The 57,671-nt window shown below is 75.0% G+C and carries 44 protein-coding genes and 1 tRNA gene (1 of these 45 only partly in view); 14 read left to right on the top strand and 31 right to left on the bottom strand.

The features are described from left to right. From ACIQBJ_RS22605 to ACIQBJ_RS22590, 4 genes are all read right to left on the bottom strand, one after another. Window positions 1-1,006 carry the 5' portion of a tetratricopeptide repeat protein gene (locus tag ACIQBJ_RS22605; protein ID WP_400713332.1) on the bottom strand. Its footprint begins 917 nt before the window's first position, so 1,006 of the gene's 1,923 nt are visible here — the first part of the coding sequence; it begins with the start codon at window positions 1,004-1,006; its stop codon lies beyond the left edge, outside the window. Window positions 1,007-1,360: 354 nt separating this feature from the next. After that, window positions 1,361-3,370 carry a glycosyl hydrolase family 18 protein gene (locus tag ACIQBJ_RS22600; protein WP_400713329.1) on the bottom strand — a complete coding sequence of 670 codons (2,010 nt, stop codon included), beginning with the start codon at window positions 3,368-3,370 and terminating at the stop codon, window positions 1,361-1,363. 255 nt (window positions 3,371-3,625) lie between these two features. Then, a tRNA-Met gene (locus tag ACIQBJ_RS22595) sits at window positions 3,626-3,699 on the bottom strand. 56 nt (window positions 3,700-3,755) lie between these two features. After that, a complete protein-coding gene (locus tag ACIQBJ_RS22590; protein WP_400713599.1) occupies window positions 3,756-6,725 on the bottom strand; it encodes a UPF0182 family protein in 2,970 nt (989 codons plus the stop codon). Between the two features lie 161 nt (window positions 6,726-6,886). Between ACIQBJ_RS22590 and ACIQBJ_RS22585 the strand changes: the two genes are divergently transcribed. After that, a complete protein-coding gene (locus ACIQBJ_RS22585) occupies window positions 6,887-7,447 on the top strand; it encodes a PPA1309 family protein (protein ID WP_400713326.1) in 561 nt (186 codons plus the stop codon). Between the two features lie 36 nt (window positions 7,448-7,483). Here the strand turns inward: ACIQBJ_RS22585 and ACIQBJ_RS22580 are convergent, their stop codons facing one another. From ACIQBJ_RS22580 to ACIQBJ_RS22565, 4 genes are all read right to left on the bottom strand, one after another. Further along, the gene (locus ACIQBJ_RS22580) at window positions 7,484-8,563 is read right to left on the bottom strand and encodes a PDZ domain-containing protein (RefSeq protein WP_400713323.1); all 1,080 of its coding nucleotides are present in this window, start codon (window positions 8,561-8,563) and stop codon (window positions 7,484-7,486) included. 76 nt (window positions 8,564-8,639) lie between these two features. Continuing rightward, window positions 8,640-8,789 carry a hypothetical protein gene (locus ACIQBJ_RS22575; RefSeq protein ID WP_400713320.1) on the bottom strand — a complete coding sequence of 50 codons (150 nt, stop codon included), beginning with the start codon at window positions 8,787-8,789 and terminating at the stop codon, window positions 8,640-8,642. 198 nt (window positions 8,790-8,987) lie between these two features. Further along, window positions 8,988-9,428 carry a molybdenum cofactor biosynthesis protein MoaE gene (locus ACIQBJ_RS22570; protein ID WP_400713317.1) on the bottom strand — a complete coding sequence of 147 codons (441 nt, stop codon included), beginning with the start codon at window positions 9,426-9,428 and terminating at the stop codon, window positions 8,988-8,990. Window positions 9,429-9,515: 87 nt separating this feature from the next. Further along, a complete protein-coding gene (locus ACIQBJ_RS22565) occupies window positions 9,516-10,664 on the bottom strand; it encodes an NAD-dependent epimerase/dehydratase family protein (protein WP_400713315.1) in 1,149 nt (382 codons plus the stop codon). Between the two features lie 190 nt (window positions 10,665-10,854). On the opposite strand from ACIQBJ_RS22565, the gene ACIQBJ_RS22560 reads away from it, so the two are divergent. Beyond that, window positions 10,855-12,405: a zinc-dependent metalloprotease gene (locus ACIQBJ_RS22560; protein ID WP_400713596.1), complete on the top strand. Its 1,551-nt coding sequence runs from the start codon at window positions 10,855-10,857 to the stop codon at window positions 12,403-12,405. Then, window positions 12,402-12,965 (top strand): NUDIX hydrolase, encoded by a 564-nt coding sequence (locus ACIQBJ_RS22555; protein ID WP_400713313.1) that lies wholly within the window; start codon window positions 12,402-12,404, stop codon window positions 12,963-12,965. The genes ACIQBJ_RS22560 and ACIQBJ_RS22555 overlap by 4 nt, the downstream gene beginning before the upstream one ends. A gap of 59 nt (window positions 12,966-13,024) precedes the next feature. Here ACIQBJ_RS22555 and ACIQBJ_RS22550 read toward each other — a convergent pair whose 3' ends face one another. Then, the gene (locus tag ACIQBJ_RS22550; protein WP_400713310.1) at window positions 13,025-13,771 is read right to left on the bottom strand and encodes a M48 family metallopeptidase; all 747 of its coding nucleotides are present in this window, start codon (window positions 13,769-13,771) and stop codon (window positions 13,025-13,027) included. 219 nt (window positions 13,772-13,990) lie between these two features. Here ACIQBJ_RS22550 and ACIQBJ_RS22545 point away from each other — a divergent pair, with 219 nt between their 5' ends. The 3 genes from ACIQBJ_RS22545 (at window position 13,991) to ACIQBJ_RS22535 (ending at window position 17,998) form a co-directional block, all read left to right on the top strand. Further along, window positions 13,991-15,172 carry a ThiF family adenylyltransferase gene (locus ACIQBJ_RS22545; RefSeq protein WP_400713307.1) on the top strand — a complete coding sequence of 394 codons (1,182 nt, stop codon included), beginning with the start codon at window positions 13,991-13,993 and terminating at the stop codon, window positions 15,170-15,172. A gap of 273 nt (window positions 15,173-15,445) precedes the next feature. After that, window positions 15,446-16,786: an ABC1 kinase family protein gene (locus tag ACIQBJ_RS22540; protein WP_400713304.1), complete on the top strand. Its 1,341-nt coding sequence runs from the start codon at window positions 15,446-15,448 to the stop codon at window positions 16,784-16,786. A 105-nt stretch (window positions 16,787-16,891) separates the two neighbouring features. Continuing rightward, complete coding sequence (locus tag ACIQBJ_RS22535) at window positions 16,892-17,998, top strand: barstar family protein (RefSeq protein ID WP_400713301.1); 1,107 nt, start codon at window positions 16,892-16,894, stop codon at window positions 17,996-17,998. A gap of 30 nt (window positions 17,999-18,028) precedes the next feature. On the opposite strand, the gene ACIQBJ_RS22530 is transcribed toward ACIQBJ_RS22535, so the two are convergent. The 5 genes from ACIQBJ_RS22530 to ACIQBJ_RS22510 form a co-directional block, all read right to left on the bottom strand. Beyond that, window positions 18,029-19,099, bottom strand: a complete 1,071-nt coding sequence (locus ACIQBJ_RS22530; RefSeq protein ID WP_400713298.1) for a phosphotransferase family protein — start codon at window positions 19,097-19,099, stop codon at window positions 18,029-18,031. A 249-nt stretch (window positions 19,100-19,348) separates the two neighbouring features. Then, window positions 19,349-19,594, bottom strand: a complete 246-nt coding sequence (locus tag ACIQBJ_RS22525; RefSeq protein WP_400713593.1) for a hypothetical protein — start codon at window positions 19,592-19,594, stop codon at window positions 19,349-19,351. A 164-nt stretch (window positions 19,595-19,758) separates the two neighbouring features. After that, a complete protein-coding gene (locus ACIQBJ_RS22520; RefSeq protein ID WP_400713295.1) occupies window positions 19,759-20,124 on the bottom strand; it encodes a WhiB family transcriptional regulator in 366 nt (121 codons plus the stop codon). A 170-nt stretch (window positions 20,125-20,294) separates the two neighbouring features. Beyond that, window positions 20,295-20,711, bottom strand: coding sequence for a hypothetical protein (locus tag ACIQBJ_RS22515; protein ID WP_400713292.1), 417 nt, complete (start codon window positions 20,709-20,711; stop codon window positions 20,295-20,297). A gap of 159 nt (window positions 20,712-20,870) precedes the next feature. After that, entirely contained in the window at window positions 20,871-23,147 is a 2,277-nt protein-coding gene (locus tag ACIQBJ_RS22510) for an ATP-dependent DNA helicase UvrD2 (protein WP_400713289.1), read from the bottom strand. Between the two features lie 169 nt (window positions 23,148-23,316). On the opposite strand from ACIQBJ_RS22510, the gene ACIQBJ_RS22505 reads away from it, so the two are divergent. Next, window positions 23,317-23,568: a mycoredoxin gene (locus ACIQBJ_RS22505; RefSeq protein ID WP_400713286.1), complete on the top strand. Its 252-nt coding sequence runs from the start codon at window positions 23,317-23,319 to the stop codon at window positions 23,566-23,568. Between the two features lie 112 nt (window positions 23,569-23,680). Here ACIQBJ_RS22505 and ACIQBJ_RS22500 read toward each other — a convergent pair whose 3' ends face one another. From ACIQBJ_RS22500 to ACIQBJ_RS22475, 6 genes are all read right to left on the bottom strand, one after another. After that, window positions 23,681-24,463 (bottom strand): GntR family transcriptional regulator, encoded by a 783-nt coding sequence (locus tag ACIQBJ_RS22500; RefSeq protein WP_400713283.1) that lies wholly within the window; start codon window positions 24,461-24,463, stop codon window positions 23,681-23,683. Between the two features lie 187 nt (window positions 24,464-24,650). Beyond that, window positions 24,651-25,592 carry an NAD(+) diphosphatase gene (gene nudC, locus ACIQBJ_RS22495; RefSeq protein WP_400713280.1) on the bottom strand — a complete coding sequence of 314 codons (942 nt, stop codon included), beginning with the start codon at window positions 25,590-25,592 and terminating at the stop codon, window positions 24,651-24,653. A gap of 49 nt (window positions 25,593-25,641) precedes the next feature. Then, window positions 25,642-27,039 (bottom strand): dipeptidase, encoded by a 1,398-nt coding sequence (locus ACIQBJ_RS22490; protein WP_400713277.1) that lies wholly within the window; start codon window positions 27,037-27,039, stop codon window positions 25,642-25,644. Between the two features lie 75 nt (window positions 27,040-27,114). Then, on the bottom strand, window positions 27,115-29,946 hold the full coding sequence (locus ACIQBJ_RS22485) for an FtsX-like permease family protein (RefSeq protein ID WP_400713274.1): 2,832 nt from the start codon (window positions 29,944-29,946) through the stop codon (window positions 27,115-27,117). Continuing rightward, window positions 29,943-30,707 carry an ABC transporter ATP-binding protein gene (locus ACIQBJ_RS22480; RefSeq protein WP_400713270.1) on the bottom strand — a complete coding sequence of 255 codons (765 nt, stop codon included), beginning with the start codon at window positions 30,705-30,707 and terminating at the stop codon, window positions 29,943-29,945. Before ACIQBJ_RS22480 ends, ACIQBJ_RS22485 begins: the two co-directional genes overlap by 4 nt. A gap of 16 nt (window positions 30,708-30,723) precedes the next feature. Then, complete coding sequence (locus tag ACIQBJ_RS22475; protein ID WP_400713267.1) at window positions 30,724-31,353, bottom strand: PadR family transcriptional regulator; 630 nt, start codon at window positions 31,351-31,353, stop codon at window positions 30,724-30,726. A 77-nt stretch (window positions 31,354-31,430) separates the two neighbouring features. Here ACIQBJ_RS22475 and ACIQBJ_RS22470 point away from each other — a divergent pair, with 77 nt between their 5' ends. After that, window positions 31,431-32,339 (top strand): endonuclease/exonuclease/phosphatase family protein, encoded by a 909-nt coding sequence (locus ACIQBJ_RS22470; RefSeq protein WP_400713264.1) that lies wholly within the window; start codon window positions 31,431-31,433, stop codon window positions 32,337-32,339. A gap of 34 nt (window positions 32,340-32,373) precedes the next feature. Here the strand turns inward: ACIQBJ_RS22470 and ACIQBJ_RS22465 are convergent, their stop codons facing one another. The 4 genes from ACIQBJ_RS22465 to ACIQBJ_RS22450 form a co-directional block, all read right to left on the bottom strand. Continuing rightward, on the bottom strand, window positions 32,374-33,561 hold the full coding sequence (locus ACIQBJ_RS22465; protein ID WP_400713261.1) for a PP2C family protein-serine/threonine phosphatase: 1,188 nt from the start codon (window positions 33,559-33,561) through the stop codon (window positions 32,374-32,376). 196 nt (window positions 33,562-33,757) lie between these two features. Continuing rightward, entirely contained in the window at window positions 33,758-37,108 is a 3,351-nt protein-coding gene (locus ACIQBJ_RS22460) for an ATP-dependent DNA helicase (protein WP_400713258.1), read from the bottom strand. Next, the gene (locus tag ACIQBJ_RS22455; protein WP_400713255.1) at window positions 37,095-40,364 is read right to left on the bottom strand and encodes an ATP-dependent helicase; all 3,270 of its coding nucleotides are present in this window, start codon (window positions 40,362-40,364) and stop codon (window positions 37,095-37,097) included. Before ACIQBJ_RS22455 ends, ACIQBJ_RS22460 begins: the two co-directional genes overlap by 14 nt. Before the next feature lie 70 nt (window positions 40,365-40,434). Next, window positions 40,435-40,809: an MGMT family protein gene (locus ACIQBJ_RS22450; protein WP_400713252.1), complete on the bottom strand. Its 375-nt coding sequence runs from the start codon at window positions 40,807-40,809 to the stop codon at window positions 40,435-40,437. Window positions 40,810-40,951: 142 nt separating this feature from the next. On the opposite strand from ACIQBJ_RS22450, the gene ACIQBJ_RS22445 reads away from it, so the two are divergent. After that, window positions 40,952-43,687 (top strand): lysylphosphatidylglycerol synthase domain-containing protein, encoded by a 2,736-nt coding sequence (locus tag ACIQBJ_RS22445; protein ID WP_400713249.1) that lies wholly within the window; start codon window positions 40,952-40,954, stop codon window positions 43,685-43,687. Between the two features lie 219 nt (window positions 43,688-43,906). Here the strand turns inward: ACIQBJ_RS22445 and ACIQBJ_RS22440 are convergent, their stop codons facing one another. Next, the gene (locus ACIQBJ_RS22440; RefSeq protein ID WP_400713246.1) at window positions 43,907-44,830 is read right to left on the bottom strand and encodes an NAD-dependent epimerase/dehydratase family protein; all 924 of its coding nucleotides are present in this window, start codon (window positions 44,828-44,830) and stop codon (window positions 43,907-43,909) included. Between the two features lie 151 nt (window positions 44,831-44,981). Here ACIQBJ_RS22440 and ACIQBJ_RS22435 point away from each other — a divergent pair, with 151 nt between their 5' ends. Then, window positions 44,982-45,683, top strand: coding sequence for a TetR/AcrR family transcriptional regulator (locus ACIQBJ_RS22435; protein WP_400713243.1), 702 nt, complete (start codon window positions 44,982-44,984; stop codon window positions 45,681-45,683). Window positions 45,684-45,755: 72 nt separating this feature from the next. Here ACIQBJ_RS22435 and moeZ read toward each other — a convergent pair whose 3' ends face one another. The 5 genes from moeZ to ACIQBJ_RS22410 form a co-directional block, all read right to left on the bottom strand. Beyond that, a complete protein-coding gene (gene moeZ, locus ACIQBJ_RS22430; protein ID WP_400713240.1) occupies window positions 45,756-46,934 on the bottom strand; it encodes an adenylyltransferase/sulfurtransferase MoeZ in 1,179 nt (392 codons plus the stop codon). Between the two features lie 159 nt (window positions 46,935-47,093). Next, a complete protein-coding gene (locus tag ACIQBJ_RS22425; protein WP_400713237.1) occupies window positions 47,094-48,038 on the bottom strand; it encodes an NAD-dependent epimerase/dehydratase family protein in 945 nt (314 codons plus the stop codon). 97 nt (window positions 48,039-48,135) lie between these two features. Further along, complete coding sequence (locus ACIQBJ_RS22420) at window positions 48,136-49,131, bottom strand: hypothetical protein (RefSeq protein WP_400713234.1); 996 nt, start codon at window positions 49,129-49,131, stop codon at window positions 48,136-48,138. Beyond that, on the bottom strand, window positions 49,128-50,861 hold the full coding sequence (locus ACIQBJ_RS22415) for a DUF3492 domain-containing protein (protein ID WP_400713231.1): 1,734 nt from the start codon (window positions 50,859-50,861) through the stop codon (window positions 49,128-49,130). Before ACIQBJ_RS22415 ends, ACIQBJ_RS22420 begins: the two co-directional genes overlap by 4 nt. Before the next feature lie 286 nt (window positions 50,862-51,147). Next, a complete protein-coding gene (locus tag ACIQBJ_RS22410) occupies window positions 51,148-52,065 on the bottom strand; it encodes an alpha/beta fold hydrolase (protein WP_400713228.1) in 918 nt (305 codons plus the stop codon). A 233-nt stretch (window positions 52,066-52,298) separates the two neighbouring features. Between ACIQBJ_RS22410 and ACIQBJ_RS22405 the strand changes: the two genes are divergently transcribed. The 3 genes from ACIQBJ_RS22405 (at window position 52,299) to ACIQBJ_RS22395 (ending at window position 53,722) form a co-directional block, all read left to right on the top strand. Then, complete coding sequence (locus tag ACIQBJ_RS22405; protein ID WP_400713225.1) at window positions 52,299-52,955, top strand: TetR/AcrR family transcriptional regulator; 657 nt, start codon at window positions 52,299-52,301, stop codon at window positions 52,953-52,955. A gap of 141 nt (window positions 52,956-53,096) precedes the next feature. Continuing rightward, window positions 53,097-53,324, top strand: a complete 228-nt coding sequence (locus ACIQBJ_RS22400) for a DUF3107 domain-containing protein (RefSeq protein ID WP_400713222.1) — start codon at window positions 53,097-53,099, stop codon at window positions 53,322-53,324. A 122-nt stretch (window positions 53,325-53,446) separates the two neighbouring features. After that, window positions 53,447-53,722, top strand: a complete 276-nt coding sequence (locus ACIQBJ_RS22395) for a hypothetical protein (RefSeq protein WP_400713219.1) — start codon at window positions 53,447-53,449, stop codon at window positions 53,720-53,722. Between the two features lie 34 nt (window positions 53,723-53,756). Here the strand turns inward: ACIQBJ_RS22395 and ACIQBJ_RS22390 are convergent, their stop codons facing one another. Next, complete coding sequence (locus ACIQBJ_RS22390; RefSeq protein ID WP_400713216.1) at window positions 53,757-54,482, bottom strand: ferritin-like fold-containing protein; 726 nt, start codon at window positions 54,480-54,482, stop codon at window positions 53,757-53,759. A gap of 578 nt (window positions 54,483-55,060) precedes the next feature. Between ACIQBJ_RS22390 and ACIQBJ_RS22385 the strand changes: the two genes are divergently transcribed. Then, on the top strand, window positions 55,061-57,671 hold a 2,611-nt coding region (locus ACIQBJ_RS22385; protein WP_400713213.1), incomplete at its 3' end, for a DEAD/DEAH box helicase.

The following is a 57,671-nucleotide window of genomic DNA, read 5'->3' as shown; positions in this document are numbered from 1 at the left end:
TGGCGGCGGTGCCGTCGCCGGCCTCGGCGGCCTCCTGCCACCATTCGGCGGCGGCGGCGAGGTCGCCGGCGTCGCGGAGCAGGAAGCCGAGCGCGCAGGCGGCGCGGGCCTCGCCGTTCTGGGCGGACTGCCGGTACCAGCGGGCGGCCTCGTCGAGGTCGCCGCGGGCTTCGAGCAGCACGCCGAGGCGGAGCGCGGCGCGGGCGTGGCTGCGGGCGGCGGCGGTGCGGTACCAGGTCTCGGCGGTCTCCTTGTCGCCGGCGGCCTCGCGCATCCGGGCGAGCCGGTAGGCGCCCTCGCGGTGGCCGGAGTCGGCGGCGGCCTTGAACCAGCGTTCGGCGCGGACGTCGCGGCGGTGCTCCATCAGGTCGCCGAGGGCGTAGGCGCCGAGCGGGTGGCCCTGTTCGGCGGCGTAGTGCAGCCAGTACTCGGCGGCCTCCTCCTCGCCCTGGTCGCGCAGTTGCAGGCCGAGGGCGTGGGCGGCGGGCGCGGAGCCGGCCACCGCGGCCTGCCGCCACCACTGGGCGGCCTCGGTGCGCAGGCCCTGCTGGTGCAGCAGCACGCCGAGGTTGTTGGCGGCGGCGCGCAGGCCGGCGGCGGCCGCGGCGCGCAGGTACGGTTCGGCGTCGGCGAGGTCGCCGCGGCGCAGCAGCAGGGCGCCGAGCTGGCTGGCGGCGGCGGGGTCGCCGGCGTCGGCGGAGCCGCGGTGGCGGGCTTCGAGGGCGGCCTGCTCGCGGGCGGCGAGGGCGGTCTCGAAGCTGTCGTCGGCCTCGTCGTCGTCGGCGGTCTCCAGCAGGTCGCGGCCGGCCGCGGCGACCCGGTCGGCGGTGAGGTGGACGAGTGCTTCGGGGCCGTACCCGGTCACGTCGATGCCGCCGGCGGTGGCGGGCCGGGCGGCCCGGGTGCCGGTGGTGGACCGGTCGGCGGTGCGGAGCCCGGTGTCGGTGTCCGTGGTGCTGCTGGCCGCCGGTCGCTCTCCCGTTCCGTTCCTTCCGATGAGTTTCATGCCGACTCCCGCTCCCCCCGAGTGTCGCGGCATTCGCCCCGGGCCGTCGGCCCGGGGTGGTTCCCCCTGGGGGCACGCCGGATCGGACGGCCTGTCACGGGCCGTGCCGCGTCCCCCTCGTGGTCCATCGTCGCATCACCCGCATACCGCGTACACCTGCTCCGTCCGGTTTTGGCGGAGCGGGGCCGAAGCCCGGCGAGATTGCTTCAGCGCTTTGTCGATTTCCCGACACTCGGGCCCCACAAACCCCGGCCACGCATCGTACCGGAGACGATCAACTCCGCGCGCCCGCAAGGGGGAAGGCCCGAAGGGGCGTCCCCTCCGGGCCTTCCTTAAAAGGATGTTGACGCAGTCTCAGCTCAGGCTGAAGTCGTCCGCCTGGTAGGCGCCCTGCGCGTACCAACCGTGGACCCAGACCGTGACCGAGGTGACCGAGGCCCCGGTGGTGAACTTGGTGGACAGCTTCGTCCACGCGCTCCCGCCGGGGCTCCAGGTGGAGCTGTCGGCGCCGGAGCCGGTGACGCCGAGGTAGGTGTAGTTGCCCTTGACCCAGGCCGAGAGCGTGTACGTGGTGTTCGGCTTGACCGTGACGGTCTGCTGGCACTGCGCGGTGTCACCGGCCCCGACGTTGCCCTGCAGGGTGTAGGAGCCGCTGTGTCCGCCGCTCACCACCGTGCCGCCGCTGCCCGCGCAGGTCCACGGGCTGAGCGCGCCGCTCTCCAGGCCCGGGTTGGCGATCGGCCCGGCGGGGGTGGTCGGCGAGGAGGACGGGCTGCTGCTGGTGGACGGCGAGGCGCTGGTGGACGGCGAGGCGCTGGTGCTCGGCGAGGCCGAGGTGGACGGGGAGGCGCTGGTCGACGGCGAGCTGCTGGCGGTCGGCGAGGGCGACGGGGCCGGGCAGCTCGCGGCGGAGCCGTTGGTGGCCGTCATCAGCGGGTTGAGCAGGACGGCGTTCGGGTCGTCGTAGAGCGAGAAGACGAAGGAGCCGCCGAGGCCGTTGCAGTGCGCGTAGTCCATCTTCGCCTGGATCGACTTCGCGTTCTCGCCGGACCAGAAGTTGGTGCCGTCGTAGAAGTACGCCGCCTGCGCGGCCGCGTCCCAGTAGGTGTAGCTCGGGTTGTCGACGACGCCGAGCAGTTCCTTGTACATCCGCACGCCGTTGACGTTGCCGGAGTTCGGCGCGCCCTGCGCGGGCCCGCTGGCGGGCTGGAACAGCCCGTGGTTGGCGCCGGCCGCCACGCCCGTCCAGCCGCGGTAGTACAGCGGGACGCCCATGTTCAGCTTGTTCGCCGGGAACCCGCCGGGGATGCCGTACGAGGGGTCGCCGACCGTGTACGCCTTGATCGCCTCGTCGATGTTGTACTTGGCGTTGCCCGGCGGCACGTTGTTCATCGGGTCGTTCGGGTTCTGGAAGACCGGCGTCTGGTGGTTGGTCGGGCCCTGGGCCTCCCAGCCGCCGTGCATGTCGTACGTCATCGGGTCCGCGAAGGTCAGGTACTGCCCGATCTTGTCGGTCTCGACGTTCTGGATCTTGTCCTGGCCGGCCGGCAGCGCGGCGCTCAGCGCGTAGGTCTTGCCGTCCGCGGAGCCCTGGGTGTTGAGCTGGTTGCGGAACTCGGCGAGCAGCGCGGTGAAGTTCTGCTTGTCGTTCGGCGAGGAGTGGTTGCCGGTGTGGCCGCCGCCGCCCGGGTACTCCCAGTCGATGTCGAAGCCGTCGAAGATGCCCTTGCCGGTGCCCGCGCCGCCGTAGCCGCCCTGGGCGGGCAGGTTGCCCTTGATGAACATGTCGACGCAGGAGGAGACGAACTTCTTCCGGGAGGCGTCGCTGGCGGCCGCGTCGGAGAAGTACTTGGAGTACGTCCAACCGCCGATCGACAGCAGCACCTTGAGCTTCGGGTACTTGGCCTTGAGCTCCTGGAGCTGGTGGAAGTTGCCGGCCAGCGGCTGGTTCCAGGTGTCGGTGGAGTTGTCGACGCTGTTGCCGTTGGCGAAGGTCTTGGCGTAGTCGGCGTAGTAGTCGCCGGCGCCGTCGCCCGCGTTCGGGTTGTTCTCGTCCTGGGAGGCGGCCGAGTTGGCCTCGAAGCAGGTCAGGTTGGTCGGGTCGATGTTGGCGAAGTCGTACAGCAGGTAGTCGAGCTTGCCGGCCATGCCGTTGGTGTCGACGTTCTTCAGGTAGTAGGCGTTCTGGTAGATCGACCACTGGTCGAAGTACGCCACTTTCATGCCGCCGCTGGTGGCGGGCGCGCCGGTGGTGTTGCCCGGCCCGGCGGTCGCGCTGGGGGCTCCCAGCAGCGACATCGCTCCGGCGAGCAGCGTGGCGGCCGCGGCCGTGACGGCCCAGGCCCTTCGGTTGTTCCGGTGCATGCGGATGTGCCCTCCTGTCACGTGGGGATGCAGGAACGCCGTCCGACACCCGGTCGGGGAGAGCGGCAGACGGAGAAGAGAACGATCAACTCCTTTTGCTGGCATGCGAGTTGCCGCCGCACTGACGGGAGGTGGGGGCCGCCCGCCATGGGCATGACTCAGATTGGACTGGACCAGTTGGGGTGTCAATCGGGGCGAAGCCCAAGGAATGGCAAAGGCCCGGAGGCTGATGCCTCCGGGCCTTTCGCTACTGAGTAGCGGGGACAGGATTTGAACCTGCGACCTCTGGGTTATGAGCCCAGCGAGCTACCGAGCTGCTCCACCCCGCGTCGGTGAAACCACTGTAGCACGATCGCGGGGTGGACCAACAAATCGATTCCGCAGCTCAGCCGGTGGGCGCGGGCGAGGGCTGCCCGCTGGGCTGCGGGTTCGCGCCGGTCGACGGCGAGGCCGCCGGGCTCGGGGCCGCGGTCGCCCCGCCGCCCTTCGCCCCGGCCGCCACCGCGTCCGCCAGCGCCTGCCGCAGCGCCTGCTGGCTCTGGCCGTAGGCCGCCCAGTCGCCGTTCTTCAGCGCCGCCTGCCCGTCGTCGAACGCCTTCTGGGCGTCCGCCAGCGCCCGGTCCAGCGCCGGGTTGCTCCCCGGCGCGGTCGGCGTCGTGGGCGTGGTGGGCGTGGTGGGCGCGGTCGGGGTGCCCGGGTTCGGCTCGGCCGGGGTGGTGACCCCGGGCACGGCCGAGCCGAGCACCTTGGCCAGCGCCTTGTCCAGGCTGTCCTCCAGCGCCACGTTGTGGTCGCCGTACACCGCCAGCACCTTCTTCAGCACCGGCACCTTCGCGCCGCGGGCCACCAGGTACACCGGCTCCACGTTGAGGATGCCGCCGCCGACCGGCAGGGTCAGCAGGTTGCCGTAGACCACGTCGGAGTCGGTGCCGCTGCGCAGCAGCGACAGCTGGCGGGCCACCTCGGAGTCCGAGTTGAACTTCGCCTGGGTCAGCGCCGGGCCGAGCGCGCCCGAGCCGGGCGGCGTCCGCAGGATGCGCAGCTTGCCGTAGTCCGGCCCCGGGTCGGCGTTCACCGTCATGAACGCGGCCAGGTTCTTCCGCCCGGCCGGCACGAACGAGGTGGTCAGCGAGAAGCTGGCCTCCTTGGCGTCCGGCATCCGCACCGTCAGGTAGTACGGCGGCTGGACGTCGTGGGTGTTGTTGACGGTCGGGTCCTCGGGCACGTCCCAGATGTCGGTGCCGTTGAAGAACGCCGTGGCGTCGGTCATGTGGTACTGCCCGAGCAGGTCGCGCTGCACCTTGAACAGGTCCTGCGGGTAGCGCAGGTGCGGCAGCAGTGTCGCCGGGATGTCGGCCTTCGGCTTCACGGTGCCCGGGAACGCCTTCGTCCAGGTCTTCAGCACCGGGTCGGTCTCGTCCCACTGGTAGAGCGTCACCTCGCCGGTGTACGCGTCCACGGTGGCCTTCACCGAGTTGCGGATGTAGTTGACCTTGTTGACCGCCGTCAGGGTGCGGCCGCGCTGGTCGGTCAGCGAGTCCTTGGTGGCGTCGCCGAGCACCGTCTTGGAGGAGAACGGGTAGCCGTCCGAGGTGGTGTAGCCGTCCAGCACCCACACCAGGCGGCCGTTCTGCACCACCGGGTACGGGTCGGCGTCGATCGACAGCCACGGCGCGACCTTCTCCACCCGCTCCTTGGGGGTGCGGTCGTAGAGGACCTTCGCGCCGTCCTTGATCGCCCCGGAGTAGAGGATCTGCGGCTCGGCGAACTTCACCGCGTACGCGGCCCGGGTCAGCGGGTTGTCCAGCGAGACGCCGCTGCCGCCGCTGTACTGCGAGGTCTGGTCGGGCTGGCCGTCCCGGGTGTAGTCGATCTCGTCCATCCCGGGGCCGACGATCGAGTACGCCGGGGACTTCTCGCCGTAGTACACCCGCTGCTCGTAGTCGCCCAGCGTGCCCTCGGTCGGCAGCGACTGCTCGGTGTAGACCGGGTTGCCGTTGGCGTCCACCTGGTTGCCCTTGGCGGCGACCACGCCGTACCCGTGGGTGTACTTGAAGTGGTCGTTGATGAAGTTGCGCTGCTGAACGCCCGTCAGGTCCAGCTCGCGGACGCCCAGCACGGTGTCCTGCTTGCCGTAGCGGTCGACGTCCAGGGTCTTCGGGAAGGCGTAGTAGTTGCGCAGCGCCTGGTTCTGCTGGAACGTCGGCGACACCACGTTCGGGTCCAGCAGCCGGATGTCGGCGATGGTCTGCGCGTCCTGCTTCAGCTTGTCGGCGTCGGTGCTGTCGTTCGGCGTGTACGGCTGCACGTCGGCGCCGGCGATGCCGTACGCCTGCCGGGTCGCGTCGATGTTCTTCTGGATGTACGCGGTCTCCTTGGCCTGCTCGTTCGGCTTGACCTGGAACTGCTGGACGATCGCCGGGTACACGCCGCCGACCAGCACCGCGGAGAGCGCCATCAGGCCGAAGCCGATCAGCGCGGGCGCCCAGGTCCGCCGGACCGGGGTCAGGAAGAACAGCAGCGCGCAGATGACCGCCACGAAGAACAGGATCGTCTTGGCCGGCAGGAACGCGTTGGCGTCCACGTAGCGCAGGCCGGTCCAGCCGTCGACGTTCTTGAACGACTCGCTCTTGACCGCCAGCGCGTACCGGTCCAGCCAGTACGCCACCGCCTTCAGCAGCACGAACACGCCCAGCAGCACCGCCAGGTGGCCCTGCGCCCCGCCGCTGGCCCGGCGGCCGGGGCCCTGCAGCCGCAGGCCGCCGTACAGGTAGTGCACGGCGGTCGCCGCGATCAGCGAGACGATCACCGCGCTGAACGCGAAGCCCAGCAGGAACTCGTACCAGGGCAGCTCGAAGGCGTAGTAGGAGATGTCCTTGTGGAACTGACCGTCCTTCACCCCGAACGAGGTGCCGTTCACCCAGAGCATCCAGGTCCGCCACTGGGCGGCGGCCGCGGCCCCCGCCACCAGGCCGACCAGCAGGGCCGGGCCGGCCAGCAGCCACTTCCGGAACGGCGCCACGCCCGTCCGGTAGCGGTCCAGGCTCTGCTGCTCCACCGACATCGCGGCCAGCGGCGGCCGCAGCCGGTACGCCAGCCACAGGTTGAAGCCCACCACCAGCGCCATCAGCAGGCCGAACACCGCGCCGAGGCCGAGCTCCGCGCCGAGCTTCGAGGTGAACACCGAGCCGTACTTCACCGACCGGAACCACAGCCAGTCGGTCCACAGCCCGGAGAACATCACGAACAGCAGGAACAGCACGGCCAGCACGCCGACCGTCAGCAGCAGCACCCGTGCCCGACGCGACGGCGGCCCGACCCTCGCTCGGAAACCCGGACCGGACCGGTCCGGCATCTGGAACGTCAAGGCGCCACCTCAGCTGTCGTCGTTGGGGATACGGGCCCGCGCCGTGGACGGGCAGCGGTCTCCAGTGCAACTTAATCAGTCTTTACCGGAGTTCCCGGGCAATGCGTCGGAGTTGGAGAGGGCCCCCTCCCCCGTGTGAGGATGGCTCCATGTCCGACTCCCCTGACCTGACCGCCGGCGCCTCCGGCCTGCCCGCCGCCACCCCGCTCACCCGGGCCGCGCTGGAGATCGACGAGCACGCCGCGACCCTCGGCTGGGACCTGCCCGCCCGGCTGTTCGCGCTGGTCGACAACGCGCAGATGCGCAAGGCCAACCCGCGGCTCGCCTCGCAGCTCGGCCTGGACGACAACCCGACCGGGCTCACCCCGGTCGAGCAGGAGGAGATCGCCCCGGGCACCGAGCTCGACCGCTTCCTCGGCACCATCGCCTGGCCGGACGGCGTGGTGGGCTGTGCCCTCGTCGTCGAGCGGCTGATGCTCCCGCCGGGCGCGGAGTCCTCCCGGCCGAAGAACGCCTCCGAGCAGGAGATCAACGACTGGGTCGCCACCCACCCGCAGCGCCAGGAGGTCCGGATCACCGCGGCCGTGCTGCGCGGCGGCGCCCGCGAGGTCGCGCTGCGCCTGCGCGAGAAGGACGTCGCCCGCGAGGTGCTGACCGGCCCCGACCTGGTCCCCAACCTGACGGACGCGCTGCTCGCCACCTTCCAGTGACGGCTCGGGGGCCCGGCCGGGCCCCCGGACGCACCGCTACTTGCCGCAGGCCGGCAGCGCGGCCCGGTCGCCGGACCGGATCGCGTCGAGCGCCTTGACCGCGCCGGCCAGGTTGTCGACCTTGACCAGGGTCAGCCCGGACGGGGTCGCCCTGGTCGCCTCGGCACAGTTGTCGGCGGGGGTGAAGAAGTACTCGGCGCCCTTGTCCCGGGCGGCGATCAGCTTCATCTGGATGCCGCCGATCGGGCCGACCGTGCCGTCGTCGTCGATGGTGCCGGTGCCGGCCACGAACTTTCCGCCGGTGAGGTCGGTGGGGGTGAGCTTGTCGACGATGCCGAGGGCGAACATCAGGCCGGCGCTGGGGCCGCCGACGTCCTGCAGGCCGATGTCGATCTTGAACGGGTAGACGTGGTCGACGCCGGGCGTGATGCCGACGATCGCCCGGTCCTCGCCCTGCGCCTTGGCCGTGGTGATCGGCACCTGCACCTGGTCCGCCGGGTTCGGCACGGGGGCGGCCTTGGCGTGCGGGACGACGGTGAACACCGCGGTCTCGCCGGGCTTGTGCTTCATGACCTGCTCGGCGACCTGGGCCCGACCGGTGATGGCCACGCCGTCGACGGCCACGATCTGGTCGCCGGCGTGGAGCTTGCCCTCGGAGGGGCCGCCGGAGCTGACCGAGGAGACGATGATCTCGGTGCCGACCGGGATGTTCAGCTGGTTGAGGGCGGCGGTCTTCGCGCTGTCCTCGGAGGAGGCGAACTCCTCGGCGTTCTGCTGCTGGGCCTCCTGGTCGGTCTGGCCCTTGGGGTACACGTTGTCGTGCGGGACGACCAGCACGTCGTCCCGCATCCAGCCGACGATCGCCGAGACCAGGCTGGGCTGGTAGTTGGCGCCGGTCACCTGGACGGTGGTCATGTTCAGGTGACCGCTGGTCGGGTAGGTCTCGTGCCCGGTGATGGTGATCACCGGATCGCCGGTCTTGTCCTGCGTGCCGAGGGTGTTGTAGGTCGGCCCGGGGCTCATCTCGGTGAACGGCACCTCGGTCAGGACCGAGGCGCAGAGCAGACCTATCAGCAGCAGGGTGGCAGCGAGCATCGTCGCCGATCGGCGTGGCATGCCACGACAGTACGGGAAGGACCGGTCCGGGTGTGCCGCCGGTCCGCCCCCCGCACCGCCGATCGGGGGCGTGCCGTCAGCGCTCGCCGCCGGTACTGCGTTCCATCGCGGCGCGGAACCGCTCGTGCTCGGCGAGCGAGGTCGGATCGGTCATGGCCCGCCGCGGACGGGCCGCCCACCCCGCCCAGACCATGGCCAGCAGTCCGGCCACCACAGGAATGATCAACCAGGCGAGCGCAGCCATTTTCGAACTCCCCACAGGCTCGTCATGTGTATCAGCAGATTAACCGCCTGCAGGGGGAACGGCGCGACCGGCACCCTGGTTACGGGGCCGGGCCGCGGCTCACCGCCAGGAGGGACTGCCGAACGGGCAACGAGCGGGCCCCGGGCCGGACACGGGCGGCCGGGGAGGAGTCCGACCGGCTCAGCAGGAACCCGCGCCGACCCACTCCTCCTCGCCGTCGGTGAAGATCTGGTGCTTCCAGATCGGCACCTCGTGCTTGAGGTCGTCGATCAGCCGCCGGGAGGCCTCGAACGCCTCGCCGCGGTGCGGGCAGGACACCGCGACGATCACCGCGGCGTCGCCGATCTCCAGCCGGCCGGTGCGGTGCACCGCGGCCAGCGCCCGGACCGGGAAGTCCGCGCAGACCTTCTCGGCGATCCGGCGCAGCTCGCGCTCCGCCGTCGGGTGGGCGCTGTACTCCAGGGCGGCCACCGGCTTGCCGCCGTCGTGGTCGCGCACCGTGCCGACGAACAGCGTGGTGCCGCCCGCCGCGTCGTCGCCGACCGCGGCGTGCACCTCGTCCAGCGAGAGCGGGGTGTCGCGGACGGCCAGCAGCCGGATCGGGTCGTGGTTCTCGGACATGGGCACCATCATCCCGCATCCCCGCCGACCGGCAGCAAGGATTTTCGTATCACGATGCGACAATTCCGTATCACGGAATCTGCCGGGTCAGATCCGCCGGTGCTTGCGGGCCCGCCGGACCAGCGCGGCGGTGCCGATCAGGGCGACCGTGGCCCCGGCCGCGCCCAGGCTGGTGGCGGCCTCCTTGCCGCCCAGCCGGCGCCCGGCCACCGCGTGCTTGCCGGACACCTGGGAGAGCAGCTCGGCCAGCACCTCCTCGTTGGTGTGCCGGGGCCGCCAGCCCGCCTCGTGCAGCCGGCTGCCGGAGACCACCCACGGGTACATGGTGTACGCCAGGTCCCCGGCCGGGGCCGGGGTCAGGCCGAGCCGGTGCAGCCGGGCCGCGGTGCCCAGCGCCAGCGCGGCGGGCAGCTCCATCCGGCGGATGCCGGACAGCTCCTCGACGTCCTCCTGCTCCAGCCAGCCGTCGCAGCCGACCGTCACCTCGCCCTCGACCAGGCCGAGCGCCGCGTACTCCAGCGCCGAGGCCAGGTCGTCCAGGTGGCAGAACTGCCAGCACGGGCGGGAGCCCGCCACCACCAGCAGCCGGGGCGCCTCGAAGTGCCGGGTCAGCACGGTGTCGATGCCGGGGCCGACCACCACGGCCGGGCGCAGCACGGTGATCTGCAGGCCCGGGTGGGCGCGCGGGGCGCGCCGGGCCAGGCGCTCGATCTCCAGCAGGTCGCCGACCAGCGAGGCCTCCTCGGTGGCCCGCAGCTCGGAGTCCTCGGCCAGCGGGACCTCGTTGTCGGGCAGCGCGCCGTAGACCATCGCGGAGGTGCACAGCACCACCCGGTGCACCCCGGCGGCCGCGGCGGCGGTCACCACCGTCTGGGCGCCCCGCACGTTGTACGCGCTGCGGGCGCGCGGGTCGGACTCCATGCCGAGGTCCATCGCCAGGTGCACCACCACGTCCACCCCGGCCAGCCGCTCGGCCACCGCCGGGTCGCGCACGTCCAGCACCCGCCACTGCACGCCGGGGACCTCGCCGCGGCGGTCGTCCACCGCCAGCACCCGGCGCACGTGCGGGGACGCCACCAGGCGCTCGGCGACGCGCTCGCCGAGCACGCTCGCCGCGCCGGTGACGGCCACGGTCAGCGGCTTGCCGCCGTAGGCTGGGGACGGCGAACCGGCATCGGTCGGCCCGTCCTCGCCCTCGGTCAGCCCAGAGCGAACGTCCGAAGGCGGGGAACTCACCGGCCATCCTCCACGGTTAGCTTAAGTGCGGACGTACGAGTGTCACGCACTGTCCATCCTGCCCGAGGCTCGACCCGAGCGGTGCACCCGGCGCGGTCGGCCGCGAGACCATTGAAACCGTCCGGACCCCCCTGGGCGCAGACTTTCCCGCCACACCACCCGCGTGACGGCCGATCAGATCGAGGACCCCGTGAGCGACCTCCCCTTCGGATTCGGCAACCCCCCCGAGGAGCCCGAGGACGGCAAGGACAAGGGCAAGAAGGACGGGGAGCAGGGCGACGCGGCCCCGCAGCAGCCGTTCGGCTTCGGCCCCGGCAACCCGCTCGGGGCGCTGTTCGGCCTGGGTGGCCCCGGCGGGCAGGGCGGCGGTGACAACCCGTTCGCCGCGATGATGGGCGGCTTCAACCCCAACGACCTGGGCGCGGCGTTCCAGCAGCTCGGCCAGATGCTCTCCTTCGAGGGCGGCCCGGTGAACTGGGACCTGGCCAAGAACATCGCCCGGCAGACCGTGGTCGCCGAGCAGCCGGAGGGGAAGTCCAAGGACCGCTCGGTCGGCGAGGCCGAGCGCACCGCCGTGGTCGAGGCCGTCCGGCTGGCCGACCTCTGGCTGGACTCGGCGACCGAGTTCCCCTCCACCTCCTCCGCGGCGGTGGCCTGGAGCCGCGCCGAGTGGATCGAGGCCACCCTGCCGGTCTGGAAGGACCTGGTCGACCCGGTCGCCGAACGGGTCGGCAACGCGATGGGCGGCGTGCTGCCCGCCGAGATGCAGGCGATGGCCGGGCCGCTGATGGGCATGATGCGCTCGATGGGCGGCGCGATGTTCGGCACCCAGATCGGGCAGGCGCTCGGCGCGCTGGCCGCCGAGGTGCTCGGCTCCACCGACGTCGGCCTGCCGCTCGCGCCCGCCGGGAAGGCCGCGCTGCTGCCGCAGAACATCGCCGAGTTCGGCGACGGCCTGAACGTGCCGGCCGAGGAGGTCCGGCTCTACCTGGCCCTGCGCGAGGCCGCCCACCAGCGCCTGTTCGCGCACGTGCCGTGGCTGCGGGCGCACCTGTTCGGCGCCGTCGAGGCGTACGCCCGCGGCATCAAGGTCGACTCCTCGCGGATGGAGGAGCTGGTCGGCCAGCTCGACCCGGCCAACCCCGAGGCGCTGCAGGAGGCGCTGGCGGGCGGGCTGCTGCAGCCCGAGGACACTCCCGAGCAGAAGGCCGCGCTGGCCCGGCTGGAGACCGCGCTGGCCCTGGTCGAGGGCTGGGTCGACGCGGTGGTGCACGCCGCCGCCGCCCCGCACCTGCCGCACGCCGCCGCGCTCCGCGAGACGCTCCGCCGCCGCCGCGCCACCGGCGGCCCGGCCGAGCAGACCTTCGCCACCCTGGTCGGCCTGGAGCTGCGCCCGCGCCGCCTGCGGGACGCCTCCCGGCTGTGGGCCTCGCTCGCCGACGCCCGCGGCATCGAGGGCCGGGACGCGCTGTGGAACCACCCCGACATGCTGCCGACCGCCGCCGACCTGGACGACCCGGACGGCTTCGTGCACCGCGACGGCGCGGCCGGCGCGGAGGGCGGCTTCGACTTCGACGCGCTCGACAAGCTGCTCGGCGAGGCGGCGGGCGGGAAGACCGACCTGGGCAAGGGCGCGGACGACAAGGGCGGCGAGGGCGAGGCCCCGGACGGCAAGGGCGGCGAGGGTGCCGCCGGTCCGTCGGACGGGGACGCCCCGGGCGGGGAGGGCGGCGCCAAGTGACCGCGCTGCACGCCGACACCGTCCGGACGCTCACCGACTGGACGCCCGCCGGGGACGGCCAGGAGGGGCTGCGGCAGGACTACCTGACGCACCTCGCCGCCCACCCCGAGGGCGTGTGGCGGGCCTGCGTGCCCGCGCACATCACCGCCAGCGCCCTGGTGGTCGACCCGGCCGGGGAGCGGGTGCTGCTCACCCTGCACCCCAAGGTCGGGCTCTGGCTGCAGATGGGCGGCCACTGCGAGCCCGGCGACGGGACGCTGGCGGCCGCCGCGCTCCGCGAGGCGGTCGAGGAGTCCGGCGTCGCCGGGCTCGAACTGCTCGCCGTGGACGGCCGGGTGGCCCCGGTGAAGCTGGACCGGCACCAGGTCCGCTGCCTGGGCAGGGACCGGCCGGAGAACACCCACCTGGACGTCCAGTACGTCGCCGTCGCCCCGGCCGGGGCGCGCGAGCTGATCAGCGAGGAGTCGCTGGACCTGCGCTGGTTCGGCTGGGACGAGCTGCCCGCCGACACCGACCGCTCGGTGCGCGACCTGGTGGCCCGGGCCCGGGCGCTGGTCTGACCGACGGCCGCGGCCCCGGCCGCCCCTCGCGGGCGGCCGGGGCCGCGTGCCGTCCTCGCTCAGGTGCGGCGGGCGTCCGGGAGGTGCGGGAGGCGGGCCGCCGCGGCGACGCCCTCCAGGTAGCCGCGGGCCCGCTCGGTGCGCGGGTAGGCGTCCAGCAGGGCCCAGAACCGGGGGCCGTGGTCGGGCACCAGCAGGTGGGCCAGCTCGTGCAGCAGCACGTAGTCCACCACGTACGCGGGCATGCCCTGGAGGCGGTGGGAGAGCCGGACGGTGCGCTCGCTGGGGGTGCAGGAGCCCCAGCGGGAGTTCTGGTTGGTCACCCAGCGGACCTGCTCGGGCACCGCCCGGCCGTCCAGGTACAGCTCCGAGAGCTCGCGGGCCCGGGCCTGCAGCGCCTCGTCGCCCAGCACCCGGCGGCTCTCCTGCGCGGCCAGCTTGTCGAGCATCCGGGCCACCCAGCGCTGCTCGTCGGCCGGTGACATCCGGGCCGGGATCAGCACCACCGTGCGGTCGCCCTCGCGGTACGCGGAGACGGTGCGGCTGCGGCGGGCGCTGCGGCGGACCTCGACCGGGCCGCGATCGGGGCGGTGGTCGGGGCCGCGGTCGGGGCGGTGGTCGGCCCCGCGGTGCTCCGTCCCGTGGTGGTCCGCCCCGTGCTCGGCGGGGTGCGCGGGGGCGGGGTGCGGGGGAAGGGGCTCACGGCCGGTGCCGGTGCGCGCGCCCGACGCCGCGGCCGCCGGCCCGGAGGCTGCCCGGGCGCGCCGACGCGGCGCCGACCGGTGGGAGTCCCGTTCGGCTGCCATGCGAGGGACGTTACCCCGTCGCCCCGACAGAAGTCCGGCACCGGGGCGGCGCGGCACCGGGGACCACCCGGGCGCGTTGTCCACAGGCTGTGCACAGTGATCAGCGGATAGTCGCACCGGGGCTGTGGACAACGGATTTCCGGGTCCGGGGCGGGACGGGCAAGCTGCGGTCACCAGCGATCCCGAACGCCGGGGTCCGTGAGCCGCGGAGGAGCCCGTATGCGTACCGACCAGCCCGTGAACGACCCGACCGGCGCGCCCGGGGAGGGGGCCGGGGCGGCCGGGCGGATCGCCCGTCCGGCGATCAAGCCCGCGCTGTCCCGGCTCTGGCGGGACAAGCAGACCCTGCAGTTCGGCGCCCTGCGGCGGCACGCCCGGGTGGTGGAGGGGGTGGACCGCGGTCTGGCGGGCTTCCTGGAACTGATCGACGGCAGCCGGGACGGCCCGGGCGCGGTGGCCGCCGGGCAGAAGCTCGGGCTGACCGCCGAGTACTGCCGGGCGGTGCTCGACTCGCTGGCCGGCGCCGAGCTGCTGGACGACGCCGGGGCCGCGCGGGACGTCCTGGAGCTGTACCCGCCCGCCCGGCGCGAGCTGCTCGCCCCGGACCTCGCCTCGCTCTCGCTGGTGCACCCCGCGCCCGGCGAGGCCACGACCGTGCTGCACGGCCGGGCCCGGGCCCGGGTCGAGGTGCGCGGCGCCGGGCGGATCGGGGCCGCCGTCGGCGCCGCGCTGGCGGCCGGCGGGATCGGCGAGGTCACCGTGGTGGACCGCGGCCGGGTCACGGCCCGGGACTGCGCCCCGGGCGGCCTGCCCACCGCGGACATCGGGCGGCTGCGCGCCACCGCCGCCCGCGAGCTGGTGCACCGGGTGACCGGCGCCCCGGTCGGCGAGCGCTACCGGCGCCCGCCGGTCACCGCCCCGCCGCCCACCCTGGTGGTGCTCGCCCCGCGGGACGGCTCCGCCGCGTACACCGGCGCCGCCGTGGACGCCCAGGAGCTGATGCGGGCCGGCGTCCCGCACCTGTACACCGGCGTGCTCGAACACCTCGGCGTGGTCGGCCCGCTGGTGGTCCCCGGTGCCTCCGCCTGCGGCACCTGCGCCACCCTGGCCCGGCGGGACGAGGACGAGAGCTGGCCCCGGCTGCTGGCCCAGCTGATCGACGACGGCCCCGGCCGGGCCCGCCTGCCGGCCTGCGACAGCGCGGTGGCCGCCTCGATCGCCGGGCTCGCCGCGCTGCACGTCCAGCTCTACCTGGACGGCGTGCTGCCCCCGAGCGTGGACGGCTGGTGCGAGCTGTCCGCGGCCGACGGGATGCTCCGCCGGCTCCGGCTGCGCAGCCACCCCGATTGCGGGTGCCTCTGGCAGTCCGTCGGCCGGGGGCCAGCGGGCACAATGGCCTAGGACCCGCGGGTCCGTCCGGCGCACTCCCCACCGGTCCACCGCCGCTCCACCGTCCCGCGAGGGGCGCGGGAGCGCGGCCCCGGAGGGTCCGCCGAACGGCTCGCGGGGACGACCGCTGTACGACCGCCGGCGGGGCGCCGGTCGGTCCGGCTGAACAGGAGGCCCGGGTGAGCGTTCTACCGCGCAAGGCAGTGCCGGACCGGGCGCGGCCGGGCGGCCGCCCGCGGGCCGTGGTGGTGGCTCCGGCCGCGACGGCCCGGACGGGGGGCTCCGATGTCTGACATGCCGCGCAAGGCGGTCTCCCGGACGGCTCGGCTGGCGGCCCTGCCGCTGAGCTTCGCCGGGCGGGCCACCCTGGGGCTGGGCAAGCGGCTCGGCGGGCGTCCGGCGGAGGAGGTCGCGGCCGAGCTGCAGGCCCAGACCGCCGAGCAGCTCTTCGCCACCCTGGGCAAGTTGAAGGGGGGCGCGATGAAGTTCGGGCAGGCCATGTCGGTCTTCGAGTCGGCCCTCCCGGAGGACGTCGCGGGCCCCTACCGGGCCGCCCTGACCAAGCTCCAGGACTCCGCCCCGGCGATGCCCGTCCGCACCGTCCACGCGGTGCTGGCGGAGGACCTGGGCGCCGACTGGGCCGACCGCTTCCGGTCCTTCTCCGACCGGCCGTCCGCCGCCGCCTCGATCGGCCAGGTGCACCGCGCCGTCTGGTCCGACGGGCGGGACGTCGCGGTCAAGATCCAGTACCCGGGGGCGGGCGACGCGCTGCTCAGCGACCTCACCCAACTCTCCCGGGTGGCGCGGATGCTGGGCCCGCTGATCCCCGGCATGGACATCAAGCCGCTGATCGCCGAGCTGCGCGAGCGGGTCACCGAGGAGCTGGACTACCGGCTGGAGGCGGAGTCCCAGCAGCTGCACGCCCAGGAGTTCGCCGGCGACCCCGACATCCTGGTGCCCCGGGTGGTCGCCCAGTCCGGGCGGGTGCTGGTCACCGAGTGGATGGACGGCAAGCCGCTCTCCCAGGTGGTCTCGGACGGCACCCGGGCCGAGCGCGACCGGGCCGGGCAGCTGCTGGCCCGCTTCCTGTTCGCCGGCCCGGCCCGCACCGGCCTGCTGCACGCCGACCCGCACCCCGGCAACTTCCGTCTGGTCAAGACCGGTCGGGCGGCGTCGAGTTGGAAGCTCGGCGTGCTCGACTTCGGCACCGTCGACCGGCTGCCCGGCGGCCTGCCGCTGCCGATCGGCGCCTCGCTGCGGCTCGCCCTGGCGGGCGACGCCGGGGCCGTCTACGACCTGCTCAAGCAGGAGAACTTCGTCCGCCCCACCATCTCGCTCGACCCGGACGCGGTGCTCGACTACCTGGTGCCGATCATCGAGCCGACCCGCGCCGAGCAGTTCACCTTCAGCCGGGAGTGGATGCGCACCCAGGCCGCCCGGATCGCCGACCCGCGCTCCCCCGCCTACAACCTCGGCAAGCAGCTCAACCTGCCGCCCTCCTACCTGCTGATCCACCGCGTCACGCTCTCCACCATCGGCGTCCTCTGCCAGCTCGGCGCGACCGTCCGCCTGCACGAGGAACTCCTCCACTGGCTCCCCGGCTTCGCCGGACCCGCCGCGGACTGACCGGGGCGCCGGGCGGGCACCGGGCGAAATCGCGTTGCGGGCAGCGGGCCTCCGGCCGCACGCTGGGCGCTCGGACAACGAGGGCGGGAAGGGGGCGGCGGCGCCATGCGGATCGAGGAGGCGGGGCACTGGGAACGCCCCTTCCCGGTGCGGTACTTGATCGTGGCCGAGGGGGACGGGGACGACGCCCCGGTGCTGCTGGGCCGGTGCGCCGCCGTCGAGGGCCTGTTCACCGACCCGGCCCCGCCCCCGCGCGAAGTCCTGGTCCTGCGCGGCTGCCCGCCGGGGGCGACGGCCGGATGGCTCGGAACGGCCTGGATCGTGGGCCGGACGGCGAGCGGCTACGAGGCCTGGTGGGATCTGGTCGACGCCGAGATCCTGTCCGTCGCGCCGAGCACCGACGATCCGGCGCTGGTCGACGTCGCGGTCGGCGGGGGCGTGCGCTCGGACGACTGGCACCGGGATGTCGACGGGCCGTTCCTCCGCTTCGAGTTGACCCTCGGACACGGCTCGCCCGTGGCTGTCGGCACGTCCGTCCCCGGGCTGGCCGCCGACCGGGACGACCCACCGGACCTGCCGGTCCGGCTGATCGGCTGCGAGCCCGCCGAACCGATGCGCGCCGCCCTGCGCAAGCGGCGCGGGAAACATCCCGGGTACACCGGGCTGTGGACGCTGGACGACACCGGCCGGGTGATGGACCGGCGGGCGATCGGCTTCGACGTCGAGTGGACCCGACCCTCCGTGCTGGGCGGGGCACTGGTCGACGTCCTGCTGCTGACCGACGCCGAACTGCTGCCGGGAGCCGCGGCCCGGCCGGTCTGGCGGCAGCGGCGGTCCGGACGGCCGGGGCGGCCCGGTGACTGGCGGGGCCTGACCGAACCCGCGAAGAAGGCTTGGCTGTCGCTGGCCCCGCAGAACACCCGGTCGTCGGAACCGGACCGCTCCGGCGGCGAGTACCACCTGGCGGGGGCCGCCGTGGAGGACCTCACCGGTCTGCACTGCGCGCTGGGCGAGGCCCTGCTCGGCCCCGGCGGCTACTACGGCTGGGGCCTGGACGCCCTCGCCGACTGCCTGGGCGGCGGCTTCGGGGTCGTTCCGCCGTTCACCCTGGTCTGGCACGACTTCGCCGCCACCGAACGGGAGTTGGCGGGCTACCCCGAGGAGGTCGCCCGGATGCTGGAGGAGCGCGGGGTGCTGGTCCGCCGGGCCTGACCCGGGTGACGGCCCGTCAGTGGCAGTCCGTCAGGGGCGGTCGGTGGGCAGCGGGGCGGTGGCGGGCCAGGCAGCGCGGGTGCGGTCGGCGAGGGTGGCGCAGAGGCGGCCGAGGATCGGCAGGGCGGTGTCCGCGTCGGCCAGCGCGGCGACCGCGCGGAGGCGGTGGGTCAGGCGGCCGCGGGCGGTGGCGGTGCCCCAGGTCCAGTCGGTGCGGGGCAGCCGGGCGAGCTGGTCGGTGATGCCGCGTTCGGCCTCGGGGACGAGGGTGTCGCCGCGCAGCAGCCAGCCGGCGCAGGCGTCGGCCAGGTCGGCGGGGGTGACGGCGTCGGTGCCGGTGAGGGAGCGCCAGGTGGTGCGGTAGGCGGCCTCGGCCTCGTCCAGCAGTTCGGCGGGCGTGCCCACGGCGGACGGGCAGAGGGGGAAGCCGGTCCGCAGGTGGGCGAGTTCGACGGCGCCGGGTCCGAGCGCGGACTGTTCGAAGTCGACGAACCGGACGCCGTCGGCGGTGTGCAGGTCGTTGCCGGGGCAGGGGTCGCCGTGCAGCAGCGAGGAGCGCGGCGGGGCGGTGGACAGGCGGCGGACCAGGGCTTCGAGTTCGGCGCGGGCGCCGGGCGGGGCGGGCACGTCGAGGCTGCGGGCCAGGGCGAGGAAGCAGCCGAGGTCCCGGCCGGTGGGCCCGGTCCAGGCGGGCAGGGCGGTGTCGGCGGGGGTGCCGGCCAGGTCGTCCAGGTCGGCGGGGGCGCTGGCGTGCAGTCCGGCCAGCGCGGCGGCGTAGCCGATCTGCCAGCCGGGGGCCGGGGCGTGGTGCTCCACCCGTTCCAGCACCAGGGTGCGGGTCTCCGGGTCGGTGCCGAGCAGCGCGGGCACCACGCGGGCGCCGCGGCGGTCGGCCCGGCCGGCCAGGGCCAGCGCGGCGGCCTCGCGGGCGAAGCGGTCGTCGGCGCCGGGGGCGTCGACCAGCTGCTTCACCACCACGCGGGTGCCGGAGAGCTCGGCCCGCCAGACCCGGGAGCGCGGGCCGCTGTCCAGGCGGCGGACCCGCCGGGGCGTGCCGAGTTCGGCGCGCAGCCGCTCGCCGAACGGGAGGGAGAACCACATGGCGGACATCCTCGCACGATCAGTTCGAACGAAGAACAGCAGTGCTACCAGGTGGAATTGGCCGGAGGCATGGCCCGCCGCGGAGCGGGCAGGCGAGACCCGGGTCGGCGGTACCCGCGGCCCCGGACCGGGCAGGCCGGGGCCGGACGCGCCGACGGCCGGCTCCCCGGGGGCGGGGAGTCGGCCGTCGGCGTTCAGGGAAAGGTCACCGGCGGGGCCTCGCGGCCGGCCGGCGGGGTGGGGCGTCCGTCACATCAGGGCGACGGCGAGGGCCTTGCGGGCGCGCATCGAGGCACGTTCGGCCCGGCGGCGCAGCTTGTCCGCGCGCAGCACCCGCAGGCCGAGGCGTTGCTCCTCGGCCTCGTGGAGGCGTTGCTGCATATGCGCGCGGGCCAGGGATTCTTGGATGAGATGCATTTCGAGGGTCCTGTTCTGGATCTGGAGTTCGCGGGTCTGCTCGGAGCGGACGGTCGGATCGATGCCGGCGGGGTTCATGTGGTGGTCCTGCTCGTGGTGCGTCGTGGGGAAGGGACGGTGGAGTGGGGCGTCGGCCTTGGCGGCCGCGGTGCGTACCGAGTCGCGCAGTGCGGTGTCCAGCGGGGGCTGCTCTCCCCTGCGGACGGCTGCGGAGCCGGTGCGGATGGTCCTGGCTGCGGGGTTCACGCCATGACCTCGGTCTTGCGCGGACGGCCACGCGGACGCTTCCGGGCGACGATGACGCCCTGGACGAAGAGCTCGCCGCCCCAGACGCCCCACGGCTCACGGCGCTCGACGGCACCGGTGAGGCAGGCGGCCTTGACGGGGCAGGTGCCACACAGCGACTTGGCGTACTCGACATCGGCCGGGGTCTCCGCGAAGAAGACCTCCGGGTCGAAGGCCCGGCACGGGATGGGGAGCCCGAGCGAGTCAGCCTCGTCGATGGCGGTGAGCTGCATGAGTGTTACCTCCGGGGGGTGGGCCTGGTCGGCCTTGGTCTTGTCGGTCGGTACGGACGGGAGGGGCGGCGGTGTGATGACCGTGGACACTGTGGCGTCTTCCTCGTCTTCGATGTGGTTCCGGCCGTCCCGTTGTTCGGGCTCGGTCGGAGGCCCCGTGGGGCCTGGGTGGGTCGTGCGTACCGGACAAAACAGAAGGGCCGCGGAACCCGGTTACTGGGTTTCCGCGGCCCTGGAGGCACCGCCCGTGACTGGTTCAGTCAGGGTCGTTCGCTCCAGGGTCCAGGCCCGCGGAAAGCCTGCATCCGGCCTGCCTCGGCGCCGTGGACGGCTGCTTCGGCCAGGGGGTTCTGCTGGTCCTGCTGGTTCGTTCCGGCGCCGACGGCGGCCGCATAGCGCCCATGGAGGGCTTCTGCCGCTACTGCCTTCGGCGCCTGGGTCGGTCGCTCGTCGGACAGCGAAATGCCATCGACAAACGTGGCCCAGTCACGGGACAGACCTGCCTCGACAGGGGTGCCGCCAGCATTGCCCAGAACACTGACAAGGCAGTGCTTGGAAAGCGGGGCTCCGGCGTTGCCGCCGGCCACGTCGAGACCCAGACCCGACACGCTGACGCGCGGGGGCATGGCGAGGGTGGTCATCATTCCGGTCACTTTGGTGATCATCTGGTTCTCCACTGAACTCGCCTCCTCTCGGCGTCTCGCGGTGCCCGGTCGCCCGGGTTCCGGTATCTGATTGATGGTCGGCGCACGCAGAAACAAGCCCTCTGCGAGCTTTGCGGCCTCGTCCCCTTGACCGCTCCGGCAGGCTATTGCGCCGTACACGCGGCGCGCAAACTATTTTTCCGGCGAGTTCTCAGCCGTGTTCCCGGCCTCGTCCTCGGGCGAGGCGTGCTCCGGTGACCCGGCGGTCTCCCGCAGGTCTTCCGGACTCTCCCCCGCACACAACAAGAGCACGTCGGAGCCGTACTTGTCCAGCTTCATGGCGCCCACTCCGGAGATCCGGGAGAGCTCCGCGAGGCTGGCCGGGACGTCCTCCGCGATGGCCGTCAGGGTCGCGTCGGTGAACACCACGTAGGCCGGGGCACCCTGCTCCTTGGCCTTGGTCGAGCGCCACTCGCGGAGCCGCTCGTACAGCGCCTCGTCCATCGTGGACGGGCAGCCCTCGCAGCGGCGCAGCTTGCGCTCGACGGCGTCGGTCAGGGTCCGGTCGCAGACCCGGCACTTGACCGGGCCGCGCGCCCGGCGCGCGGCGGAGCGCTCCGCGCCGGGCTCGACGCCGCCGCGCCCGCCCCGGGTGCGCGGCCCGGCGGCGGTGGAGCCGGGGCGCAGGCCGTCCAGGAAGCGGGTCGGCTTGCGGGAGGCCCGGCCGCCCGGGGAGCGGGAGAGCGACCAGGAGAGGGTGAGGAAGCGGCGGGCCCGGGTGACGCCGACGTAGAGCAGCCGGCGCTCCTCCTCGACCTGCTCGTCGGTCTTGGCGTAGATGATCGGCAGCGTGCCCTCGCTGAGGCCGACCAGGAACACCGCGTCCCACTCCAGGCCCTTGGCGGCGTGCAGCGAGGCGAGCGTGACGCCCTCGACGGCGGGGGCGTGCTGGGCGGCGGCCCGGGCGTCCAACTCCGCGACGTAGGCGGCGAGGTCGGCCCGCTCGCCGGCCGCGGTGCGGGCGGTCTCGAACTCCTCGGCGAGCCGGACCAGCGCGTTCAGCGACTCCCAGCGCTCGCGGACGGCGCCGGAGCCGGCCGGGGCCTGGGCGGAGTGGCCGCGGGTGGCGAGCACCGCGGCGACCTGGGCGGCCAGGTCGGGGGCGCCGGCCGTCAGCGGGTCGTCGGCGGCCCGGGCGGCGCCCTTGAGCAGGACGCCGGCCTCGCGGACCTCGGGGCGCTCGAAGAACCGCTCGGCACCCTTGAGCTGGTAGGAGATGCCGAGGTCGGCGAGGGCCTGCTCGTACACCTCGGACTGGCCGTTGGTGCGGAACAGCACGGCGATCTCGCTGGCCCGGACGCCGGTGCCGAGCAGGTCGCGGATCAGCCGGGCGGTGGACTCGGCCTCGGTGGGCTCGTCCTGGTACTCGCGGTAGACCGGCTCGGGGCCGGCCTCGCGCTGCGAGACCAGCTCCAGCCGGTGCTGGGCGGCCTGGCCGCGGGCCTGCGAGAGCAGGCCGTTGGCGAGGTGCACCACCTGCGGGGTGGAGCGGTAGTCGCGCACCAGCTTGACCACGGTGGCGCCGGGGTGCCGGTGCCGGAAGTTCAGCAGGTGGTCGGGGGTGGCGCCGGTGAAGGAGTAGATGGTCTGGCTGGCGTCGCCGACCACGCAGAGGCTGGCGCCGCCGTCGCTGCCCGTCCACTGCTCCAGCAGGCGCTGCTGGAGCGGGGAGACGTCCTGGTACTCGTCGACGGTGAAGTGCCGGTACTGGGCGCGGACCCGGTCGGCGATCTCCGGCCGGTCCTCCAGGATGGCGGCGGTGAGCAGCAGCACGTCCTCGAAGTCGATCAGGCCGCGGCTGCGCTTGGCCTCCTCGTAGGCGGCGTAGACCCGGGCGATCTCGGCCGGGTCGCGCGGGGCCTCGCGGGCGGACTTGGCGACGGCGGCCGGGTAGTCGTCGGGGACGATCTGGCTGACCTTGGCCCACTCCACCTCGGCCGTCAGGTCGCGCAGTTCGGTGCGCTGGACCCGCAGGCCGCTGCGGCCGGCCGCCTCGGCGACCAGCTGGACCTTGCGCTCCAGCAGCCGGGGCAGCTCGCCGCCGACCGCGCGCGGCCAGAAGTACTGGAGCTGGCGCAGCGCGGCGGAGTGGAAGGTGCGGGCCTGCACGCCGTCCGCGCCGAGCTGGCGGAGCCGGCCGCGCATCTCGCCGGCCGCGCGGGCGGTGAACGTGACGGCGAGCACCTGGGCGGGCTGGTAGACGCCGCTGCGGACGCCGTAGGCGATCCGGTGCGTGATGGCGCGGGTCTTGCCGGTGCCGGCGCCGGCCAGCACGCAGACCGGGCCGTGCAGGGCGGTGGCGACGGCGCGCTGCTCGGGGTCGAGGCCGGCCAGTACCGCGTCCGCCCCGGTCGGGGCGGGGCCGAACTGCGCGTGCGGGTCGTCGAACCCGAGGAGGTCTTCCTGCATGTCCCCCATCCTCGCAGGCGGGCCGGACAGTTCGGACGGTGTTGTCCACAGGGTGGCAAAGATGATCGGATCACCGCACCGCGCCCGTTCCGGAATGGGTGCGGGCCGCCGGGCGTTGCACCGTGCGGCTGACCGCCCACCGTCCGTCGACCCGAAGGAGTCCCTCGCCATGTCCGGCACCGTCACGATGTACAGCACGACCTGGTGCGGCTACTGCAACCGCCTCAAGAGCCAGCTGGACCGCGAGGGCATCGCCTACAGCGAGATCAACATCGAGCAGGACCCGGCCTCGGCGTCCTACGTGGAGTCGGTGAACGGCGGCAACCAGACGGTGCCGACGGTCGTGGTGGTCTCCGCCGCGGGCGAGCAGAGCGTGATGACCAACCCGAGCCTGCGCCAGGTCCAGGCCGCGCTGGTCTGACCGGCCGTCCATTCGCTTTTCCCGGGCCCGCTCCGCTTTTCCGTGAATTCCCGCGCATTCCCGCGCATTCCCGATCGCCACTGATCGATTTCCGCCCGCCCCGCCCCCCGGTTCAGCCGGCGGCGGCCGCGCCCTCGCCGAGTTCGAACAGCAGCCGGGCCCGGTCGGCGGCGTAGCGGGTCTCGACCACCCGGATCGGGCCGCGGCCGTCCCGGGTGACCCGGGTGTTGACCAGCAGCGGGACGCCCGCGCCGAGGCCGAACCAGGCGGCCTCGGCGGGGCCGGGCATCCGGGCGGTCAGGTGGTCGGTGGCGGAGGTCTCGGCGCGGCCCAGCGCGGCCAGTATCCGCTCGTCGCCGCCGGGCACCGGCTCGTCGTCCATCAGGGCGGTGCCGGCGGCCAGGCCGGCCCGGTAGTGGCTCTCCTCGATCGCGTAGGGCTCCTGGTCGACCCGGCAGAGCTGACGGCGGATCATGACGGTCTCCTCGGGCCGCAGTCCGAGCCAGTCGGCGACGTCCCGCCGGGCCAGCACGGCGGCGACCTCGAAGTCCACGGTCAGGGTGCGGCCGGCCTCCCGGGCCTCGTCCACGTAGGTGGTGCCGCTGGGCACCATCGGGCCGCGGCGGGCCGGGCGGACGTAGGCCCGGTGGTCGTGCCGGGCGCGCTGGCGCAGGTAGGTGCCCTTGCCCTGGATGCGGAGCACCCGACCCTCGTTGACCAGGACGTCGACGGCCAGCCGGACGGTGTTGCGGGCGACCGCGTACTGCTCCTCCAGTTCGTTCTCGACCGGGAGCCGGCCGCCGTCCTTCCACTCGCCGGAGTCGATGCGGCGGCGCAGGTCGGCGGCCAGCCGCTGGTACTTGGGCGGGGAGGCGGTGCCGCGGAGGATCGTCACGCGAGTGAATGTAGTCAGTGGGCTCGCGCGGTTTCAGCGGAATGCGGCAACCCCGGCCGGTTTCGGGGCGCGGGAAACCCCGGGGGAACGCTCCGGGTGCGGTCGACCCTTTCCGGCGGACGCACCACCGGGGCGCGCGGCATGGACCACGCGCCCCGACGGTGCTCCGTTCACCGGCGGGCGGGCGTCACCAGCGGGCCGCGGACGGCAGCGGTTCGCCGTACCAGAGCTCGACCAGGTGGCGGGCGATCGAGATCCCGGACGGCGGGACGATCTCACCGGCCGCCATCCCGGCCCGCAGTTCCTCCCGGCTGAACCAGCGGGCCTCGGACAGCTCCTCGCCGTCCACGGTGATGCCGGTGCCGTCCGGGTGGGCCCGGCCGACGAAGCCGAGCATCAGGCTGGACGGGAACGGCCAGGGCTGGCTGGCCACGTACTCCACCTCGGCGACCCGGACCCCGGCCTCCTCCAGCACCTCGCGGACCACCGTCTGCTCGATGGACTCGCCGGGCTCCACGAACCCGGCCAGGGTGGACCAGCGGCCCTCCGGCCAGAGCGCCTGGCGGCCCAGCAGGCAGCGGTCCTCGGTGTCGGTGATCAGCATGATCACCGCCGGGTCGGTGCGCGGGTAGTGCTCGGCGGCGCAGGAGGTGCAGCGCCGCAGGTGGCCGGCCCCGGCCTTCTCGGTGGGGTGGCCGCAGCGGGAGCAGAAGGAGTGCAGGCGGTGCCAGTGCTCCAGGGCGACGGCGTGCACCAGCAGGCCGGAGTCCCGGTCCGAGAGGGTGCCGCCGACCTCGCGCAGCCCGGCCGGGCGGGCGTCGCCGTCCAGTCGGCCGGGCAGCGACTCGCAGTCCAGCGCGAAGTAGTGGACGCCGTCCTCGTCGGTGCCCAGGAAGTACCGCGAGCCGGTCTCCGGGGCCTCGAAGGAGGGCAGCAGCACCAGTTCGCTGCCCCGCTCGGTGTCCACCACGAACGCCTCGCCGCCGGCGATCGGCAGCACCTTGGTGGTGGGGTGGCTCCAGGCCGCGGCCAGCCACGGCTCGTCCAGCCGGCGGTGCGCCGCCCGGTCCACCCCGGCGCGGGCCAGTGCGAGGTGCTTGGTGTCGGGTGCGCTGCTCAACTCGTCCATCCCCGTTCGCTTCGGTACGTCAGGCAGGGCATCGGTTCGGGGTCCGCGGTCACGGCCGGAAGTTCTCGGCCAGGTCGCCCCACAGGTACGCGGAGGTCTCGACGCCCTTGCGCAGCAGGTCGAGCTCCACCTTCTCGTTGATCGAGTGCCAGCCGTCCGAGGGCACCGAGATCCCGAGGAACAGCACCGGCGCGCCCAGCACGTCCTGCAGGTCGGCGGCGGGGCCGGAGCCGCCCTCCCGGGTGAACAGGATCTTCTGCTCGAAGGCGCGGCCCATCGCCCGGACGGTGGCCTGCAGGGCGGGGTGATCCAGCGGGGTCAGGCAGGGGCGGGTCGCGCCGGGGAAGACGATCTCGTACCGGATGCCCTCCGGGACCTGCGCGGAAACCCAGGCGGCGACGGACTCGCGGACCTTCTCCACCTCCATGCCGGCCACCAGCCGGAAGGACAGCTTGAGGTGCGCCTCGGCCGGGACGATGGTCTTGCCGCCGGGGCCGGTGTAGCCGCCCCAGATGCCGTTGACCTCGGCGGTCGGGCGGGCCCAGACCCGCTCCAGGGTGGAGTAGCCGGCCTCGCCCTGGGTGCCGTACGACTTGGCGACCTTCAGCCACTGCGCCTCGTCGAAGGGCAGTTCGGCGAACAGCGTCCGCTCCTCGTCGGTGAGTTCGACGACGTCGTCGTAGAAGCCGGGGACCGCGACCCGCCGGTCGGCGTCGTGCAGGCCGGCCACCAGGGCGGCGGCCACGTCGGCCGGGTTGGGGACGGCCCCGCCGAAGGAGCCGGAGTGGATGTCGTTGTCCGGGCCGTACAGGTCGATCTGGCAGTCCGCCAGGCCGCGCATGCCGGTGCACACGGTCGGGGTGGTCTCGGACCACATGCCGGTGTCGGAGATGATCACCACGTCGGCGGCCAGCCGCTCGGCCTCGCGGCGGACCAGGGCGGTGAAGTTCGGCGAGCCGGACTCCTCCTCGCCCTCGACCAGCAGCTTGAGGTTGACGGCGGGGGCGGTGCGGCCGGTGGCGGCCAGGTGGGCCCGGACGCCGAGGGTGTGGAAGAGGACCTGGCCCTTGTCGTCGGCGGCGCCGCGGGCGTACAGCCGGCGGCCGACCACGGTGGGCTCGAACGGCTCGGTGTCCCAGCCGTCGGCCTTGGCGGCGGGCTGCACGTCGTGGTGGCCGTAGACCAGCACGGTGGGCGCGCCCTCCTCGCCGGACGGCCACTCGGCGAACACCGCGGGCAGTCCGTCCGTCTCCCACACCTCGGCGACCGGGAAGCCGGTCGCGCGCAGCTTGTCGGCCAGCCACTCGGCGGAGCGGCGGACCTCCCCCGCCCGGCCGGGGTCGGCGGAGACGGAGGGGATGCGCAGCCAGTCGGCGAGGTCGGACAGGAAGGCGTCCTCGTGCCGGTCGATGTAGGAGCGGACGGCGCTGTCCGGGGTTTTCGTCATACGGACGACTTTAGTTCGCCCGGACGGGTCCGTGCCCACGGCCTCCCCCTGCCGTGAGCACGGTCACCCCGTCCGTCAGGCGGCCCGGCGGCCGAGCGTGATCCGGGACCGGGTGAGCAGCGCGGCCAGCAGCACCGCGACGGCGGGCAGGCCGACCACCATCAGGCCGAGCTCGCCCCACGGGATCGCGATCACCGGGTCGACCTTCTCCGGCTCGACGGTGCCCGGGCCGACGTAGGTCTGCCGGTTGGCGGCCTGCAGCACCCGCAGGGCGATCGACGGGACGGCGCCGCAGAGCAGGCCGAGCACCGCGCCCATGGCGGCGATCACGCCGCACTGGAAGCCGGACAGCCGGCGCCGGATGCCGCCGCCCGCGCCGACCGCGGCGAGGGTGGCGAGGTCCTGCTGGGAGTCGGCGGCGGCCAGGCCGGTGGCGATGCCGGCCGCGCCGAGGGCCACCAGGGCGGCGAACGCGGTCAGGCCGATGGTGACCAGGTCGGTCTCCGGCCGGAAGCCGCGTTCGACCTCGAGCATCGCGTTGTCGTCGAGCTTGGCGAGCGAGCCGGTGGCCTTCTGGACCGCCTTGTCGGAGGGTTCCGCGGCGGGGAGCCAGAGCGAGCCGTCGATGCGGCTGCCGAGCCCGGCCCGCTCGGCGCCCTGCTTGCCGATCAGGGCGACGCCGTACGGCGTCGGGGAGTCGACCTGGACGGCGTCGACACTGATCTGGGTGGTCTTCGGCCGGTAGTTGTTCTCGGCCGCCGCGGCCTTGTCGTCGTAGGGCCCGGTGACCTCCAGGAGGACCTTGCCGTCGACCACGTAGTCCGGCCGGAACACCAGGGCCTTGCCCGCGGCCAGGGCCTGTTCGGCCTTCTGGTCGTGCAGACCGAACAGGGTGTGCAGCAGTGCGGCGTCGCCGACCACGGTGGTGCCGAAGACGCTCGGCAGGAAGTTCTGCTGGTCGGCGCGGGCCGCGCAGCGCGGGTCGTTGTGCGCCTTCTCGAACTCCTCGGGCGTGCGGGCCAGGTCGGCGGGGCAGCGCTTGGCCTCCGGCAGCACCGCCTGGACGTAGCCGCACCGGAAGCCGGAGTCGCAGCCGCCCGTCGGGGTGAGGCTGCCGACGTCGGCCCGTTCGCCGAGGTTCGGGATGGCCCCCTCGACGGCGTCGCGCATCACCGGCAGCCGGTCCCGGTCCGTGTTCGGGCCCCAGCCGGCGTACAGCGTCACGGTGTTGGCCGGTCCCTGCGGCCGGTAGTGCTGACGGGACTCCTCGGTGGAGCTGGTGGTGTAGATGCCGACCGCGACGGCGCCGGCCACCGCGGCCATCACGGCGGCGACGGCGGGGGCGGTGCGGCCGCGGTGCCGGACCGAGTCGCGCAGGGCGAGCCGGGGGCTGAGCGGCAGGAAGCGGCCGAGCCGGCCGAACAGGCCGATCAGCATCGGGGTGCAGAGCAGCATGCCGATCTCGGCGAGCACCGAGCCGCCGAGCAGGCCGGGGATGACGGCGGTGTTGGAGGCGGCGCAGAACATCGCCAGCGCGGTGCCGCCGATCACCAGGACGGCGCCGATCACGGCGCCGACCCGGCTGGCGGGCTTGATGCCGCCGCGGCCGGTGAGGGCGACGACGACGTCCTGCCGGGCGGCCTGGAGGGCGGGCACCACGGCCGCGAGCAGGCCGGTGACCAGGCCGACCAGGACGATCGCCAGCAGGTCGAGCGGCTGGAGGTCGAAGTGGCCGAAGCGGCGTCCGGCGAGCTCCTCGGCGTCGGCGCGGAACACCAGGACCAGGACGACCGCCAGGGCCAGGCCGGTCAGCGCGCCGGCCAGACCGAGCACCGCGCCGCCGCCGAGCACCACGGCCCGGATGTGGCCGCGGTCGCCGCCGCCGGCCGCGAGCAGGCCGAGCTGGCGACGCGAGCGGCGGGCGCCGACCGCGAACGCCGGTCCGGCGAGCAGCACGATCTCCAGCAGCGCCATGCCGGCCACCACGGCGGCGACCGCCAGGGCGACCTTGTTCGGCGAGCCGTCGCCGTACTGGGGCTCCTGGTAGAGCGGCACGTCGGCACGGGCCGGCGGGTGCAGCAGGACGGCCCTGGCGGCCACCTTGAAGCCGTACTTGTTGAGTTCGAGGACCTTGGGCCAGTCCAGCACCGTCCCGGCGGGCAGTTTCACCAGCCAGACGCCCTGGCGGCCGGCCGAGTCGGACCGGTCGGCGGAGACCTCGTTCAGCGGGGCGACCAGCGCGCCGGGGCGGCCGACCAGGGTGGTGTTCTTGAGCCCGTCGGGGTACTCGGCGACGGCCGTGATGGTGTACGGCCTGCTCTCCAGGCCGCGCAGCGCGGTGGCGTCGCCGAGCCGCAGCCCGGACTGGTCCAGGAACGCCTGGGTGGCGGCGATCTCGTTCGGCTTGGCGGGGAGGACGCCGCGGACCACGTCGATCAGGCCGCGCCAGACCGGGTCGCCGAGGTCGGCCTCGGTGGTCTGCACCGTCATCCGGCCGTCCTTGGTGCTGGCCGTGGTGCGCGGGCCGGACTCCACCGGGACCAGGGCCGAGCCGGGCAGCAGTTCGGTGACGAGCTTCGCCGGGTCGGCGTCGGCGCTGCGCTGCTGCTCGGCGGTGCGCGCCTGGCCGGGGGCCGGGCTCTTCTCCCGGGTGTCCTCGTCGGGGTCCGGCGCCTGGACGACGGTGCCGCCCGGAACGTACATCTCGATCCGGGCGTCGGCGGTGCCCATGGTCCGGGCGACCCGCTCCTCCGGTTCCAGTTGGGCGCTGCGGGCCACCACGTCCACGCCGACCACGCCGAGCACCGGCAGGGCGATCATGGCCAGCACCAGGGCGCTGCGGCCCTTGGCGCGCAGGGCGTCGCGGCGGGCGATCCGGAGGGTGGCGCGCCAGGCGCTCGCCCTCACTGGTCGTCGCCCTTCCGGGCGTTGGCGGCGGCGGTGACCAGCAGGCTGCCGGCGTCCTGGCGGGCGGTCTCGTCGACCAGCAGGCCGTCGCGCAGGAAGACCACGCGGTCGGCCCAGGCGGCGTGCCGGGCCTCGTGGGTGACCATCATGGCGGCGGCGCCGGCGTCGCAGCGGGCCCGCAGGACGGCGAGCACGGACTCGCCGGTGGTGGAGTCGAGGGCGCCGGTGGGCTCGTCGGCGAGGACCAGGCGGCGCTCGCCGATCAGGGCCCGGGCGATGGCGACGCGCTGCTGCTGGCCGCCCGACATGTCGTCGGGGAAGCGGTCGGCGAGTTCGCCGATGCCGAGCTCCTCCAGGGCGGCGAGCGCCTCCCGGCGGGCGGACCGGGCGGACCGGCCGTCCAGTTCGAGGGGCAGCGAGATGTTCTCGGCGGCGGTGAGCGCGGGTATCAGGTTGTAGTCCTGGAAGACGTAGCCGACGGCGCGGCGGCGGACGGCGGCGAGCTGCTTGCGGCCGAGTTCGCCGAGGACGACGCCCTCGACCACGACCCGGCCGTCGGTGGGGCTGTCCAGGCCGCCGGCCAGGGTCAGCAGGGTGGACTTGCCGGAGCCGGAGGGGCCCATCACGGCCACCAGTTCGCCCGGGTACACCCTGAGGTCGACGGCGCGCAGCGCCTTGACCTCGGACGCGCCGTGGCCGTGCACCCGGCTCACCCGGTCGAGGTGCAGGACGGGCTCGGCCGGCTTCAGTTGTTCGGTCATCGCTCCCCCAGGAGTCTCAGAGTCGGCCGCGCGCGCGGCCCTTGACGACGCGCCGGGCGGGTGGCGCGTCGGCGGGTGCGGCGGGCTCGGCCGCCGCCAGGCGCTCGGCGTGCCGGCCGAGCCGGGCTTCGCAGTGGTCCAGCCAGCGGATCTCCGCCTCGGTCTGGAAGATCAGCTGCTCCAGCACCAGCAGCCAGGCCAGGTCGTTGCTCGACCCGCCGTCCGGGTCGCTGTCCGCGGCCAGGGCGCGGCCCTTGAGCCGGGTGTAGTCCTGGAGCGCCTTCATGCTGTGCCGGCGCTGTCCCTGGACGACCGCGGCGACGTCCACCCCCGGGACGGTCACCGCCATCGCCAGCTTGATCGCCAGCTCGTCGCGGGGCGGGCTGGTGCGCGGCACCGGGCTGTCGAACCAGCGGCGCAGTTCCGCGCGTCCTTCCTCGGTGACGGCGTAGAACTGGTGCCCCTCGTCGTCCTCCCCGGCGGACTCCACCAGGCCGTCCCGCTCCAGGCGGCCCAGCGTGGTGTAGACCTGCCCGACGTTCAGCGGCCAGGTGGACCCGGTGCGGGCCTCGAACTCGGTTCTCAGCTGGTAGCCGTAGCGCGGGCCCTGGTCGAGCAGGGCGAGCAGGCCGTGACGGATCGACATACCGAGTATGTATACCCGGTATGGTGCCCGTGCTCAAGCCGCCCCCCGGTTCACGAAGGCCCGGTACGGTCGACGGCGTGACCACACTGCGGATCGCCACGTACAACCTGCTGCACGGCCAACCGCTCGCCGCCGACGGCAGCCCCGCGCCCTATCCCGCCGACCCGGGCGCCCCGCTGGCCGCGGCCGTCGCCGGGCTGGACGCCGACGTGCTCGCCCTCCAGGAGGTCGACCGGTACCAGGAGCGCTCCGGCCGCACCGACCAGGCGGCCGTCGCCGCGAAGGCGCTGGGCGCGGCGGACTGGCGCTTCGCCGCCGCCCTGCACGGCGTCCCCGCCCCCTCCGCGGGCTGGATCACCGACCCGGGGCAGCCCGGCCTCGCCGTGTACGGGCCCGACGACCTCGCCGACGACTCCGGGCCGGCGTACGGCACCGCCCTGCTCACCCGCCTCCCGGTGCTGCACTGGCGGGCCCGCCGCTTCGCCCCCGCCCCGTTCGGCCTCCCGCTGCGGGTGGCCGGGCGGCGCGGGCTGACGCCCGTCCCGGACGAGCCGCGGGCGGCGCTGGCCGCGGTGCTGGCCGGGCCGGGCGGGGAGTTCACGGTGGTGGCCGCGCACCTGTCGTTCGTGCCGGGGTGGAACGTCGCGCAGCTCGCCGCGATCCGGCGCTGGATCGCCGACCTGCCGCAGCCCTACCTGGTGCTCGGCGACTTCAACCTGATCGGGGCCGTCCCGCGGACCGTGCTGGGCTCCGCGCACGCGATCCAGCGCACCGCCCGGCGCGAGCGCGTCCGCACGGCCCGCCGCACCCGCCTCCAGGGCTGGTACGACCTGGCCCGCACCCCCACCTACCCCTCGCACCGGCCCACCGTGCAGTTCGACCACATCCTGGGCATCGGCGTCCCCCGCAACACCGTCGGCTCGGTCGCCGCCCCGCGCACGGGGGTGTCCGACCACCGGCCCCTGGTCGTCGACATCGAGGTGTGAGACCGGGAGGCGTGAGACCGGGGGCCGCCGGGGACTAGGAGCGCTTCGCCGCCTCGGTCGGGTGCGGCGCCTGCGGCGGGACGGCGACCGGGTCGAACTGGAGCAGCAGCATGGCCGCGTCGTCGCCCAGCTTGTGGCCGACGTGGCGGACCACGTCGTCGTGGAGGCGGCGCAGGACGTCGACGGGGCCGCCGTCGGCGAGGTGCGGGAGGCGGTCGGCGAGGGGGTAGAACGCGCCGCGGTGGTCGCGGGCCTCGATGACGCCGTCGGTGTAGAGCAGGATGCGGTCGCCGGGCGCGGCCTCGACGAGTTGGAGCGGCGGGCAGACGTCCGCGGGGTCGAGGACGCCGAGCGGGGGGACGGTCTCGTCGGCGGCGAGCAGGACGGGCGGCTCCTCGCCGCGGAGCAGGACCGGCGCGGGGTGGCCGCAGTTGGCGATCTCCAGCACGCCGTCGGGGCGGACGCCGATCAGCACGAGGGTGACGAACTCCTCGTCGACGCCGGGGTGTTCGTTCTCGTGCAGGGCCCGGTCGAGGCTGACGGCGAGCCAGCCGGCCACCCGGTCGAGGGCGGGCTCCTGGTGGGCGGCCTCGCGGAACGCGCCGAGGACGGCCGCGGCGGTCTCGACGGCGGCCAGGCCCTTGCCGCGGACGTCGCCGACGACGGCGCGGACGCCGTGCCGGGTGTTGACCACCTCGTACAGGTCGCCGCCGATCGAGGCGTGCGCGGCGGCGGCGGCGTAGCGGACGGCGACGCGGACCTGGCCGACCCGGTCGGGGACCGGGCGGAGCAGGACCCGGCGGGCGATCTCGGCGACCAGCTGGGCCTCGGCGAGGGCGTGCTCCTGGCGGAGCCGCAGGGTGGCGCTGAGGTGGCCGATGCCGGCGATCAGGACGATCGCGGCGACGGTGGCGGTGTGCACGGACTGGCCGAGCACGTCGTTGTACCAGGCCATGCCGAAGGCGCAGAGTTCGGCGAGGGCGCCGACCAGCAGCGGGTACCAGGTGCGCCGGGAGACCACCGCGGCGAGGGCGGGGACGGCGGTCAGGGCGGGTTCGACGGTGACCTGGCTGTTGGTCAGCAGGTCGAGGGAGACGATCAGGGCCATGCCGACCAGCGGCAGGGCGTGCGAGGTCTTCGGCCAGGTGCCGGTCACGGTGTTGGAGGTCGGCCCCGGGGTGGGGCCGTGGAGGACGTCCCTGATCCATCCGGTCGCGCTCAACGTCGGTCTCTCCAGCGGAAGGTGCGGGTGCTGCTCGGCACCTGCGGGTCTGACGGGAGGTCAGGGGTGCGGGCCCTGACGGCGGCCGGAGTACGGGGGATGACCGGTTACCGACCCCACAATAGGCACGAAACGTGCAGGGCGCACAGGTTTCGCATGATCTCGTGACGAGTTGAATGCTCTGCGTGACTCTTTTCTATCTATTCCCGATCAGAAGATCGCTCAACTCTTTTCGGCCGGGAAGTCCGGCCGGAGTCTCGATCCGGCCGGACCGGACGTAGCAGAACGAGGCCGTGACCTGCTCGACCGGCAGGCCCTCCTGCTCGGCCCAGGCGAGCCGGTAGATCGCCAACTGGAGCGGGTCGCCGCTGTCCTCGCGGCCGGTCTTCCAGTCCACCACCTCGTAGCGCGGTGACCCTGTGCCACGGTCGGCGTCCCGGTAGACCGCGTCGATCCGGCCGCGCACCACCCGTCCCGCCAGCACCAGTTGGAACGGGGCCTCGACCCGGTGCGGGGTGCGGTGGGCGTAGGGGCCGCGCAGGAAGGCGTCCTTGAGGCGTTCGAGGTCGCGCTCGTCCTCGATCTCGTCGGCCTCCAGGCCGGGCAGCGCCTCGGGGTCGAACAGCAGCGGCTGGTCGTAGCGGGACTGCACCCAGGCGTGGAAGCGGGTGCCGCGGCGGGCGGCGGGCGCGGGCGGGCGGGGCATCGGGCGGGCCAGGTCGCGGGCGAAGCCGTCCGGGTCGGCGGCCAGCCGCATCAGCTGGGAGGCGGAGAGCGAGGCGGGCAGCTCGACGTCCCGGACGGTCCGCCGGGAGCGCTCCAGCTCGCCGAGCAGCGCGGTCAGGTCGCGGTCCCAGGAGGCCAGCAGGCGCTGGTCCTCGACGCCCATCGGCTCGGGCTCCGGGGCGGGCGCCCCGGCCGCCCGGCGCCGGACCACCTCGGCGACCCGGCGGCGGGCGTACTGGGCCGCCGGGTCGAGCGGCAGCGGCCAGGGGGTCTCGACGGAGACGTCGAAGGCCGGGTTCTCGGCGTCCGCGGCCGGCTCCTCGGCCCAGTGCTCGATCTCGCCGTTGCCGGGCTGCTCGCCGTGCTCGCGCAGCCGGAGCAGGAACTCGGACGGCCCGCGCCGGCGCTTCTGGGTGGGCCCCCACCAGTGCCCGGAGGCCAGCAGCAGCGAGCGCGGCCGGGTGAACGCGACGTAGCCGAGCCGGAGTTCCTCGACCCCGCCGTGCTCGGTCATCTCCTGCTTGAACAGGTTCATGCCCTTGGCGTTCCAGGCCGGGTCGGCGGGCAGGGTGGGCGCGTCGCCGCGCAGGGCGTGCGGCAGCACCTTGCGGGTGGAGGTCCAGCGCTCGCGCCCCTGGCCGGACGGGAAGCCTCCCTTGACCAGGCCGGGGACGGCGACCACGTCCCACTCCAGGCCCTTGGACTTGTGCGCGGTGAGCACCTTGACGGTGTCCTCGCCGCCGGGCAGCCCGGCGTCCAGGCCGCGCTCGTACTCCTGGGCGGCGCGCAGGAAGCCCAGGAAGGCGGCCAGGCCGGGGTCGCCGTCCAGGTCGGCGAAGGAGGCGGCGATGTCCAGGAAGGAGTGCAGCGTCTCGCGCCGGCGGGCGGCCAGCGCCGTCGGGGAGGCGGAGAGCTCGACCTCCAGGCCGGTGGCGTTCAGCACCCGGTGCAGCACGTCCATCAGCGGTTCGGCCAGCGCCCGGCGCAGGTCGCGGATCTCCCGGGCGAAGCGCGCGAACCGGACCCTGGCCTCGGGCGAGAACGGGAGTTCGTCGGGCTGCTCGGCGTCGACGAAGGTCTCCAGGGCGTCGGCGAGCGACACCACCTCGGTGGGGTCGGTCCCGGCGACGGCGGCGGCCAGCGGGTCCTGGTCGCCGTAGCGGGCGGTGCGGACCAGGGCGGCGGCGCGGCGGCCGAGCAGGGCGAGGTCGCGGGGGCCGATCCGCCAGCGCGGGCCGATCAGCAGCCGGACCAGGGCGGCGTTCGCGGTCGGGTCCTGGAGCACCTCGCAGGTGGCCACCAGGTCGGCCACCTCGGGGAGTTGGAGCAGCCCGCCGAGGCCGACCACCTCGACCGGGACCTTCCGGGCCACCAGGGCGGCGTGCAGGTCGGGGAAGGAGCCGCCGGCCCGGCAGAGCACCGCGATCCGGCCGGGCGCGGTGCCGGTGTCCACCAGGTGGGCGATCGAGTCGGCCAGCCAGTCGATCTCGGCGGCGTGGGTGGGCAGCAGCGCGGCCCGGACGAAGCCGTCCCGCTCGGCGCCGGGCGCGGGGCGCAGCGCCTCGACGCCCTCGTGCATCTCCCGCAGCGGGGCGGCGAGTCCGTTGGCGAAGGCGAGCAGCCGGCCGCCGCTGCGCCGGTTCTCGCTGAGCGCGAAGCGGTGCGCGGGGCCGCCGTCGGCCTGCGGGAAGTGCCGGGGGAACTCGTCCAGGTTGGCGACCGAGGCGCCGCGCCAGCCGTAGATCGCCTGGCACGGGTCGCCGACCGCGGTGACGGGGTGCCCGGCGCCCCCGGTGCCGCCGAACAGCCCTGCCAGCATGAGGCGTTGGGCGACCGAGGTGTCCTGGTACTCGTCCAGCAGCACCACCCGGTACTGCTCGCGCAGCAGCCGGCCGACCTCGGGGCGCTGCTGGGCGAGCCGGGCCGAGGCGGCGATCTGGTCGCCGAAGTCGAGCAGGCCGAGCTGCTGCTTGCGGGCCCGGTAGTCCTCGACCAGCCGGAGCAGTTCCTGCCGGCCGCGGGCGGCCTTCGGGACGGCCCGCAGGTCCTCGTTGGTGAGCTTGACGGCGGCCAGTTCGTCGAGCAGTTCCTCGTCGTAGGCGCGCAGCCGCTCCGGTTCGACCAGGTGCTCGGCCAGCTCGGAGTCCAGCGCGATCAGTTCGGCGACCAGCGCGCTGAAGGTGCCGGTGAGCGCCGGGAACGGGCCGCGGGCCTGCCGCAGCACCCGGGCGGCGAGCTGGAAGCGGGTGGCGTCGGCGAGCAGCCGCACGTCGGGCTCGATGCCCAGCCGCAGGCCGTGCTCCTTGAGCAGGGTGCCGGCGAAGGCGTGGTAGGTGGAGATCTGCGGCTCGCCGAGCGCGTCCTCCTCCTCGTCCCGGACGCCGGCCCGCAGCAGCGCGGTCCGGACCCGTTCGGCGAGTTCGCCGGCCGCCTTGTTGGTGAAGGTCAGGCCGAGCACCTGCTCGGGGCGGACCGCGCCGGAGCCGACCAGCCAGACCACCCGGGCGGCCATCACGGTGGTCTTGCCGGAGCCCGCGCCGGCCACGATCACGCCGGGGGCCATGGGCGCGCCGATCGCCGCCAACTGCTCGTCGTTGAACGGGATTCCGAGGAGTTCGCGGAGCTGGGCCGGGTGCCGCAACGGCTCCGCCCGGCGCGACGGCAGCCCGGCGGGCGCCTCGTCCGGGTACGACGGCGGCCCGGCGGGCGGCTCGAACGGCTCCGGCTCGAACGGATTCGGCTCGAACGGCGCCGACTCGAACGGCTCCGGCTCGTCCGGATGCGGCCCGGCGGCGTCCGGTCGCGGCTCAGTCGACGACATGCCGGCCGTCCCGCTGCGCGGAGCAGCTGCCGCGGAACGCGCAACTGCCGCAGCGCTCACCGGTGGTGGGGGCGAACCGCTCGGCGAGCACCTTGCCCGCGGTCTGCACCAGCAGGTCCTCCACCCAGGGTTCGGCGGGCGGCAGCTGCTGCTGCACCCGGGGGGCCTCGGGGTCGCCCTTGGCGGGTTCCCGCAGGTGGACCAGTTCGGCGCCGCCGGGCACCGCGCCGTTCTCGAAGCCGGGCAGGCCGTCGAGCGCGCCGCCGCGCACCGCCAGCTGGTAGACGGCGAGTTGGCGGTGGTCGGGGAGCGACTTGTCGGTCGGCATCCGCTTGCCGGTCTTGAAGTCGACCACGTAGGCGCGGCCGACCCCGTCGGTCTCGACCCGGTCCATCGAGCCGCGGACCCGGACCGCGACGCCGCCGACGTCCATGGTCAGGTCGAAGCCGTGCTCGGTGGCGACGGTGGTCCGCCCGCGCTCCAGCACGTGCCAGCGCAGGAAGCGCTCCAGCGCGGCCCGGGCCTCGGTCTTCTCCTGGGTGGACTTCCACGGGGCGTCGAAGGCCAGCGCGTCCCAGACGGTGTCCAGCCGTTCCATCAGGACGGCCAGGTCGGCGGGGGTGCGGCCGGAGCCGACCTCGTCGGCGAGGGCGTGCACCACGTTGCCGAAGCCCTGGGCGGCGGAGGCGCTCCGACCGGCCTGCACGTCCTTCTCCAGGAACCACTGCAGCGAGCACGCCTCCAGCTGCTCCAGCCCGCTGCCGGACAGCCGGACCGGCTCCGCGGGCTCGCGCAGCGGCTCGGGCGCGGCGGTCGCGTCGAGCAGGCCCCACCACTGGTCGGGGTGGGCGGCCGGGACGAGCGGGCGGCCGTCCTCGTCCAGCGCGGCGGCCAGCGTGGCCAGGCGCTCGGCGGCGGCCCGGCGCAGCTGCGGGGAGCGGTCCGGGTCGACGGTGACGGCGCGCAGCTCGGCGACCAGCGCGGGCACCGACAGCGGGCGGCGCGGCCGGGAGGTCACCTCGGCGACCTTCACCTGCGGGACGCGCTCCAGCACCCGGCCGGTGCGCCGGTCGACGGTCTCCCGGTACAGCTCGCGCAGGAACCGGGACGGCTCGTCGCCGTCCTCGGCGGGCGCCTTGACGGCCGTCACCACCAGGCGTTCCTTGGCGCGCGTCGCGGCGACGTAGAACAGCCGGCGCTCCTCGGCGAGCAGCGCCGCCGGGGTGAGCGGTTCGGCCAGGCCGTCCCGGCCGATCCGGTCGGCCTCCAGCAGCGAGCCGCGGCGGCGCAGGTCGGGCCAGAGGCCCTCCTGCACGCCGGCCACCACGACCAGGCGCCACTCCAGGCCCTTGGAGCGGTGCGCGGTCATCAGCCGGACGGCGTCCGGGCGCACCGCGCGCACGTGCAGGGTGTCGGCGGCGATGTCCTGGGCCTCGATCTCGGCGAGCAGGTCGAGGGCGCCGCGGTGCCCGGTGACCCGCTCCTCGGCCCGGGCGGTGCTCTCGAACAGGGCGCACAGCGCGTCCAGGTCCCGGTCGGCGTTGCGGCCGGCCGGGCCGCCGCGCAGCGCGGCCCGCTCCAGCCGTTCGCGCCAGCGCCGGGAGCCGTCCCACAGCTCCCAGAGCGCGTCCTCGCCGGAGGCGCCGCCGGCCAGCAGTTCGCGGACCTTGCGCAGCAGCACGCCCAGCTCGTAGGCGCGGCGGCCGTACGGGGCGTCCAGCAGGGCGAGCAGTTCGGGCCGCTCCAGGGCCTCCCGGATCAGCTCCTCGGCGGGGCGGACCACGCCGGGCGCGCCGTCCTCGGCGAGCGCCCGGCGCTCCTCCTCGCGCAGGGTCCGGCCTAGCCGGCGCAGGTCGGAGCCGTCGAGCGCGGCCAGCGGGCCGGTCAGCAGGGCGTGCGCGAGGTCCGCGGTGAGCGCGCCCTCGCCCTCGGCGCAGACCCGCAGCGCCTGCAGCAGCGGGACGACGGCGCTCTCGTCGCGCAGCGGCAGGTCGTCGCCGTCGATCTCCAGCGGGACGCCGGCGGCGGCCAGCGCCCGGCGCACGCCCGGTATGGTCCGGGCGCCGGCCCGGACCAGCACCGCCATCTCGCCCCACGGGACGCCGTCCTCCAGGTGGGCGCGGCGCAGCAGGTCGGCGACCGAGTCGAGTTCGGCGCCGGGCGTCGGGTAGGTGCACACCTCGACCGCGCCGCCCTCCCTGGACGGCAGCAGGGCGCGGTGCGCGGCCAGCTTGTCGGCGGGGAGGCGGCCCATCGGCATCCGGCGGGCCAGCTCGCGGGAGGCGGCCAGCAGCACCGCGCCGGAGCGCCGGGAGACCCGCAGCACCTTGACCTCGGCGGGGCGGCCGTCGGCCTGCCGGAAGGCGTCGGGGAACTCCAGGATGCCGTTCACGTCGGCGCCGCGGAACGCGTAGATCGACTGGTCGGGGTCGCCGACCGCGACCAGGTCCCGGCCGCCGCCGGCGAGCCGCCGCAGCAGCCGGACCTGGGCCGGGTCGGTGTCCTGGTACTCGTCGACGAACACCACGTCGTAGCGCTCGCGCAGCCGGGCGGCGACGTCCTCGCGCTCGGCCAGCAGCACGGCGCGGTGCACCAGCTCGGCGTAGTCCAGGACGCCGCGCAGGTCGAGGACGTCCAGGTACTCGGCCAGGAAGTGCGCGGCGGCGGCCCAGTCGGGGCGCTCCACGCCCGCCGCGAACCGGGCCAGCTCGTCCTCGCCGAGGCCGAGTTCGCGGCTGCGGGCGAGCACGGCGCGGACCTCGTCGGCGAAGCCGCGGGTGGTCAGGCAGGCCCGCAGGTCGAGCGGCCAGCGGATGCTGGCCGTCCCGGCCCTGGTGTCCTCGGCGCCGCCGGCGAGCAGTTCGCGGACCATCACGTCCTGCTCGGGGCCGGACAGCAGCCGCAGCGGCTCGGCCTGCTCCTCGGGCGGCTGGTGGGCGCGCAGCAGGGCGTAGCAGAACGAGTGGAAGGTGGTGGCCTGCGGGGCGGTGGTGCCGATCCGGGCGGTCATCCGGTCCCGCAGCTCCATCGCGGCCCGGCGGCTGAACGTCAGTACCAGGACGCGTTCGGGCGCGGTGCCGTCGGCGACCCGGCGGGCGACCGCCTCGACCAGCGTGGTGGTCTTGCCCGTCCCGGGCCCCGCGAGCACCAGCAGCGGCCCCCCCGCGTGCGCGACCACGGCCTGCTGGAACGCGTCCAGGACGGGCGGGTCGGGCTGCGCGAGGGGGCTGCGCACCAGGCGGAACGGTGAGGTCACTGCGGTCCAGGGTCGTACGGCGGTTCAGTGGTTCGGTGGCGGGCCGTGGGGCGGGCGCGCCGCGACGAGCCTACGATCCTGCACCCACAGACCCCTCCGGCGCACCTCCCCCGGTCACGGGCGTGCCGTCCCAGCGGGCGGTCCGCAGATCGACCCGGGGCTCGCCGCCGACGGTGCGCAGCGGGGTGCCCTCGGCCCGGTACTCGGGCAGCGCCCGGTGCTCGTGGCCGGGCAGCGGCCGCCCGTCCGCCCGGATCACCCGCCACCAGGGCACCGGCGCCCCGTACAGCGCCATCACCCGCCCGACCTGGCGGGGGCCGCCGCGCCCCAGGTACTCGGCGACGTCGCCGTACGTCATCACCCGCCCCGGCGGAATCCGCTCGGCGAGGTCGAGCACCGCCTCGGCGTACGGCGGGATCTCGGACGCGTCCTCGGGTTCGGTCATCCGCCGCATTCTTCCCCATCCGGTCGATTTCCCGCACCCCGTGCGGGCGACCCGGCGCGCGGGATGCCGCCCCTGGCCCGCACCCGGGTTCCGGGCATGGCAGCATCTTCGGGGCAGTGCGACTCACGAGGAACAAGACCAGATGACCGGGACGGCTGAATTGAACGTGGACGAGGACTCCGGGGAGTCCGCCACCGACGGTTCCGCCCGCGGGGGCGGGGGCGCCCCACCGGTCGACCTGCGCCACCGGGCACGGGACGCGCACCACACGGGGGAGGGAGCGGTGGCCGCACAGCTGCCGCCGGACGACGGGCCCGACCGGCCGCCGGGGCGTCCGGACACAGCGGGGCCGACGGACGTGCCGGCGCACGGCGCGCCGGTCGAGGAGGAGCCGGCCGGCGAGTACCTGGCCGTCGACGAGCCGCTGCTCGCGCCGCGCGCGCACCGGCCCTCCGACCTGCTGCGCTTCCTGGCGGGCCTGCTCGGGATCATCGCGGTGTTCGTGCTCGCCCAGGTGGCGGTCTCCACCACCACCGGCATCGAGAACGACATCACCGTCAACGCCAACCGGATCCCCGGCGTGCTCTCGAAGATCTCCGCGCTGGTCTCCTCCGTCGCGGTGCTCACCGTGCCGCTGGTGTTCGCCGTCGAGCGCCTGATCAAACGCGACGGCCTGCGGGTCGCCGACGGCGTGCTCGCCTCGGTGCTCGCCTACGGCGTCTCGCTGGGCGTGGACTGGTGGGTCGCCGCCGGCGCCCCGAAGGAGATCCGGGACGCCCTCACCCAGGTGGTCCAGGGCGGCAGCGACACGCTCACCGACCCGGTGCACGGCTACCTCGCCCCGGTGATCGCCTACATGACGGCCGTCGGCATGTCGAGCCGGCCGCGCTGGCGGGTCGCCCTGTGGATAGTGGTGATCCTGTCCGGCGCCGCCGAGCTGATCAACGGCAACACCACCCCGCTCTCGCTGCTGCTCACCGTGCTGATCGGCTGGTCGGTGGCGTACGGCACGCTGTACGCGATCGGCTCGCCGAACATCCGCCCCACCGGGCAGCACCTGATGATCGGCCTGCGCAAGGTCGGCTTCGCCCCGTCCGCCGCGCACCTCGCCCCGGACGCGCCCGGCGGCACCCGCCGCTACCTGGTCACCCAGCAGACCGGCCCGCTCCTCGACGTCCACATCATCGACCGCGAGCAGCAGGCCTCCGGCTTCTTCTACCGGGCCTGGCGCCGGCTGCGGCTGCGCTCGGTCGCGGTCCGCCGCAGCCCGCAGTCGCTCCGCCAGGCCCTGGAGCAGGAGGCCCTGATCGCGTACGCGGCGGCCGCCTCCGGGGCCCGCGCCCCGCAGCTGGTCGCCACCTCCGAACTCGGCCCGGACGCCGCGATCCTGGTCTACGAGAACGTGGCCGGCCGCACCCTGGACGAACTCCACGACGAGGAGGTCACCGACGCGGTGATGGCCTCCTTCTGGGCCTCCGTCGCCACCCTGCACGAGCGCCGGATCGCGCACCGCCGCCTCACCGGCGAGTCCCTGCTGGCCGTCGACGAGCGGACCGGCTGCCTGGTCAACCTGTCCGGCGGCGACATCGCGGCCGGCGACCTCACCCTGCGCATCGACGTCGCCCAGCTGCTCACCACCTTCGCCCTGCGGGTCGGCCCCGAACGGGCCGTCGCCGTCGCCACCGCCGTCCTCGGCCCCACCCGGATCGCCGAGGCGCTGCCGCTGCTCCAGCCGGTCGGCCTGAGCCGGCAGACCCGCGGCGACCTGCAGCGGATGACCAAGGAGCGGAAGACCGCCGCCCAGGCCCTCGCCCTCAAGCAGGTCGCGGCCGGCGAGCGCACCCAGCAGCAGGCCGAGGAAGACATCGCCCAGGCCGGCGAGGACCTGCTCTCCCGCATCCGGGCGCAGATCCTGCAGGTCGCCCCCGAGGCGCCGATCGCCCCCGCCAAGCTGGAGCGGCTCAAGCCCCGGACCCTGATCATGGTGGTGGCGCTGGCCTTCGCCTCCTACCTGGCGCTCACCACCATCCGCCCCGACCAGTTCAAGGTCTCCCAGATGAACTGGGGCTGGGCGGCGGCCGCGCTGGCCGCCTCCGCGCTCTCCTACGTCGCCGCCGCGATGAGCCTGACCGGCTTCGTCCCGGAGCGGCTCCCCTTCGGACGCACCGTCGCCGCGCAGGTGGCCGGCTCCTTCGTCAAGCTGGTCGCCCCTGCGGCGGTCGGCGGCATCGCCCTCAACACCCGCTACCTGCAGCGGGCCGGCATCCGCCCGGTCCAGGCCGTCGCCTCCGTCGGCGCCTCCCAGCTGGCCGGCCTCGGCGGCCACCTGCTGCTGCTGTTCGCCTTCGGCCTGATCACCGGCTCGCAGACCAACGGCGACCTCGGCGCCTCCCGCGCCGTCATCATCGGCGTCCTCACCGCCGCCGTCCTCGCCCTGGTCGTCGCGGCGGTCGCGCCGCTGCGCCGCTTCGTCGTCACCCGGGTCCGCGCGCTGTTCTTCGGCGTGATCCCCCGGATGCTCGACCTGATGCAGACCCCCCGCAAGCTGGTCACCGGCTTCGGCGGCATCCTGCTGCTGACCCTCTCCTTCACCGCCTGCCTGGATGCCTCCATCCAGGCTTTCGGCGGCGGCGGGCACGTCACCTACGCGGCCGTCGCCGTGGTCTTCCTGACCGCCAACGCGGCCGGCTCCGCGATCCCCACCCCCGGCGGCATCGGCCCGGTCGAGATCGCCCTGATCTCCGCCCTCACCTTCGCCGGCGTCCCCGCCACCGCCGCCACCTCCTCCGTCTTCCTCTACCGCCTCCTCACCTTCTGGCTCCCCGTCCTCCCGGGCTGGATCGCCTACAACGTCCTCCAGCGCAAGGGAGCCCTGTAGGGCCGCTGGACCTCTCCGGGACCCGCCAAGAGCGAAGCTCCACCCGGGCCCGCCGGGAGCGAAGCTCCAGGGGCCCGGGGAACGGCGGTGCCGAGGGGCGGGTGACCGACGGGCCGCTGTGCGCCACCCCGTTTCGGGCCGAAGGTCCTCGGCGAAAGCCCCGTGGCGCCCCACTGTGCCCCGGCGATCAGCCTCTCGGCCCCGCCGTTCCCCGCGCCCCTAGAAACCAGAACCCGCGGCGATCTCACCGAGCATCTCCGCCCACGGCTTCGGCTCCAGCCCGAAGACCTCCCGGGTCGCGCTGTCGTCGATCACGAACGGCCGCTCGAACTGGTAGACCGTCTCCTTCGCGGAGCGGATCACCGGGTTGACCAGCCCCAGCAGCGCCAGCACCGGCCCGGGGACGCGGGTGACGCCCACCGCCGGGCGGCCCGCCGCCGCGCAGAGTTCGGTGATCACCTGGCGCTGGCTGCGCGGCGCGTTGCCGGGCACGTGCCAGGCCCGCCCCCAGGCGCGTTCGTCGGCGCCGACGGCGACCAGCAGCCGGGCGGCGTCCTCGGGGGCGGTCCAGCTGTGGGGCGCGTCGGGGTCGCCGAGGACCTGGACGGTGCGTCCGGCCAGCGCCCGGCCGAAGGCGCGGGCGTCGAGCGCGCTGACGGCGTTCGGGGCCAGGTAGTCGGAGCCGCGGACCTCGGTCGCCCGGACCCGTCCGGCCCGGTGCGCGGCCAGCGCCTCGCGCCACATCGCGGCGCGCACCTCCCCCTTGGCGGAGTTGGGCCGCAGCGGGGTGTCGGGGCTCATCGGGCCGTCGACGGCCCCGTAGCCGTACAGGTTGGAGACGGTGGCGAGGACGGCGCCGGTGCGTTCGGCGGCGGTCAGCAGGGAGGCGGCGGGGGCGGGCCAGGTCTCGGGCCAGCGGTGGTAGGGCGGGTTGGCGCAGTTGTAGAGCACGGCGGCGCCGGTCGCGGCGGTGGTGAGCGCGTCGGGGTCGGCGGCGTCCAGGTGGAGGCGGCGGATGCCGTCGAGGGGGCGGGCGGTGGCGGCGGTGCGGGTGGCCACGGCGACGTCCTCGCCGCGGGCGGCGAGCAGCCGGGCGGTGGCGGCGCCGACGGGTCCGGCGCCGACGACCAGGTGCGTGCTCATGCGGTGCTCCACTCGGGTTCGGGAGAACGGTGTTCTCGCTCGACGCCCAGCCTGGCGCAGCGTCGTCCCCCGTGTCAAGAACAGTGTTCTCTCAAGAGAACGCCATACTCGAAAGTTGCCCCTGTTCTCGCCCGCTGGGATGATGGCCCGCATGCCGAAGGCCCCCACCCCCCGCGAGCGGGTCCGCGCCGAGTTCACCCGCGAGATCAAGGACGCGGCCCGCCGCCAGCTGGCCGCCGACGGCCCGGCGGGGCTGTCCATGCGGACGCTGGCCCGGGACGTCGGCCTGGTCTCCGCCTCCGCGCTGTACCGCTACTACCCGGGCCGCGACGCCCTGCTGACGGCCCTCATCGCGGACGCCTTCGACGCGCTCGGCGACGCCGCGGACGCCGCCGCGGCGGCCCCGGCGGCCGGCCACCCGGAGCGCTGGCTGGCGGTCTGCCACGCCGTGCGGGACTGGGCGCTGGCCCACCCGCACGAGTTCGCGCTGGTGCACGGCTCCCCGGTGCCCGGCTACACCGCCCCGGAGGACACCACGGGGCCCGGCACCCGGCTGCCGCTGCTGGTCGGCCGGCTGTTCGCGGAGGCGGCCGCGGCCGGGGCCTACCGCCCGGTCGGCGACCCGGCGGTCCCGGCGGCCGCCAGGGCCGCGCTGGCCCCGCTGCTGGACCGGCTGCCCCCCGGCCCGCCCGACCACCTGGTGGTGGCCGCGCTGGGCGCCTGGAGCGACCTGCTGGGCGCGGTCTCGCTGGAGCTGTTCGGCCACCTGGCCCGGATCACCGCCGACGGGCGCCCGTTCTTCGAGCACCGGATGCGCCGCACCGGCGCCCTGCACGGCCTCACCGCCGACTGAGGACCCGCACAACGCGGAACCGCCCGGCCGGGAGCGGATGCTCCCGACCGGGCGGCCCCGGTGCCACGACGATCAGTAGCTGGGCTTGTGCGGCTCGATCTGGTTGACCCAGCCGACCACGCCGCCGCCCAGGTGGACGGCGTCGGAGAAGCCCGCGGCCTTCAGCACGGCCAGTACCTCGGCCGAGCGGACGCCGGTCTTGCAGTGCAGCACGATCCGCTTGTCCTGCGGCAGGTCCTGCAGGGCGGTGCCCATCAGGAACTCGTTCTTCGGGATCAGGCGGGCGCCCGGGATGCTGACGATCTCGTACTCGTTGATCTCGCGGACGTCGATGATGTCGATGTTCTCGCCGTTGTCGATCCACTCCTTGAGCTGCTTGGAGGTGATCGTCGAGCCGATCGCCGCCTCCGAGGCCTCCTCCGACACGACGCCGCAGAACGAGTCGTAGTCGATCAGCTCGGTGACGGTCGGGTTCTCGCCGCAGACGGCGCAGTTCGGGTCCTTGCGGACCTTCACCGAGCGGTACTGCATCTCCAGGGCGTCGTAGATCATCAGTCGGCCGACCAGCGGCTCGCCGATGCCGGCCAGCAGCTTGATCGCCTCGTTGACCTGGATCGAGCCGATCGAGGCGCACAGCACGCCCAGCACGCCGCCCTCGGCGCAGGACGGGACCATGCCCGGCGGCGGGGCCTCCGGGTAGAGGCAGCGGTAGCAGGGGCCGTGCTCGGCCCAGAACACGCTGGCCTGGCCGTCGAAGCGGTAGATCGAGCCCCACACGTACGGCTTGCCGAGCAGCACCGCGGCGTCGTTGACCATGTACCGGGTGGCGAAGTTGTCGGTGCCGTCGACGATCAGGTCGTAGCCGGAGAAGATCTCCAGCACGTTGTCGTTGTCGAGGCGCTCGTTGTGCAGGATCACCTCGACCAGCGGGTTGATCTCCTTGACCGTGTCGCGCGCGGACTCGGCCTTGGAGCGGCCGATGTCGGACTGGCCGTGGATGATCTGCCGCTGCAGGTTCGACTCGTCGACGGTGTCGAACTCGACGATGCCGAGCGTGCCGACGCCGGCGGCGGCCAGGTACATCAGGGCCGGGGACCCGAGGCCGCCGGCGCCGACGCACAGCACCTTGGCGTTCTTCAGCCGCTTCTGCCCGGCCATGCCCACGTCGGGGATGATCAGGTGGCGGGAGTACCGGCGGACCTCTTCGACGGTGAGCTCGGCGGCGGGCTCGACCAGGGGTGGCAGCGACACGGGGGCTCCGATGGTCGTCAGGTTCTCTTCGACTACGCCAACAGTGTCACGTGCCCGGGGTATTCCAAGACAGCAGGTCCACGGGCTGAGATCCCCGGCACCGGATGCCGAGACCCCGCCCGCCCCGCCAACCCCCTGGTCAGGCCCGGCCGTTCGCCCTCAGACTCGACAGGCGGTCTCCAGCCAGACGTCGCCGAGCGACTCCTCCAGCGGCACCTGCGTCCGCCATCCGAGACGGTCCCTGGCGGTCCGGACGTCCGCCTGCCGCCACTGCACCGGCTCCACCGCGGGCCGCGCCTCGGCCGCCCGCAGGCCCTCCGCGCCCGCGTGCTGGGCCGGCAGCACCACCTGGCGGGCGTCCTCGGTGACGGTGCCCTCGAAGCCGGACGCCCGGACCAGCAGGTGCGCCGCGTCCCGGGCCCGGACGGCGTGGCCGGAGCCGATGTTGATCACCCCGGTGGCGGCCGAGACCGCCGCCGCCTGGATCGCCCGCGCCACGTCCCGGACGTCCACGAAGTCCCGGTGGCCGGACAGGTCCGGCATCCGGACCTGGCTCTCCTCCTGCTCCAGCGCCCGCCGCAGCCCCTCCGCCAGCCGCCCGAACAGCGAGGCCGTCGGCGCGCCGGGCCCGACCACGTCGAACACCCGGAGCACCAGCGCGTCCAGGCCCGAGCTCAGCACCAGCTCGGTGCCCGCCAGCTTCGACACCCCGTACGGCCCGACCGGGCGCGGCTCGGCGCTCTCCGGGATCGGCCCGCCGGGCTGCGCCGGGCCGTACTCGGCCGCCGAGCCGACGTGCACCAGCCGGGCGGGCTCCCGGCTGCGCCGGATCGCCTCGCAGACGGTGGCCACCGCCAGGGTGTTGGAGCGGATCAGGTTCCGCGACGTCCCGTAGGTGGCCCCGGCGCAGTTGATCACCACCTGCGGGGCCACCGCGTCCAGGAACCGGGCCAGCGCGCCCGGACTCCCCGCGGCCAGGTCGAACCTGATGTCGGCGGAGTCGCCCCGGCCCAGCACGGTCACCTGGAGCCCCTCCTCGGCCAGCAGCCGGTCGGCCACCCGCCGGCCGATGAACCCGTCGGCTCCCAGCAGCAGCACCCTCATCGGGCCCAAGTCCTTCCATCAGGCCCGGCACCGGCCGGGCGGAACACGATCTGATCGACAACGTCCGCGGCCCGCCGGGGCCCGGCCGGGGCCGCGCTCACCGGTACGCCCCCGGCCTGGTGCTGAGCGGCCAGGCACCGCCGGCCAGCAGCAGGACGGGGCCGAGGCCCGCGGCGAGCAGGCCACCGGGGGGCGGGGCGCCCAGCCAGTGGGCGGGCCCGGGCAGCGACAGCACGGCGGCCCCCGCCGCGGCGGTCAGCACGGCGGTGGCGGCGGCCCCGGGACGGCCCGCGTCGCGGACCGCCGCGGCCAGCAGCCACAGCGTGCCGAGCACCAGCAGCGCGGCCCCCGCGGTGGCGGGCCGGTCGCGGGCGGCGGCCCAGCCGAGCCCGGTGAGGGCGGCGAGCTGTGCCAGCACGGCCAGCGGCAGGACGGGCCGCAGCCGGGAGCGGAACTCCCCCAGCGTGGCGGCCGCGGTCTGTCGCCGGCCGTGCCGGCGCAGCCAGGCCGCGCCCCAGCCGGCGCTCGCCCCGCCGAGCGCGGCGGCGACGGCCGGTCCGGGCGCGGCGGCGGCGAGCAGCGCGAGCAGCAGGCCGGTGCCGGCGCCCTGGCCGAGCGCCGCCCAGGGCGGGCGGCGGGGCGGCGGGGCGGGCGGCGCGGGCCGGACCAGGCCCTCGCCGGGGTCGCGGCCCGGCGGCGGGCCGGGCGGGGCGGGCGGCGGCGGGGCGGTGAGCGCGGCGGCCCCGGCCCCGGCCAGCACCGCGAGCGCCCCGCCGGGCAGGCCGCCGAGGGCCAGCGCGGGCAGCAGCGGCAGCAGGTGCGCGGCGGCGCCCCGGAGGGCGGCGGCGGGCAGTCGGCCGAGCGGGTCGGCGAGCGGCAGCGGCTCGCGCGGCGGCGGGCGGCGCGGCACCCGGGCGTGCAGTTCCTCGGCGAGGCCGAACACGTCGGCGTGCCGGTAGCGCGCGGCGCCGTCGGTGGCCAGGCCGGAGTCCTCCAGGGCGGCGGCGATCTCCAGCGGGTCGATCGCCTGCTCGCACAACTCCCGGTTGCTGTCCAGGAGTTCGCGGACCGGGTCGGCGGGGGGCGGGGTCACAGCGCCTCCGCGAGCGCGGGCCCGGCTTTGACCAGGGTGACCCCGGCCCGCTTCCGGACCTCGGCGGCGACCGAGCCGGCCGTCACCGTCCGCACAGCGGCCCCGGCGGTCACCACCCGGCCCGGCGCACCGGCGGCCTCCGCCCGTCCGGCGCCCTCCGCCCCGGCGGCAGGCCCGGTCTCGCCGCCCGCGGCGGACGGCTCGCCGGCCGACCCGGCGGCGGTGCTCGCGGAGCCCGCCACCCAGTACTCGGCGGGCCGCGCGAACGGGCGGGCCTGCGCGCCGGGGCGGGCCGGGAAGGCGGGGTAGCGGGAGACCAGGTCGAGGTAGACCTCGCGGAAGGCGCCGACCACGGGTTCCACGGCGAAGCGTTCCTGCGCCCGGAGCCGGCCGGCCAGGCCGAGCCGGGAGCGGCGCTCGTGGTCGGTGAGCAGCGCCAGGCAGGCCCCGGCGAGGGCGCGCGGGCTGCGCGGCGGCACCAGCAGCCCGGCCGGGCCGAGCACCTCGCGGGCGACGCCGACCTCGGTGGCGACCACCGCGCGGCCGGACAGCATGGCGTCGGCGAGCAGCCCGGGGCTGCGCCGGGCGAGCGCGCTGAACACCACGGCGCTGCCGCTCTCCCAGGCCGCGGCGGGGCTCTCCGGCAGTCCGGCGAAGTCGACCGCCCCGGCGATGCCGAGCCGTTCGGCGATGGCCTCGCAGTGCGCGAGGTAGCCGGGCGCGCCCTCCTGCCCGTACATCCGCAGCCGGGCTTCCGGCAGTTCGGCCCGGACGTGCGCGAAGGCGTGCAGCATCAGTTCGGGGTCGCGGCCGGGCTCCAGCGCGCCGGCCCAGACCAGGGTGGGCGCGGCGGGCTCCTTGCCGGCGGCGGGCCGCCCGGTGGCGGGGGTGCCCTCGGGCACGATCCGGGTGCGGGCCGCGTCGCCGCCGACCCGCTGCTGCCACTGCCGGTCGTAGGCGCTGCCGGGGGTGAGCACGGCGGCCTGCCGGTAGGTCTCCTCGGTGAGCTGCCGGAAGAACGAGAGCAGCAGGGCGCGGACCGGCCAGCGGTAGGGGGCGGAGCGGTAGCCGCGGTACTGCTCGCGCAGGTGCAGGCCGTGCTCGGTGACGACGAAGGGGACGCCGTGCAGTTCGCGGGCGACCAGCGCGGGCAGCGCGGCGGGGCCGCCGCCGACCACGTGGCACAGGTCGGCGCCGCCGAGCCCGGCCGTGCCGGTGCCGTACCAGGGCGCGGAGAGCGGCCGCAGGCACTGCTCCAGCAGGTCGGCGGCGACCAGCACGTCGCAGACCAGCGGCTGGCCGCCGGCGGTGTCGGCGCCGGGCATCCGCCAGATCCGCTCCAGGGCGCGGTGGGCGTGGCCGGAGGAGAGGAACGCGGGCAGCGCGTCGTCCTCCCGGCCGAGCTCGGCGAGCCGGTACAGCGCGGGCCCGAACCCGTCCCGCCCGTCCGGCCCGACCAGCGCCCGGACCAGGTCCTCGTACGCCCGGACGTAGGCCCGGCGGCGCAGCGCGGTCGGCCCGCGCCCGGCGGGGCGGCGGCCCCACATCGGCAGTTCGTGGACGCCGTGCAGGCCGCGGACGCCGGTGGGCGGGGCGGGGCGGTCGGCGGGGACCAGCCGGTAGAGCCGGAACTCGTGCTCGGGCAGGCCGTCGACCAGGCGGCCGCACCAGCCGCCACCGTCACGCTGTGCGGTGGTGAGGGTGCCCTCGGTGAGCAGAGCGATGCGCACGACGCCTCCAGAGCAAGAGCGTTTCGACGGGGTTCCGGGCCCTACGACACAGGGGAGTGCGTCCGTGCTCGACGGCCGTTCGGCCGGTGTCCGCTCCCCGCGTCCGCCGCCCTCGCCGTCTCGCCCCCCACACCTGTTCGGTCCGACAACACGAAGGTAGAGCGCCGGGCCGGACGCCCCAGGGGCCCGGCCCGGCTTACCACCCCATCGGGTGAACGGCCGTGACCTCCCGCGCACCTGCTCCGTTTTCGGCGTTCACGCCGGGTGCGCCCCGCGTGCGCCCCGCTCAGCGGCGGCCGTCGGCCTCCGCGAGCAGTTCGCGCACCGCGCGGGCGACCGGTTCGGGGTGCTCCAGCATGGCCACGTGCCCGGAGTCGGGGAGCACCAGCAGCCGGGCGTCCCGGAACGCGGCGCAGGCCCGCCGGGCGGAGCGGTAGGAGACCAGCTTGTCCTTGATCCCGTAGACCAGCAGCACCGGCGCGGCGACCTGCTCGGCCTGCCGCCAGAGCGACTGCTCGCCGCGCTCGGTGTAGGCGGTGACGACGCCCCGTGCGGAGCCGGCCAGCACCTCCAGCGCGTACGGGAGGGCGGCCCGGCGGCGGTACTCGGCGACGGCGCGGGCCCGGCGGTGGGCGGGGATGCCGGCCGGGTCGGCGTAGACCAGCCGCAGCAGGTCGGCGGTGGCGGTCTCGGGGTCGGCGGCGGGGCCGCGGCGGCGGACCAGTTCGGCGACGCCGGGGAGGGCGAGCAGGCCGGTGGGCCAGGCGGTGCGCTGCGGGGGCAGTTCGGGCAGCGCCGGGGAGATCAGGGTGAGGCTGCGGACCAGGTCGGGGCGGAGCGCGGCGAGCCGGACGGCGACCGCGCCGCCGAGCGAGTTGCCGAACAGGTGGACCGGCCCGCGGCCGGACTCCTCCAGGTACCCGATGACGGCGCGGGCGTGCCCGGAGACCGACAGGTTGCCGTCCAGCGGCGGGGCGGAGTGCCCGAACCCGGGCAGGTCGACCGCCTCGCCGTCGACCCGGTCGGCGAGCAGGTCCATGAGTTCGAGCCAGTTGTCGGCGGACCCGCCGAGTCCGTGCACGAACAGGGCGGGCGGGAGCCCGGGGCGGGGTGCGGAGTGGCGGCTGACGGCCAGCTCCGCGCCGGGCACCTGGACGGTGCGGTGCGGCTCCAGGGCGGCGAGGGGGTGCGGGACGGCGCTCATGGACGACGATGGTAGTGACGGCCGAGGTGGCGGCCGGTGCGGACCTCGGCCGGTCACGGCCCTGTCGCGGGCCCGTCTCGACCTGTGGACAGTCCAGGTCCGGGTCGTATTGTGGGCTCCCGACAAGGGGCGGTTGTGCGCTTTACTCGGCTTCACCCGCGCACAAACGGGTTACCGAAAAGTAGAATCAATCACCTTGCCAGCCCATCGCAGACCGTGAAGTGAGGAGCGCCGTGACGGCCGTCCAGGAGGCGCAGGAGCGCCCGCGCGGTGCCCGCCTGCCGCGAAGCGCCCGCCGTGAACAACTGCTCGGAGCCGCGCAGGAGGTGTTCGTCGCCCAGGGCTACCACGCCGCGGCCATGGACGACATCGCCGAGCGGGCCGGGGTCAGCAAGCCGGTGCTCTACCAGCACTTCCCGGGCAAGCTCGAGCTCTACCTCGCGCTGCTCGACAAGCACTGCGACGCCCTGGTGGACGGCACCCGGGCCGCGCTGGAGGCGACCAACGACAACAAGCAGCGGGTCGCCGCGACCATGGAGGCGTACTTCCACTACGTCTCCAGCGAGTCCGGCGCGTTCCGGCTGGTCTTCGAGTCGGACCTGACCAACGACCCGGCGGTGCGCGAGCGGGTCGACCGGGCCACCGACCTGAGCGCCACCCTGGTCTCCAAGGTGATCGCCGAGGACACCGACCTGCCGGAGGCCGAGGCCAAGCTGCTCGCGGTCGGCGTCTGCGGCCTGGCCCAGATCACCGCCCGGTACTGGCTCACCCAGGACGGCGAGATCCCGCGCGACGAGGCGGTCCGGCTGGTGGCCAGCCTGGCCTGGCGCGGCCTGAAGGGCTTCCCGATGCACCCGACCCAGGACGGCCCGAACGGCGCCGGCGACTGACCTCGGATTCGGCCCTGAGCGGACCGGCCCCCGACCTTCGCCTCCGGGCGGCCGTGCTGCCTTAAGGTGATGCCCGTACGGCGCGCCCACCGCGAACGGCGGCAGGGGCGCGCGCGGCCAGCTACCGGAGGGACGGAAGCCGTGGAGGTCAAGATCGGCGTGCAGAACGCGAACCGGGAGATCGTCCTGGAGAGCGCGCAAACTGCCGAAGAGGTCGCGGACGCGGTCGCCAAGGCCCTGGACGGCACCAGCAAGCTGTTCTCGCTGTCCGACGAGCACGGCCGCAGGGTGCTGGTCCCCGCGGACCGGCTGGCCTACGTCGAGATCGGCGAGCCGTCCGTCCGCAAGGTCGGTTTCGGCACGCTCTGAGCCCGCGTTCCCGGCGCCCCGTTCCCCCGCCCGGGGGGACGGGGCGCCGTGCTGTGCGTACCGGCGGCCCGGGGCGGGTAGGCGGAGTGCTGCCGCAGCGTCGCACGCCCCGGGAGGCAGCCGTGTGGGAGACGATCGCCTTCGTCCTGGTCGGCCTGGCCGTCGGGCTGGGTGCCCTGCAGGTCCGGCCGGGCCTGTTCCCGGGCCCGCGGGCGCTGCCGGTCGGCACCGCCCTGGTCTCCGCCGTGCTGGCCGGGCGGATCAGCCACTACGTGCTGGACGGGCGGGCGCCGCTCGCCCAGCTCGCGGTCGCCGCGGTGGCGTCGGTGCTGCTGGTGTCGGTGCCGGCCCGGCCGGACCTGCTGCCGAAGCCGCAGGGCCGGCACCGGCACGTCTGACCGCGCCCGCCCGCGCCCGAGCGGTCGGGCCCGGTCAGGAGGCCAGGCCCAGCGCGGCCATCCGCTTGGTGTGGCTCTCGGTGATCCGGTTGAACATCTTGCCGACCTCGACCAGGTCGAAGCCGCGCACCTCGGCGCCGCCGACCAGCAGGTTGGACAGCGCGTCCCGCTCGGCGACCACCCGCTGCGCCTGGCTGAGCGCCTCGCCCATCAGCCGCCGGCCCCAGAGCGCGAGCCGCCCGCCGACCCGCGGGTCCTCGGCGATCGCCTGCCGGACCCGGTCGACCGCGAACTCGGCGTGCCCGGTGTCGGACATCACCCGCAGCACCAGGTCCCGGGTGTCGTCGTCCAGCCGGACGGCCACCTCGCGGTAGAAGTCGGTGGCGATCGAGTCGCCGACGTACGCCTTGACCAGGCCCTCCAGCCAGTCGGACGGCGCGGTCAGCCGGTGGAAGGCCTCCAGCGGCTCGACGAACGGCTCCATCACGGCGACCGGGTCGGCCCCGACCTCGGCCAGCCGGTCGTTCAGCAGCTGGAAGTGCTGGTACTCGGCGGAGGCCATCCGGGCCAGCGCCGCCTTCTCCTCGATGCCGGGGGCGAACTTGGCGTCCTCGGCCAGCCGCTCGAAGGCGCTCAGCTCGCCGTACGCGAGCGCGCCCAGCAGGTCCAGCACGGCCGCCCGGTACTGCGGGTCGGCGGCACGGGCCGTCCAGGGCCCGATCGAGTCGGTGACCTCGTCACCCGGTTCCTGCGTCTCCATGGCACCTGACCTTAGTGGTCCGGACCGGTCCGGAACCCGCCCGCCGTCCGGGCGCCACCCGGGCGCGGCCGCCCGGAGTAGCCACCGTCACGTGTTCGAGTCGTCGCTTGACTGTATGGTAGGAAGTGAGGCCAGGTGTGAACCCGCGCGGCCCGTCCGATTCTCGGCAGGCCGCGCAGCCGTGCCCGGCGGCGTCCGCCGCCCGGTACACCGCACCCGGCACTCACGTACGCGGATGCCCGGTCGGAGACCCGATCGGCTCCGACCTGGCCCGAGCCTCGGGCCCAGGCACCGCATCAGGCCGAGCGAGGGCCGCTGCGGATCGCGCCGACAGCGCGCCGCACGACCCGTGCAGAACGGGACGCCCCTCCCCCGCGCCGCCCGCCCGACACGCCCCGCACGGGGCTGCCCGGGCGCGGCTGGACGCGCTCGAACTCGGCCCTCCACACGGAAGAGGCAGCACCCTGTCCACCACCGCCGAACCCACGAAGACGACCTTCCGCGAGCTGGGCGTCCTCCCGGAGACCGCCGAGGCCCTGGAGGCCGTCGGCATCGTCCACCCCTTCCCGATCCAGGAGATGACCCTGCCGGTCGCGCTGACCGGGCACGACGTCATCGGCCAGGCCAAGACCGGCACCGGCAAGACCCTCGGCTTCGGCCTCCCGTTGATCGAGCGGGTCGTCGTCCAGGCCGACGTGGCGGCCGGCCGAGCCACCGCCGAGCAGCTCTCCGAGAGCCCGCAGGCGCTCATCGTGGTGCCCACCCGCGAGCTGTGCACCCAGGTCACCAACGACCTGCAGACCGCCGGCAAGGTCCGCAACGTGCGGGTCCTCGCCGTGTACGGCGGCCGCGCCTACGAGCCGCAGGTGGAGGCGCTGAAGCAGGGCGTCGACATCGTGGTCGGCACCCCCGGCCGCCTGCTCGACCTGGCCGGGCAGCGCAAGCTCGACCTGTCCAAGGTCCGCGCGCTGGTCCTGGACGAGGCCGACGAGATGCTCGACCTCGGCTTCCTGCCGGACGTCGAGAAGATCATCACCATGCTGCCCGCCAAGCGGCAGACCCTGCTCTTCTCCGCCACCATGCCCGGCCAGGTCATCTCGCTGGCCCGCCGGTACATGAGCCGGCCCACCCACATCCGCGCCGCCGCCCCGGACGACACCGGCGCGACCGTCGCCAACATCGAGCAGCACATCTTCCGCGCGCACTCGCTCGACAAGGTCGAGATGGTCTCCCGGATCCTGCAGGCCGACGGCCGCGGCCTGGCGATGATCTTCTGCCGCACCAAGCGCACCGCCGCCGACGTCGCCGAGCAGCTCACCAAGCGCGGCTTCGCGGCCGGCGCGGTGCACGGCGACCTCGGCCAGGGCGCCCGCGAGCAGGCGCTGCGCGCCTTCCGCAACGGCAAGGTCGACGTCCTGGTCTGCACCGACGTCGCCGCCCGCGGCATCGACGTCGAGGGCGTCACGCACGTCATCAACTACCAGTGCACCGACGACGAGAAGACCTACCTGCACCGGATCGGCCGCACCGGCCGGGCCGGCGCCTCCGGCACCGCCGTCACCCTGGTCGACTGGGACGACATCCCGCGCTGGCAGCTGATCAACAAGGCGCTGGAACTGCCGTTCAACGAGCCGGAGGAGACCTACTCCAGCTCGCCGCACCTGTACGAGCTGCTGCGGATCGCCCCCGGCACCAAGGGCGTCCTGCCGCGCTCCGAGCGCACCCGGGCCGGCCTGGACGCCGAGGAGGTCGAGGACCTCGGCGAGACCGGCGGCCGCGGCCAGCGCGCCGCCCGCCCCCGGGGCGGCCGCCCCGCCGCTGCCGCCGTCGAGACCCCGGCCCCGGCCGAGCGTCCGGCCCGCCGCAGCCGCGAGCGCCGGCGCACCCGTGGCGGCGGCCTGGCGGGCGAGACCGCCGCCGTCACCACCACCGTCGACGTCCCGGAGACCGAACTGCCCGTCGCCGAGGCGCCCGCGCCCCTGGCCGACGCCGCTCCGGCGGAGGGCCGCGGCTCGCGCCGCCGCTCCCGCAACCGCCGCGGTGGCGGCTCGGTGGCGGCGGTCGAGGCCCAGGCCGTCGAGACCCCCGCGGCCGAGGCCCCGGCCGCCGAGGCCCCGGCCGTGGAGGCCGCGGTCGTGGCGGAGCCCGCCGCCGAGACCCGCGCTCCGCGCCGCCGCACCCGCGCCGCCGCGGAGCCGGTGACCGAGACGGCCGCTCCGGCCGCCGAGCCGACCCGCGCCCCGCGCCGGAGCGTCGTTCAGGCCGCCGCGGAGCCGGTCGCCGAGGAGCCGGTGATCCGCTCCCGGACGCCGCAGCAGCGGCCCGTCCGCGACCGTTTCACCGGCCTGGTGGTGCAGGACTCCGCCCCGTCCGGCGCGCGCCGACGGAACGAGCGCAATGACCGGAACGAGCGGAACGACCGGAAGGCCGCTCCGGTCGCCGTCCAGGCGCCCGCCGCCGCTCCCGCCGCTCCCGTGGTCGAGGCCCCGGCTGCCGTCGTCGCGCCGGTCGTCGCCGAGGCGGCGCCGGTCGCGTCCGGCCGTCCCGGTCGCCGACGGGCGACCCGGCCGTCCACCGCCTCGACCACCGTCGAGACCGTGGCGCCCGTCGTGGTCGAGGAGACCCCGGCCGTGGTCGAGGAGGCCCCCGCGGCCGCCCGGCCCGGACGTCGGCGGGCGACCCGGCAGGTCGGCTCGCCGACCGCCGCCGCTGCCGAGGCCGTGGTGACCGTTGTCGCCGCCGCGCCGGTGGCCGTGGTCGAGGCGGTTCCGGTCGCGGAGGCTCCCGAGGCCCCGGTGGCGGCTCCGCGCAAGCGGGCTGCCAAGAAGGTCGCCGAGACCGCCGTGGTCGAGGAGACCGCCGCCCCGGCCCCGCGCAAGCGCACCACGAAGAAGGCCGCCGAAGCCGTCGTGACCGAGGAAGCCCCCGTGGCCGCGCCCCGCAAGCGCGCGACCAAGAAGGCCGCCGAGGCCGTCGTGACCGAGGAAGCCCCGGCCCCGCGCAAGCGCACCACGAAGAAGGCCGCGGCCGCGCCGGTCGAGGCCGAGGAGGCCCCGGTGGCGGCTCCGCGCAAGCGGGCTGCCAAGAAGGTCACCGAGACCGCCGTGGTCGAGGAGACCGCCGCCCCGGCCCCGCGCAAGCGCACCACGAAGAAGGCCGCCGAAGCCGTCGTGACCGAGGAAGCCCCCG

This window comes from Kitasatospora sp. NPDC088391 (assembly GCF_044753345.1).
Lineage (GTDB): Bacteria > Actinomycetota > Actinomycetes > Streptomycetales > Streptomycetaceae > Kitasatospora.
The sequence above is the reverse complement of the archived record's forward strand: the minus strand, read 5'-3'. Positions and strand labels throughout refer to the sequence as shown.

Excerpts from the sequence above, each read along its gene's own strand:
- ACIQBJ_RS22600 (WP_400713329.1), bottom strand. The coding sequence starts at position 3,370 with ATGCACCGGAACAACCGAAGGGCCTGGGCCGTCACGGCCGCGGCCGCC.
- ACIQBJ_RS22590 (WP_400713599.1), bottom strand. The coding sequence starts at position 6,725 with ATGCCGGACCGGTCCGGTCCGGGTTTCCGAGCGAGGGTCGGGCCGCCG.
- ACIQBJ_RS22585 (WP_400713326.1), top strand. The coding sequence starts at position 6,887 with ATGTCCGACTCCCCTGACCTGACCGCCGGCGCCTCCGGCCTGCCCGCC.
- ACIQBJ_RS22580 (WP_400713323.1), bottom strand. The coding sequence starts at position 8,563 with ATGCCACGCCGATCGGCGACGATGCTCGCTGCCACCCTGCTGCTGATA.
- ACIQBJ_RS22570 (WP_400713317.1), bottom strand. The coding sequence starts at position 9,428 with ATGTCCGAGAACCACGACCCGATCCGGCTGCTGGCCGTCCGCGACACC.
- ACIQBJ_RS22550 (WP_400713310.1), bottom strand. The coding sequence starts at position 13,771 with ATGGCAGCCGAACGGGACTCCCACCGGTCGGCGCCGCGTCGGCGCGCC.
- ACIQBJ_RS22545 (WP_400713307.1), top strand. The coding sequence starts at position 13,991 with ATGCGTACCGACCAGCCCGTGAACGACCCGACCGGCGCGCCCGGGGAG.
- ACIQBJ_RS22540 (WP_400713304.1), top strand. The coding sequence starts at position 15,446 with ATGTCTGACATGCCGCGCAAGGCGGTCTCCCGGACGGCTCGGCTGGCG.
- ACIQBJ_RS22535 (WP_400713301.1), top strand. The coding sequence starts at position 16,892 with ATGCGGATCGAGGAGGCGGGGCACTGGGAACGCCCCTTCCCGGTGCGG.
- ACIQBJ_RS22530 (WP_400713298.1), bottom strand. The coding sequence starts at position 19,099 with ATGTGGTTCTCCCTCCCGTTCGGCGAGCGGCTGCGCGCCGAACTCGGC.
- ACIQBJ_RS22525 (WP_400713593.1), bottom strand. The coding sequence starts at position 19,594 with ATGAACCCCGCCGGCATCGATCCGACCGTCCGCTCCGAGCAGACCCGC.
- ACIQBJ_RS22510 (WP_400713289.1), bottom strand. The coding sequence starts at position 23,147 with ATGCAGGAAGACCTCCTCGGGTTCGACGACCCGCACGCGCAGTTCGGC.
- ACIQBJ_RS22505 (WP_400713286.1), top strand. The coding sequence starts at position 23,317 with ATGTCCGGCACCGTCACGATGTACAGCACGACCTGGTGCGGCTACTGC.
- nudC (WP_400713280.1), bottom strand. The coding sequence starts at position 25,592 with ATGGACGAGTTGAGCAGCGCACCCGACACCAAGCACCTCGCACTGGCC.
- ACIQBJ_RS22490 (WP_400713277.1), bottom strand. The coding sequence starts at position 27,039 with ATGACGAAAACCCCGGACAGCGCCGTCCGCTCCTACATCGACCGGCAC.
- ACIQBJ_RS22480 (WP_400713270.1), bottom strand. The coding sequence starts at position 30,707 with ATGACCGAACAACTGAAGCCGGCCGAGCCCGTCCTGCACCTCGACCGG.
- ACIQBJ_RS22475 (WP_400713267.1), bottom strand. The coding sequence starts at position 31,353 with ATGTCGATCCGTCACGGCCTGCTCGCCCTGCTCGACCAGGGCCCGCGC.
- ACIQBJ_RS22460 (WP_400713258.1), bottom strand. The coding sequence starts at position 37,108 with ATGTCGTCGACTGAGCCGCGACCGGACGCCGCCGGGCCGCATCCGGAC.
- ACIQBJ_RS22450 (WP_400713252.1), bottom strand. The coding sequence starts at position 40,809 with ATGACCGAACCCGAGGACGCGTCCGAGATCCCGCCGTACGCCGAGGCG.
- ACIQBJ_RS22445 (WP_400713249.1), top strand. The coding sequence starts at position 40,952 with ATGACCGGGACGGCTGAATTGAACGTGGACGAGGACTCCGGGGAGTCC.
- ACIQBJ_RS22440 (WP_400713246.1), bottom strand. The coding sequence starts at position 44,830 with ATGAGCACGCACCTGGTCGTCGGCGCCGGACCCGTCGGCGCCGCCACC.
- ACIQBJ_RS22435 (WP_400713243.1), top strand. The coding sequence starts at position 44,982 with ATGCCGAAGGCCCCCACCCCCCGCGAGCGGGTCCGCGCCGAGTTCACC.
- ACIQBJ_RS22425 (WP_400713237.1), bottom strand. The coding sequence starts at position 48,038 with ATGAGGGTGCTGCTGCTGGGAGCCGACGGGTTCATCGGCCGGCGGGTG.
- ACIQBJ_RS22410 (WP_400713228.1), bottom strand. The coding sequence starts at position 52,065 with ATGAGCGCCGTCCCGCACCCCCTCGCCGCCCTGGAGCCGCACCGCACC.
- ACIQBJ_RS22390 (WP_400713216.1), bottom strand. The coding sequence starts at position 54,482 with ATGGAGACGCAGGAACCGGGTGACGAGGTCACCGACTCGATCGGGCCC.